Origin of the sequence: Falsirhodobacter xinxiangensis (assembly GCF_004959935.1) — a bacterium.
Lineage (GTDB): Bacteria > Pseudomonadota > Alphaproteobacteria > Rhodobacterales > Rhodobacteraceae > Falsirhodobacter > Falsirhodobacter xinxiangensis.
Window position 1 is genome coordinate 334,107 of sequence record NZ_SMYN01000001.1, and the last position, 54,065, is coordinate 388,171.

Sequence of the window (54,065 nt, forward strand, 5' to 3'; positions counted from 1 at the left end):
CGCCGACAGAACCGACATGGCCGGGGTGATCATCGCATCGCCGAAGAACAGCGATATGCCGACGACGCCCAGCGCCAGAACCCAGCCCGGACGGCGGCCCAGCGCGCGTTGGACCAAGGCCACCAGCGACAGCGTCCCGCCCTCGCCCCGGTTGTCGGCGCGCATGACCAGCAGCACGTATTTCAGCGACACGATCAGCACGATCGTCCACAGCAGGAGCGAGATGATGCCGATCACGTCCGACCGGACTAGCCCGTCCTTGCTGGCGGCATGAAGCGATTCCCGAAGCGCATAAAGCGGGCTGGTGCCGATGTCGCCATAGACGACGCCCAGCGATCCAAGGATCAGCTTCCAGCCCGGCGCGTGCGTTCCCTGCTCGCTTTGCATGTCACCCTGCGATCATGTTCCACAGCCAGCTTACGACATTCCCGCCAATCTCGCCCGATTTCGGCACTGCGAAGGCCCATGCGATCGCGCCGATTATGTTCCAGCCGATGAATCGGCGGAACGGCATTCGCGCGATCCCGGCCAGAAGGAAGACGACGGCACGCAGGGGGCCGAAGAAATGCCCGATCAAAAGCGCGGCCCCGCCCCATTTGGCAAAGGCACCGCGGCCCTTTTCGGCCAGCTCGGGCTCTTTGTTCATGGGCCATTGGCGCAGAATCCAGTCGCCGTAATGCCGCCCCAGCCACCAGCTGGTGCAGGACCCGATGATCGCGCCGGTGGAGGCACCCTGCCAGATCGGCATGAACTCCACCTCTCCGGTCGCGACCAGCGCACCGACGCCCACGAGGATCGCGGTCGAGGGGATCAGGATCGAGATGATCGGCATCGTTTCCGCCAGCGCGAAGAACAGTGCGATCCAGAAGGCCCATTCGCGGTTCGCCTCGACGAAATCGAGGATGCTGTCGATCAGGTTTTCCACGCAGGCTCCTTCATGCGGCTGAGGGTTTTGGTAGCCGCGCCGCGCCGGTCGCGCAAGCGGCTGATTTGAACGCTTTCCCTTGCTGGACCTGTGGCGTATAAACCCGGGCAATCGCGCAAGGGCGCAAACCGTGATCAACAGGCCGAATGGCCGGACCCTCGAGGATGGCATGAGCAAACAATCTTCCGACACCGACGTCGCCTTCATCCAGGCGCTGGCTGAACTTCTGAACGCCAACGACCTGACGGAACTGTCGGTGAAACGCGAATATGCCGAGGATGACAGCCTCGAAGTGCGCGTGGTCAAACAGGCCAACATCGTCACGACGCAGATCGCGGCAGCGCCGGTCGCCGTGGCCGCAGCGCCCACGGCAGCCGCAGCGGCAGCCGCCCCCGCCGCGATCGAAGACCCGGCCCAGCATCCGGGCGCGGTCACGTCGCCCATGGTCGGGACCGCCTATCTTGCGCCCGAACCCGGCGCTGCGACCTTCGTTTCGGTCGGTCAGGCCGTGACCGAAGGCCAGACCCTGATGATCATCGAAGCGATGAAGACGATGAACCACATCCCCGCGCCCCGCGCCGGGACGGTGAAGCGCATCCTGATCGCCGACGGCACCCCGGTGGAATACGGCGCACCCCTGATGATCGTGGAGTGATCCCGCGATGTTCACAAAGATCCTGATCGCGAACCGGGGCGAGATCGCCCTTCGCGTCATCCGCGCCTGCCGCGAGATGGGCATCACCTCGGTCGCGGTGCATTCCACCGCCGACAGCGATGCGATGCATGTCCGCATGGCCGACGAATCCGTCTGCATCGGCCCGGCGTCATCGTCGGAAAGCTATCTCAAGAAATCGGCAATCATTTCCGCCTGCGAGATCACGGGGGCCGAAGCGGTCCATCCGGGCTATGGCTTCCTGTCGGAAAACGCCGGTTTCGCACAGGCGCTGGCCGATCACGACATCACCTTCATCGGCCCGACTGCGGAACATATCCGCATCATGGGCGACAAGATCACCGCCAAGGAAACCGCCAAGGCGCTGGGCATCCCGGTCGTTCCGGGATCGGATGGTGGCGTTCCGGATTACGAGACGGCACTGAAGGTCGCGACCGAGATCGGCTTTCCGGTCATCATCAAGGCGACCGCCGGTGGTGGCGGGCGCGGGATGAAGACCGCGCTGACCCCGGCCGATCTGGAGGTTGCCTTCCGCACCGCGCGGTCCGAGGCGAAGGCCGCTTTCGGCAATGACGAAGTCTATATGGAGAAATACCTCCAACGGCCGCGTCACATCGAGATTCAGGTCTTCGGCGATGGCAAGGGCAACGCGGTCCATCTGGGCGAGCGGGACTGCTCGCTTCAACGCCGCCACCAGAAGGTGTTCGAAGAAGCGCCCGGCCCGGTCATCACCCCGGCCCTGCGCGCGGAAATCGGCAAGATCTGCGCCGACGCCGTGGCCAAGATCAACTACATCGGCGCCGGGACCATCGAGTTCCTGTATGAAGACGGCAAGTTCTATTTCATCGAAATGAACACCCGTCTTCAGGTCGAACATCCGGTGACCGAGGCGATCTATGGCGTGGACCTCGTCCGCGAACAAATCCGCGTCGCGGCGGGTCTGCCGATGAGCTTCACGCAGGACGAGCTGGAACTGAACGGCCACGCGATCGAGGTTCGGATCAACGCCGAACGTCTGCCGAATTTCGCCCCCTGCCCCGGCAAGGTGAAGGTGTTCCACGCCCCCGGCGGTCTGGGCGTGCGGATGGATTCGGCGCTGTATGGCGGCTATTCGATCCCGCCCTATTACGACAGCCTGATCGGCAAGCTGATCGTCCACGGGCGCGACCGGCCCGAGGCGTTGGCCCGCCTGCACCGCGCGCTGGGCGAGTTGATCGTGGATGGTGTCGACACCACCGTGCCGCTGTTCCACGCCCTTCTGGCCGAGCCGGACATCCAGAACGGTGAATACAACATTCACTGGCTGGAAAAATGGCTGGCGGCGCAGTTCGGCTGACACCGGAGCTGCTGCTGCGCGCCTATGCCGCCGGGATATTCCCGATGGGCGAAGGCCGCGACTCCCCCCGCATCGACTGGATCGATCCCGTCATGCGGGGGATCATGCCGCTGGACGGATTGCGGCTGTCTCGGTCGCTCCGGGCCAGCATTCGGCGCAAGGATTATGAAATCCGCATCAACCATGATTTCGTCGGCACCGTGCAGAATTGCGCCGCGCGGGACGAGACGTGGATCAACGACCAGATCATCTCTCTTTATGCCGCGCTGCACCGGGCCGGTCACGCCCATTCGGTCGAGGTTTGGGACGGAGAGATGATCGGCGGGCTTTACGGCGTTTCGCTGGGTGGCGCGTTCTTTGGCGAAAGCATGTTTTCGCGCCGAACGGATGCGTCGAAGATCGCGCTGGCATGGCAGGTGCATCGGCTGCGCGCGGGGGGATTCACCCTGCTGGACACGCAATTCCTGACGCCGCATCTGCAATCACTGGGCGGGGTCGAGGTCACGCGGGCGGAATATCACGCAATGCTGGCGCTGGCGCTGGAGGTTCGCGCAGATTTCCTACCCGAAGGCTATGCGCCGGACCCGCTTGCCGTCAGCCAGCAGCGCAGCTGAGCACCCAGACATCGTAACGCGGGTGGTCCAGCGCCGAGATCGCCGGGCTGGAGGCGATCATCCAGCCGGAAAAGTTCGGCGCATTCGCCCGGCTGTCCTGAATGGTGACATGGGCAAACGCGTCCGAAGCGGGATCTGCCACCGGATAGCGGCATTCGTCCAACCGGATCGTCAGAAAGCCCTGGGTCAGCGACTGGCCGTTGGAAAGCTCCAGATCGCCCGTCGCGCCGGTGACCTTATCCAGCCAGCGCAGGGTGCCGCCCGGTGCGACAGCGGCCTCCTGTGCGAAGACAGGCGCCGCCGAGAGCAGCAGGGCGATCAGCGCCGCCTTCATGGCGCGGGTGCGGATGCGGGTTCGTCACTGCCGGACTGCCCGCCGACGAAGGCCATCAGCAGTGAAATCAGGCTGACCGAACCCTGCGTATCCTCGATCTCCTGCCCCGGTTCGAGGTTTTCAAGCGCCCCGCCCGGTTGGATTTCGACGAAATTGCCGCCAAGCAACCCCTCGGACGAAATCAGCAGCGAGGAATCGGTCGGGATCAGGATGCCGTCACGAACCGAAACGGTCGCATCGGCCATATAGGTTTCCGGGTTCAGCGCGAGGCTGGTGACAGTGCCGACCTTGACGCCCGCCAGCCGCACATCGGTGCCGACGCTGATGCCATCCGCAGTGCGGAAGCTGCCGGTCAAGGGGTAGCTGCCGCCGCCCGCGCCGAAGCCCGCCGAATGACCGGCATAGAGCAGAAAGCCGACCGCTGCGGCCAGCACCGCGGCGCCGGCAAGAACTTCTGTGCTGTTTTCAGACATTATTCCGGCTGCCATGCCTCGTAATCCCGACGAGCCGGGGGCGCTGCCCGCAGCAGCGATCCTGCGGGGACATAGGCCGCGGGGGTGCCGGTCAGGTTTTCCTGATGCGGTTTCTCCCACGGCTTGTGAACCAGCGGCTTCACGGTCGGTGGCTCGTCCCAAGTGTGGTGCAACCAGCCGTGCCAGCTGGGGTCGATCCGGCTTGCCTCGGATTCGCCATTGAAGATGACCCAGCGGCGTTTCTTGTCCGCCGTCTGATAGAAGACGTTGCCTTGGTCATCCTCGCCAACCTTCTGGCCGTGGCGCCAGGTGAAGACCTGCGTGTTGATCGTCTGGCTGTTCCACCAGGTCGCCATGCGTTTGAGGAAATAGATCAAGACACGTCCTCCGAGGGGTTCCGGCACCCCGTATCGCAAATGAAACGCCCGAGGTCCAGCCCCGGGCGATCACGTATCAGCTTGCCGAAGCGGGCTCTTTCTTCTTTTCTGCATGGACCAGAAGCGGCTTGGTGCCCTTGGTCACGGCTTCTTCGTTCACCACGACCTCCTCGATCCCGTCGAGGCCGGGAAGTTCGAACATGGTGTCCAGAAGGATGTCTTCCATGATCGACCGCAGCCCGCGCGCGCCGGTCTTGCGTTTGATCGCGCGCTTGGCGATCGCAGACAGCGCATCGTCGGTGAAGGTCAGGTTCACGCCTTCGATGTCGAACAGACGCTGGTATTGCTTGACCAGAGCGTTCTTCGGCTCGGTCAGGATGGTCACCAGCGCAGATTCGTCCAGATCGGTCAGGGTCGCGATCACCGGCAGACGGCCGACGAATTCCGGGATCAGGCCGAATTTCAGCAGGTCTTCCGGCTCCAGTTCCGAGAACAGCTCGCCCACGCCGCGGCCGTCCGGGTCCTTGACGTCGGCACCGAAGCCGATTCCCGACCCTTTGCCGCGCTGCGCGATGATCTTCTCAAGACCGGCGAAGGCGCCGCCGCAGATGAACAGGATGTTCGTCGTATCCACCTGCAGGAATTCCTGCTGCGGATGCTTGCGCCCGCCCTGCGGCGGAACCGAAGCGACGGTGCCTTCCATGATCTTCAGCAGCGCCTGTTGCACCCCCTCGCCCGACACGTCGCGGGTGATCGAGGGATTGTCGGACTTGCGCGTGATCTTGTCCACCTCGTCGATATAGACGATGCCGCGCTGGGCGCGTTCGACGTTGTATTCCGACGCCTGAAGCAGTTTCAGGATGATGTTTTCCACATCCTCGCCCACGTAGCCGGCTTCGGTCAGCGTGGTCGCATCAGCCATCGTGAAGGGCACATCCAGAATCCGTGCCAGCGTCTGGGCGAGCAGCGTCTTGCCGCAGCCGGTCGGGCCGATCAGCAGGATGTTCGACTTCGAAAGCTCGATATCCGTCTTGGATGAATGGTTCAGCCGTTTGTAGTGGTTGTGAACCGCGACCGACAGAACCCGTTTCGCATGGATCTGGCCGATGACGTAATCGTCCAGCACCTTGCAGATTTCCTTCGGCGTCGGAACGCCATCGGTGGATTTCAGCCCGGTCGTCTTGGTTTCTTCACGGATGATGTCCATGCAGAGTTCGACGCATTCGTCGCAGATGAACACCGTGGGGCCAGCGATCAGCTTGCGCACCTCGTGCTGGCTCTTGCCACAGAACGAGCAGTAGAGCGTGTTCTTGCTGTCGGAGCCTGAATTGTTCGCCATCGTCGTCCTCTGGGAAGCACCCGGCCCGGAGGCCGGAACATTAAGAGTCAAGTCTAGGCCAAGCACCCGGCCATCACAATCGCAAAACGCCCCGGCGGCATCGGGCCGCCGGGGGCCGCCTTTTATTTCGTCGTGTCTTCGGCCTTGCCGCGGCTTTCGACGATCTCGTCGATCAGGCCCCAGGCCTTGGCATCTTCTGCCGACATGAAATTGTCACGCTCAAGCGCGGCTTCAACCGTCTCATAGTCATTGCCGGTATGACGGACATAGATTTCGTTCAGGCGGCGCTTCAGCTTTTCCGTCTCGCGCGCGTGGATCATGATGTCCGTCGCCTGACCCTGATACCCGCCCGACGGCTGGTGGACCATGACGCGGCTGTTCGGAAGCGAGAAGCGCATCCCCTTCTCGCCCGCCGTCAGCAGCAGGGAACCCATCGAGGCTGCCTGACCGATGACCAGCGTCGAAACCTTCGGCTTGATGTATTGCATCGTGTCATAGATCGACAGGCCCGAGGTCACGACGCCGCCGGGGCTGTTGATATACATGCTGATCTCCTTGGACGGGTTTTCCGCCTCCAGGAACAGCAGCTGCGCGCAGATCAGCGACGACATTCCGTCATGCACCGGGCCGGACAGGAAGATGATCCGCTCCTTCAGCATGCGCGAGAAGATGTCATAGGCGCGTTCGCCCCGGCTGGTCTGCTCGACCACCATCGGGACCAGGGTGTTCATGTAGGTATCGATCGGGTCTTTCATCTGCGCCTGCCTGTTGCTGTGCGAACTTCGTAACGACGAGGGATTGCCAGAGTCTTAGTCATGCGTTCCGCCAGCCGCAAGGTCACCGGGCCAAGACGATTTCCGCCTTCAGCCCGCCAAGCGTCTCGCTTTCGCCCAGACGAAGCTGTCCGCCATGGCTGCGGGCGATGTCGGCGGCGATGGAAAGGCCAAGACCGACCCCCCCGCCCTTGTTCGGATTGCGTTCCGATTCCAGCCGGGTGAACGGGCGCATCGCCTCCTCGCGCCGCTCCTTGGGGATGCCGGGGCCGTCATCCTCGACGGTGAAGCGGATGTTGCGCTCGGTCAGGGCAAGGCTCACCTCGGCCCGTTTGCCATAGCGGACGGCGTTGCCGATCAGGTTGTCCAGCGCCCGCGCCACGGCCTGCGGGCGCAGCGGCACCTCGCCCGGATCGGCCAATTCGCCAAGGGTCACATCCTGCCCCATCCGCTGCGCATTCTCGACCGCGCGGCGGACGATGGCGACGGGATCGACCGGCTCCACCGCCTCCATCGCATCGCCGCGGGAAAACGACAGAAACTCGTCCACCAGCCGCTCCATGTCCTGCACGTCGCGCAGAAGATCGCGCGCGTCGTCCTCGTCCATCATCGCCAGTTCCAGCTTCATCCGGGTCAGGGGTGTCCGCAGATCGTGGCTGACGCCCGACAGCATCAGCGTGCGCTGTTCGATCTGCCGCTCGATCCGGTTCCGCATTTCGAGGAAAGCCGCCCCCGCCGCCCGCACCTCCAGCGCGCCGCGCGGGCGATAGGTGACGTGGCGGCCCTTGCCGAAGGCATCGGCGGCCTCGGCCAGCTTGGCGATCGGGCGCAACTGATTCGACAGGAACAGATAGGCGATCACTGTCATCAGAAGCGAGGTCACGATCATCAGCACCAGAAGCTGATGCGGGTTTGACGCCGACATGCGCCGCCGGTCCACATCGACCTCCATCGGCCCGTGCGCCGTCTGCAGCCCGATGATGACCGCGCGACGGTCGGCCTGAAGGTCGATGCCGCCGATCTCGGGCAGCCCCTCGCGCAACGCGGAAATCAGCGCCCGGCCAGACAGGTCCCAGAAATCGCGGTGATCCCCCTCCACCGGCACCGGGGCGGGAAAGATGATGTCCAGATCCAGCCCCTGCCCGATCTCGATGGCGCGGTCGCTGGCGTCGGTGGCGTCTTGGGCACGGGCGATCTCGTCCAGAAGATAGCTCAGCTCGATCTCCACCCCGCCGGCCATCTGGCGCGTGACGCCTTCGTAATGGCGCTGGATGAACTGAAGCGCGAAAACCAGCTGGATCGTCAGGATCGGAACGATCAGGATCAGCGCGGCGCGGCCATAGAGGCTTCGGGGAAGGACGGTGCGGGAATGTGCCATGAGGCGACCTTAGCCGCCTGCCGCCCATGTAAAAACCCCCATCGACACGGGCCCGCCCCGGCGCGATAGTCGCGGGCATGAAGACGCTCCCTCCCCCCTCCTTCGCACCGGGCGTGGCCATCGAGGTCGAACCCGGTCTTCGCCGAATCCTCGCCCCCAATCCCGGCCCGATGACCCTGTGGGGCACCAACACCTACCTCGTCGGCAACAAAGAGGTCGCGCTGGTCGATCCCGGCCCGGATATGGAGGAGCATCTGACAGCGATTCTGGCGGCGCTCGGCCCGGACGAGAGGATCGCGCAGATCATCGTCAGCCACGCGCACAAGGACCACCTTGGCCTTGCCGAACGGCTGAAGGAAGCCACCCGGGCGCCGATCCTCGGCTGGCAAGCGGTGGACGCGCCGTTCCGCCCCGACATCGCGCTGGTGGACGGCCAGATCCTGCAAGGCCCCGACTGGCAGTTGGAAGTGATTCACACCCCCGGCCACACCGACGACCAAGTGTGCCTCGGCTTCCGCGACACCTGCCTGACCGCCGATCACGTGATGGGGTGGTCGAGTTCCGTCATCATCCCTCCGCGCGGCGACGTGGCCGACTACATCACCTCGCTTGAAAAGCTGGCGGCCCGCCCCTGGCGCCGCCTGCATTCCGCCCATGGCGATCCGATGGAGGACCCGGCCGAACGGCTCGCCTATCTCATCCGCCATCGCATCGCGCGCGAAGAATCGATCGTCAAAGCCCTGCGCCGCCGCCCGATGACGCTGGAGGCCCTTGTCTCGCAACTTTACGCAACCACCCCCCGCACCCTGCACGGAGCCGCCACCCGCAACGTCGAGGCCCACCTCATCCACCTCCTCCGCACCCGTCGGGTGTCATTGGACGAGGCATCTTCCTGCTACGAAACCATCCATGACGAACTTTCTTCATCCGGATGAAAAAATCGCAACAACCCCTCTGGACACCCCCAGCGAGCATGGCTAATAAGCCCCTGTGTTCCGGCGTAGCTCAGCGGTAGAGCAGTTGACTGTTAATCAATTGGTCGTAGGTTCGATCCCTACCGCCGGAGCCAGAGATCTTCCAAATCTCTGAGAATAAACGAAAAAGCGGCCCCGCAAGGGCCGCTTTTCGCATTTGGGCACAGACACAAAACTGGGCACATTGCCGCGCGGAGTCGCACTCTTCTATCGTCCGCCGCCGACGGCATCCCTACTATTTTCAAGATCGGCTCGAATCCCGAAATCCGAGCCTTCAACTCTCGAAAGCCTCATCCACGCGCCCGAAGATCGCTGACGCCTGCGGCGCGGCATCATCAGGATGCGCGCCGCCGACAGGTCGTGTTCGGATCAGGACGTTCCGCCCTGCCCTTCCATGTCGGTGTTCAGGTTATCGCCGTCGCCTGCGTAGTCTTCGTGGTTGTCCTCGTCCAGCCCGAAGCCCGAGCTGAACTGGCCGCGTTCCTCCGCCTTCTGCCCCTGATCGCCGTTCCAGTAGTTGATGAAGTGATCCACCTCATCGGCACGATATTCGAAGACGCTGATGCCGTCCGGCGCGTCGCGCTGGCCATAGCTTTCCATATAGGCGTCGAGGAAGCGGAAGTTGTCCAGACCGTTCTCCGTCAGCAGGCCTTGGGTTTCAAGCTGCTTGAAGAAGTCCTGCATATCGTCGCGATAGGTGTTGATCTGGTTGGTTTTCTTGACGTCGTTGATGATGTCCGGGATCAGCGTTGCGATCGACAGCACGGCCGAGATCAGGAAGGACGGTGCAGCCGCCGCCTTGACGAATTGCAACCCCTTCAGCAGCCCGAGGCCCGAGGCCGCGCCGCCCACGACGCCGAAGCCCCCCGCCGCGACCTGAATCGCGCCCTTGGCCGTCGTCGTGTCGTCGCCCGAGGCGAGGCCCTTCTTGATGGTCAGCGCGCCGATCGCGATGTCGGCGGCACCGGCGAAGGTGTCTGCCCCCGCGCTGGCGATCAATAGGGCAGCGGAAGCCCCCTTGTGCCATTTGCTGGCCTGGTTGCCGTCGGCATCCACGATGCCCGGACGGGTGTTGTAGCCATCCTGGACCGAGTTGATCAGCTTTTCGGGGTCCTCGACCTCGAACTTGCTGAGCTTTTCCTTGTAGCTGTCGCTTTTGGACGACGCATCGAGCGCCTCGCTGAAGGCGTTGCGGAAGCCTTCGTAGCTGTTGTTCGGGCCGGCGGGTGTCGGCGCCTGCGGCTTGCCCAGCAGATCGTTCAGCGTCGCATCCAGCCCCAGAAGCGACGAGGACGCTTTCTTCTGCGCCTTCATCTCGTCGATTTCGGCTTGCGTCCTGATCTCACGGTTCTCGTTTTCCCGCTCGCTGGCGGGGGCGTCTTCCGAGACGTATTTCTTGTCGATCTCGGCGTGGTGGTCGATGACGCTCTTGTTGTGCTCGCCGATGATGTAGTTGCCCAGATCGGCGAAATGCTTGCCCGCGCCGACGAAGCTGACGAAGTCCTTGGCGATGGCCAGACGTTCCTCGGTCGTGTCGGCCAGCGTGCCGCCCTTGCCCGCAAGCTGATAGATGCCCGAGGCCAACGACACGACACCGCCCAGCGAGCCGATCACGCCCGCCTTTGTCATCTCCTCGAAGAAGCCGCGGATCGTGCCGCTTTGCAGGCCCTCGTATTTGCCGTTGCCGATGATCTTTTCGACATCCTTGGTGGTGACGGTGCCGGTTTGCGAATATTTCGCGCCGATCTCCTGCAGGGCCTTGCTGAATTCGGCATTGGTCTTCTTGTCGCCAAGGATGCCTTCCAGCGCCTTTTGCATTTCCGCCGCGCGACGGCCCAGATCCAGACCGCCCTTCTTGATCAGCGTCAGCAGAATCTTTCCCGCATCGGAACCGGCAAGGGTCAGGTTCTCCTCGCTGATCTTCGACGGATCGGCCATGAGCTCGTTGAGCTCCATCGTCATGGTGTCGATCTGCATGTTCTGTGCGAACTTGGCGGCGGCTTCGGGATCGGCGGCCAGAAGCGAGGTATAGGTCGCGGCGATGTCGTCCTCGGCCACCTGCTTCTTCTCGGGGTCGAGCGAGAGTTCCTGGATGTATTTGGCGTATTCAGGGCTTTCGGCCATCTTCTTCAGGTCTTCGACGATCTTGTCGCCCCCCTCGACCTTGCCAAGCGCAGTCTTGCGGGCGGCGGCGATATCCTTGCCGACGGCCTCGGAGTTCATCAGCGCGGCGATCTGCTCGTCTACCTTGGCGCCGTCGATGACGCCTTCCATGTCCTTGCCGGTGACCGCGCCGGTCGTCACGCCCTGGCTGATGCTGAGCGTGTACATCTGTGCGCCATTGTCGATGAAGGCCCCTGCCTTCATCGCGTTATACAGCTTCGCCCGGTCGTCATCGGCCTTGATGGACCCGTCATCCATCCCCTTCTTCCAGTCGGCCATCACCTGCTGCCAGGCGGCCTCGGTCACGGTCAGGTTCTTGCCGTCGGTGCCTTTTTCGGTGGTGGTCAGGTTGGCGATGTCCTGTTCCGTCATCGGCGGCAGGCCTGCTTCCTCGCGCGCGGCATTGACGGCATCGGCGCGGGCCTTTTCTGCCTTGGCGTCCATCTCGGGGGTGATGGTGTCGGCCATCTCGCCCTTCAGCGCCTTGAAGCCGTATTTGCCAAAGTCCTGAAGCCGCCCGGCTTCGGTGTTGTTCTCGGCCTCGCCGCTTTTGGTGAAACCGTTGATCTTGCCGTCGCTGGTGTTGCCGGTGGAATTGCCGGTCGCGTCATAGGTCTCGATATGTTTCAGAACCTGCGAGGCGCGGAAGGCGGCATCGGCGTCGGTCTCGAAATCGCCGACCTGTTCCTTCAGCATGTCCTTGACGTCCGACTGGTTGCCAAGGTTCTTCAGCAGCGGATCGCCGTTGATGATCTCCTCGGCGCTGCGGGTGTCGCCTTCGGGGCGGACCCAGTGGATGCCCAGCGCCTCGGCCCTGGCCTTGGCGTCCTTGTCGTCGCCCGCGCCCTCGGCGCTGCCGATCTCGCCTTTCAGATGGCTGAAGCCGTATTTCCCGAAATCCTGAAGCCGCCCGGCCTCGGTGCCGTTGTCCGCCTCGCCGCTTTTGCGGAAGCCGTTGATCTCGCCGTTGCCGATGTCGTTGCCGGCGATGCGCTTGCCGTCGCTGTCGTAATTCTCGACGTGATACAGAACCTGCGCGGCGCGGTGGGCGGCGTTGGGATCATTCTCGAAATCGCCGACGCGCTCTTTCAGCATCTCCTTGACGTTGCTTTGATTGCCAAGGTTCTTCAGCAGCGGGTTCTTGTCGATGATCTCCTGCGCCGTGCTCTTGTCGCCTTCGGGCAGTTCCCATTCGATGCCCAGCGCCTCGGCCTCCTTGCGGGCTTCCGGGTCTTCGGCGGCGGTTTCGATATGCTGCAATTCGCCGTTCAGATGGCCGAAACCGTATTTGCCGAAATCCTGAAGCCGCCCGGCCTCGGTGCCATGATCGGCCTGCCCGCTCTTGCGGAAGCCGTTCACCTCGCCGTTGCCCATGTCACCGCCGAGGATGGTCTTGCCGTCCTGCTCGAACCGTTCGATGTGCTCCAGCACCTGCACCGCGCGGAAGGTGGCATCGGCATCCTCGCCGATCTTGCCGCCGACGCGCTTTTCAAGCGAATCCCGCACGCCCGACTGGTTGCCAAGGTTCTTCAGAAGATCGCTTTCCTCCAATATCGTCTTGGCGTCGCGCGTATCACCCTCGGGGCGTTCCCACAGAATTCCCGCCTCTTTCGCATCCGCCTTGGCCTGTTCCCATGCGGCAGTGTTGTCCAGATCGACGGATTTGGGATCGACGGGGGACGAGGGCGTGACGTTGGACATGAGAACGAACCTTTCGGGATTTCAGTCGCAGGGTTAGCGAAGGGTTAACGGTCGCAGTGTGACCTGCGTATGACGCTTTGGGCTTGATAAGGCGGGGATTTCCGCCGACCTGCGATCAGAACACCCGAACGCGCGCCCCGATCCGCACGCGCGGATAAAGGTCGATCACATCGGTATTCGTCATGCGGAAACAGCCCGAAGATGCCGCATCGCCCACCGTCTCCGGCTCGTTCGAGCCGTGGATGCGGTAAAGCGTCTGCCCCAGATACAGCGCGCGCGCCCCCATCGGATTGCCCGGCCCGCCCGGCACAAAGGCGGGCAGATCGGGACGGCGGGCGCGCATGTCGGCGGGCGGGCGCCAGTCGGGCCATTCACGTTTCGCGCTGACCGTCTCGGTTCCGAACCAGCCGAAGCCCTCGGCCCCCACGCCGACCTGATAGCTTCGGGCGACGCCTTCCGGCTCGATCAGGTAAAGGCGGCGGGCCTGCGTATCGATCAGGATGGTCCCGGGCGCCTCGGTGGTATGCAGCGCGATGCGCGCCTGAGTGCTCCGGTCGCCCTGCCCCGGCGCGCGGCCCATCGGGCCCAGCAGGAAATCGACATATTCGTCGGCCCGCAACGGCAGGGGCGCAAGGATCAGACCGGCCAGAAATCCGCGACGCAACATGGGGCTTCCTCAGATCAGCTTGGCGGCGACAAGGATGTCGGCCACGGGTTGGAAATGGGCGGCGGGCACCGGCTCGCCGTTGCGGGCGGCGCGGGCGATGGCACCGGCCAGCGCCGCATTGGCGACGACGGGAATGCGCATCCCCCGCGCCTGCTGGATCAGCCCCGCCGAGGTCTCCGGCCCCGCGCGGCACACGATCACCGGCACCGACGTCTCGCCACGGATGTAGCGGATGCCGATCGCCCACCCATCCGCCGTGCCGACCAGCATCGAGGCGCGGTCGATCCCCGTCTTCGTCCCGTGCGCCTGCAATTCGCGGCGCTGCTGACGGCGCTGCTGCTGGATGGCCGGGTCGCCCTCGGCATCCTTGCGTTCGCGTTTCAACTCGCTCCGGCTCATCTTCATGTCGCGCTTGAACAGCCATTGCTGGACCAGCACGTCGACGCTGCCCACGGCAAGGAACACGACGATCGCAGTGACGACCAGCGGGTGCAGAATCCCCTCGAAACTGGCGCGGATGCAGGACGGCCCGCAGGATGACGACAGCAGCAGCGGCTGGATGCCCGCGCGGAACACGATGACGAAGGCCGCCGCCAGAACGGTGATCTTGAACAGCGCCTTCAGGAACTCGACCACGCTGCGCATCGAGAAGATGCGCTTCGCGCCGCTGACCGGGTTGATCTTCTCGAACTTCGGCGACAGCGGCTCGGTGGAAAAGATGAAGCCGCCCATCACCGCCAGATTGGTCGCGACCACCGCCGCCAGTGTCGTCAGGAACAGCGGCACCGCCAGCCCCATCAGGATCGCCGTCGCATGGGCGCGCAGCTCGGGCCACAGCACCGCGAAAGGTTCGGCATGAACCCGCCGCGCGACAAGGTGGAACAGCGCCTCGGCGCGGGTGGTCTGCGCGTCGATGGAGAACACCAGCCACACCACCGCGACCAGAAGCACCATCCCCGTGGTCAGATCCGGGCTTTTGGCGATCTGCCCTTTTTCGCGGGCATCGCGCAGCTTCTTGTCCGATGCGGGAAGGTTGCGTTCCTCGGTTGCGCCGCTCATACATGGCCCCGAATGTCAAAGGTGAGACGATGCAAGGTAAAGTTCTGGCGACGCTGGCTGCCCTGACCCTGACGGCCTGCGCAGGCGGCCCGGCAAGCGACGAGGCGCGGATGATCAAGCTGGCCGACGATCTGAACGCACGGGGCGATGCCGAAAGCGCCGCGACCCTTTATGAACGCGCCGCCGCCACGTCGAAGGACACGGTCGGCGCCTATACCCGCCTTGGCAATTCGCTGATGGCGGCGGGGCAGCCCGAACGCGCCGCCGCCGCCTTCCGCACGGCGCTGAATGCCGACGCGGACGATGGCGAGGCACTGCTGGGTCTTGGCACCGCGCAGCTTCAGGCCGACCAGACCGAAAGCGCCGCGCGCACGCTGGCCGCCGCCGCGCCCAAGGTCCAGACCAGCGCCGCCTACAACCGCCTTGGGACCGCGCTGATCCTGACCGGAAATGCCGCGCAGGCCGAGGACGCTTTCCGCGACGCGGCCGAGATCGAACCGATGAACCTCGACACCCAGTCCAACATCGCGCTGGCCGAAGCCATCGGCGGCAGGGGTGCCGCCTCCATCGAAACCGCCCGCGCCAACACCGTGTCCGTCCGGGCCGAGGCGCGCCATTTCCGCAACCTGATGCTGGTCATGGTGCTGGCCGGACAGGACGCGCAGGCCGCCGCCGTGAAGATCCCCGACTATCCCGAGGCCGACAAACGCGCCTTTCTGGCCGAGGCGCGCAAGATCCGCGCCATCGCCTCGCCCGCAGGCAAGGCGCGGGCCATCGGGCTTCTGGGCTGACATCACTCGATCGGCTGGCGGGTCGTGGTCAGCGTCTCGCCCGAAAGCGGCTCGGGTTCGGGCTGCGTCCCGTCGATCACCCGCCGCGCGGCGCGGGCGGCGGGCGCCGCCATCGCGGGGCCGGTCGTGCGCCCGCGCATCAGATCGCCCTGGTTCGCCGCCATCAGTTGCAGGTTCAGATTGTTTGCGCAGCCCGAGGGCAGATACATCGCATCCGCCTGCACATCGGGCGTGACGCAGGCATCGGGCAGCATCGCCGCGCGGGTGTCATAGCCCTTGCGGATCACCCCCGCCTGCCCGCCGGTATAGTGATAGTTCGGCGAATAGGGCAGCGGCTCCTGCGGCGGATTGCACCCAGCCAGAACGATCACTGCCAGAAAAGCGCGCTTACTGGACATAGAAGCCATACCCCGCATTGACCTTGGGCCGCGACGCGACCGGAGAGGAGATCGCCCCGCGCGGGCTGTCCAGCGGCGTCTTCAGCGACCGCTCCGACACCGGCTCCACCAGATAGGGGGTGATGAGGATGACAAGCTCCGTCTCGCTGCGCTGGAAGCGGCTGGAACGGAACAGCTGCCCAAGGATCGGGACGTCACCCAGAAGCGGCACCTTGTTCACCTGCTGGGCGGCATCGCGCTGGAACAGGCCCGCGATGGCGAAGGTCTGGCCGCTTCCGACCTCGACCGTGGTATCGGCGCGGCGCACCTGCAGGGACGGCACGGTCAGGCCCGCGATCTCGACCACGCCCGACCCGGCAAGGCTGCTGACCTCGGGGCGCACACGCATCGACACGCGGCCATTGGGCAGCATCGTCGGCGTGAACAGAAGCGACACGCCGAACTGCTTGTATTCGATCCCCACCTGATCGCCCCCGACCGGAACCGGCACCGGAACCTCGCCCCCGGCAAGGAAGCTGGCGGTTTCGCCAGTGACGGCGGTGATGTTCGGCTCGGCCAGAATGGTCAGCACGCCGTTCTGTTGCAGCGCGTCCAGCAGCACGTCCACGCGGCCGCCGTCCCAGCTATGCCCCGCATAGCCGAGGTTCCCGCCACGCGCGTTCCCCAGCCCGGTCACCAGCCCGAAATTGAACGACCCGCCCCCGTCGAACACGCCCCAGCTGATGCCGTATTGCAGAAGCTGGCTGCGCGAGACTTCGGCGAACCGAACCCGGATGTTCACCTGGTTCGGCCCCGACATGGTGGAATTGTTGAAGACCGGCCCATCCGGCGCGGCATAGCTTTCCAGCGTGTCGGCGGTGTCGACCGCCTCGGACAGCGAGCTTGCATTGCCGCTGGCCGACGGGGCATCGCCGAACATGCGCAGGCTGATCGTGCTGGTGGGCTGCACCGACCGCTGGCGTTCGGCCAGGGGGCGCGCATCCTCGGTCACGCTCAGCTCCACGCTGCCGACGGTCACGCCATCGGCGTTCAGCGCCATCATGTCGGTGATCCCGATCTCCAGCGCATGGGCATAGACCACCTGCGGCGAAATCACCCGCACATCGGCAATCGTGGCATCGGCAAGGAACACATCCGACACGGGCTGGTCGAAGCGGATGATCCGACCCTCGCCCATGTGCATCCGCAGCGTCTCGCCGTAACGGGCGTCCACGGTCTGCGCCGTGGCGGCAAGGCCCGTAATCAGCAGCAGGGCCAGGGCCATGCCTATCAATCGTCTCATTCCGTCGTCATTCCTTCATGCCGTATCCAGCCGCGCCGGAGCCCTGCGCGCGGCAAGGTTGATCGGCGAAAGCGATTGCACCGAGTAATCCGGCGCGATTTCCTGATAGGACAGCACCGCCATGTCGATCCCGTGACGCAGCAGGAACTGGCGCAGCGGCAGGCGCAGGTCCATCGCGGTCAAAAGGACCGAAGGCATCGTGCCCTCCTCGCGGCGCACCTGTTCCAGAAGCGCGCGGCCCGGACCTTCGGCCAGCTGCAGGCTGGGGCCGATGCCGGTCTGCTTGACGGCGCTGCGCAATCCTTCCTCGGTCACGCGGGTGGTGACATGGGCGGCGATCACCCGGTTCATCTGCGCGTGCCGGTGGCAGATCTGCCGCGCCAGCGCCGCGCGCACCCGTTCGGTCAGCGATGCCGTATCCGCATCGCGCGGCGCCCATTCCACCAACGCCTCCAGAATGGCGCGCATGTTGGAAATCGGCACGTCTTCTTCCACCAACCTGCGCAGGATGTCGGACAGACGGTTCAGCGGCACGACACGCCCGACCTCGCGCACCAACTCGCCGTATTCGCCCTCCATCCGGGTCAGCATCTCGCGGGTTTCCTGGATGCCGATGAAATGCGCGGCATAGCGGCGAAGCGACTGGCCAAGGCACAGGTTAAGCACCGTCGCGGCGTCATATGTCCCGACCCCGGCCTGATCCAACGCCTCCTGATGGTGATCTTCGATCCATGTGCTGCGCGCATCGCCGATCATCGCGGGACCGTGGCGATAGGAAATCTCCATCAGGTCCAGATGCATCGCATCGTCGTTCAGCATCAGCATTTCAGGCGGGATCTCTCCCTCGCCGATCGGCACGTCATCAAGGTCGATCTGGAAGCGGTCGGCGGGCATCTCGGGCTTCATGCGCAATTCCACGGCGGGGAAGTCGAGCCCCAGATCGGCATGAAGCTGCGCGCGCAGCCCGTTGGTGTCGCGACGGAAGCGGTCGGACCAGACCGCCTGCCCCAGCGTGGGGCCGACATTGACCACGACCTTGTGCCGGGCCGAGCCGTCGGACAGGATCGTGCCGTCGCTCTCCACCTCGGCGGGCAGGTCTTCGGGCTCGGGCTCGATCACCGGCTCCGGCTGGGGGGGCGCGACGCGGCGGCGCACGGCCATGCCCATGCCCGCGAACAAGGCCGCCAGCGCAAGGAAGATCAGCGTCGGGAACCCCGGCACCAGCGCCCCGCCCAGCAAGACGGCTGCAGCCAGAAACAGCGGCTTGTCCGACGAGCCGAGCTGGCTGAAGATCTCGGTCCCCAGATCGCGGTTCGCATCGCTGGCGACCCGCGTCACCACCGTCCCCGCCGCAAGCGAGATCAGCAGCGCCGGGATCTGCGCGATCAACCCGTCGCCCACGGTCAGCAGGGAATAGGTGCGCCCGGCCTCGGCGAATGTCATGCCGTGGTTGATCATCCCCACGACCAGCCCGCCGATCAGGTTGACGAAGACGATGATCAACCCGGTGATCGCATCGCCCTTCACGAACTTCATCGCGCCGTCCATAGCGCCGTAAAGCTGGCTTTCGCGTTCCAGCGCCGAACGGCGGCCCCGCGCCTCCATCGCGTCGATGTCGCCATTGCGCATGTCGGCGTCGATGGACATCTGCTTGCCCGGCATCGCGTCCAGCGTGAAACGGGCGGCAACCTCGGCCACACGCTCGGCGCCCTTGGTGATGACGATGAACTGCGCGGCGGTGATAATCAGGAACACGATCAGCCCGACGATCACCTCGCCCCCGATCACGAAATTGCCGAAGGTTTCGACGATATGGCCCGCATCGGCCTGCAGAAGGATCAGCCGCGTCGTGGTGATCGACAGTGCCAGCCGGAACAGGGTCGCCAGCAGGATGATCGACGGCAGCGCCGAAAAATCCGACGGCCGCCCGATATAGAACGCCACCACCAGCACCAGAAGCGACAGCGAGATATTCACCGCGATCAGCGTATCGACAAGCATCGTCGGCAGCGGGATGACCATCATCACGACCGCAAGGATCATGAAGGTCATCACGATGATGTCCGACCGTTGCGAGGCCATCCGCGCCAGCCGGTTCAATCCGCCCAGCACCCGGTTCATGCCGCGTTCCTTTGCGCGACATAGGCGGCGAAGCAGCGTTTCGCCTCGGCCTCGTCGCCCATCATCCACAGGGCACGCGCGCGCAGCAGGGTCGCCGCCTCTCCGCGGTCGGGTTCCAGTTCCGCCAGCCGGTTCAGCGCCGCAAGCGCGCGCTGCGACGATCCGTTCTCGATCAGGGCCGCCGTCAGGGTGCGCAGGATGCCCGTGTTCTCCGGCTCTACCTGATTTGCCAGAAGCAGCATCACAAGCGCCCGCCGCGCCCGCCCGCCTTTGAGATAGAGATAGCCGAGCGAATGCAGCAGATCGGCGCTGTCGCCACGATCGCGGGTCGAGGGTTTCATGCAGGGGACCCTTCGCCGATGCGGTCCTGAATCTCGCGCTGGCTTTCGACCTCCTCGCGCAGCATCGCCTCTGTGATGTCCAGAACGTCCTGCGGCATGTCCAGATGCGGCAGGATCTGTTCGATCACATGGGACAGAAGATCGCTCATCCGGCCGGCGGCGAATATGCCGGGATCGGCGATCTCGGGCATGGTCAGGCGTTCGATCTCGTCGCGCAGCGAATTGCGGCCCGCAGCCTTGCCGCGCCGGCTTTGGCGCAGGATGGATTCGAACGCCGCGATCTGGGCGCGGGTGGCGGCATCGGCGCTTTGCCCCGCCGTGACCAGCGCGGAATCAAGGCGCTGGCGGTCGGGGCCGGACATGTGGCGGGAAATTCGGCTCATTCGGGGAAGGTCATAGGGTCAGCCGAAAGTCCTTGCCGTCGCGCGATACGGTGATTGCGCCTGCCTCGATGGATTTCAGCATCCAGCCCTGCTGAAGTGCAGCACCGGGATAGCGGCGCTCGCCCCGTGCATCGACGATATAGGGGTCCGCACCGAACCAGACGGCCTGGAACGCGAATTTCGGCGGGGTGGCGGGGGCGGCGACGGTCACGTTGCCGGACAGCACGTTGCGCCCGCCATAGGTGCCGTCGAACCAGCGTTGCACTTCCGTCCATTTGGGCGAGTCTGCCTCGGTCACGCTGCCCGAAACCGCAAGGTGATGGCCGTTCGCGATGACGGTCAGGTCCAGCCCCGCCGCCGCGATCCGCTCGCGCAGCCGATCTGCGGCGTCGGTGTCGGTGACGATGGCGGGGGCTGCGGGTGCAGGCAGCTCGCGCGGGGCGGTCGCCACGCCGAAACCGCTGGATTGCGTGGCGATCAGAACCGCCAGCACCGCCAGCAATGCCGAGGCGAGGCCGACGATCATCCGCCGCCCGTCCGGCACGGCATTGCGCTTGATCTCGAACCGCGCATCGCCCAGCGCCAGCGTCACGGGAAGCGTCGTGCGGCAGCCATGGCCACGCTGGACCGGCTGTCGCCCTTCGATCATCACAGTGCCGCCAAGCGCATCGACGGCCACCTGCCGCCCATAGAAGCGCAGACGCAGATGGTCCGGCGCAATCTGGCGGTCGGCCAGCACCACGTCGCAGCCGGGACCAGAGCCGATCATGCAGCTGTCGCCCGCGATGGGGGTCACGACGCCGCGATGCAGCCCGTCCAGCACGTTCAGCATAAGCCCGCCGCGGGGGGCGGTCGCAACATGTGTCATGGCGGTCATGGGCAAATGAAATCCGTAAAATAAATGCAGGCGGCGCAGCGCCGCCTGCATTTTGAAAAATTAGTTCTGCGGGCGCTGTTTGGTTGCGTCCAGCTCGGTCTTCTTCTCGGTCGTGATCTCGGTGATCTTGGCCGATTTCTCGATGGCAGCGTCGAAAGCGGCTTCCATCTTGGCGATTGCTGCGTCGGCGCCGCCGGACGAAACGGGAGGGGTTGCCATTGGTGTCACTCCATTCAGGTTTTCACACGACGGGCTGCCGACACGTTCTGCATCAGCCCCGAGCATTTCGGGCCGTCGCGGGCAAAAAATCGGATTTGTGTGAAAGTTTTACGTATAGTTTCGACAAGTTAGCGATAATCCGCCCATCGCAGTTTGTCATAAAACTGCATAAAATTTGTGGTCCCACCGGGGCATGACCTTCGTTCCGCGATCCCTGCAGGCCGCCGTCGCCTTGCTTTCGACGTTGCTTGCCAGCCCTGTGCTGGCCGTGCCCGCATGGTCGGACGCGCCCTATGACTATGTCGTCCTGGATCAGGATATCCGCGCCACATTCACCGATTTCGGACGCAATCTTGGCATCGCCGTATCGCTGTCGGACACCGTCAAGGGGCGGGTGCGCGGGCGCGTCGATGCGACCACGGCGGGCGAGTTCCTTGACAGCCTGAGCGATTCGAACGGGCTGAACTGGTATTTCGACGGCGCGGTGCTGCATGTCAGCGCGGCGTCCGAATATGCCACGCGCACCGTGCCCATCGGGAGTTTGCGCAGCGAGGATGTAATTGCGGGACTGGACCGGCTGGAGATCGCCGACGACCGTTTCGACATCCGCGGCGGCACCGGCGTCGTCTCGGTTTCCGGGCCGCCCGCCTTTGTCGCGGCGGTGCGCGATTACGTGCAGAACATGCAGCCCGCCCCGGCGGCGCCCGATCAGGACCACCCAAACGTCCGCGTCTTTCGCGGCCGTATCGGCGGCGAAACCGTCGCAACTGCCATCCCCAACCCGTGAAAGGACACAGACATGGCGACGACCCCGATCTCCGGCGCTGATGGCGTCACCTCCGCCTCCGGCGACGAAGCCGCCTTCGACAAGGCCATCGAGAATGCGCAGGGCGGCGAGATGACGCCCGAACTGGAGGAGATGATGATCGAAGGCGCCGTCACCATCGGCGGCCAGATGATCATCATGCCGCGCGCCAATGACATCCTGAACGAGGCGATGTCGGACGAATGAGACCGGATCGGGGGCCATGCCCCCGTCCACCGCGCAGGAGACAAACATGACCATCGAAGCCATCGCCGCCCCCACGGACGCGGTTCAGACGCAGAACCTGTTCGAACATGCCGCCGCGAATGCCCAAGGGCTGTCGCAGGGCGCCGGCCCGCAGCAGCTTGGCGGCGAGGTCATGCAGAACCTGCAGGGCTATATCGAACGCAGCGGCAGCCTTGCCGACCGCACGCGCGAGCTGTCGCAGCAGCCAACCGGCAGCGCGCTGGTCAGCCTGCCATCCGGACATATGCCGACCCTTCCCGCGCAGCCCGACGCGGCACCCGTGAACGACAGCCAGATGGACCGCGCGATCCAGTCGCTTGGCCTGATGTTCGATCACGCGATCGAAACGCAGCTTGTCGTGCGCGGCGCGACGCAGGTTTCCGGCGCGGCCAACACGCTTCTGCGCGGCCAGTGATGCGCGCCAGACTTGCCTTGGCCGCACTGGCCCTCCTGACCCTCTCGGCCTGCCGCGAAGATCTTTATACCAATCTGGACGAGCGTGAAGCGAACCGCATCGTCGCCGTGCTGGAACGCAGCGGCATCCCCGCCAACCGCCTGATGCAGGACGACGGCGCCATGACCGTCCGCGTGGACGAGGCCCGCTTTGCCGAAGCCGTCGCGCTTCTGGAACAGGCCGGGCTGCCGCAGCAGAAATTCGCCTCCATGGGCGAAGTGTTCCAGCAGGACGGGCTTGTCGCCTCGCCCATGCAGGAGCGCGCGCGGATGCTGTTCGCGCTGTCCGAGGAACTGTCGCGCACCGTGTCCGAAATCGACGGCATCCAGGCGGCCCGGGTCCATATCGTGCTGCCCGAGAACGATCCGCTGCGGCAGGGCGCGCAGCCGTCCTCGGCCTCCGTTTTCGTGCGGCACGATGCGGGTCTGGACGTCGCCACGCTGATCCCGCAGATCAAGACGCTGATCGCCAACGGCATTGCGGGGCTGACCTATGACAAGGTGTCGGTCGTGCCGGTGGTGGCCGCGGCGCGCCTGGACCCGACCGTGCAACCCTTGGCGAATGTGCTGGGCATCTGGGTGCTGGAGACCAGCCGCGCGCGCCTCGTCGCGCTTTTGACCGCGTTGGCGGGGCTGTCGGCGGTCTTGGGCGCGGCGCTTGGCTGGATGGTCTGGCGCAAGCGTGGGCAGGCCGAGACCTACTTGCTTGAGGTTCGCAAGTGACGCCGCATCCCGCCCGCCTTGCCGCCGCCTTCGATCCCCCCATCCCCGTCGATGTCGCGGCAAAGCTGCTGGTGCAGCCGCGTTTCGCAAGCCGGATCGCCGTCATGCTGGACAGCGGCGACGCCCCCGCCCGCACGGTGCTGGAGGGGATCGCCAAGCGCGCCGGTGCGGTGCTTTATGCCCGCAGCTTCGTGCGCGAGATCCGGGGGCCCGTGATCGCCGACCTGTCCGCACGGCTTGGCCCGGCGCTGGACGATGCCCGCGCGCATGTGGATCTGGGCTGGGACAGGATCGCACCAACCGACCCAGATGCGCTGGCGACGGCTATCGACAACGCGGGCACTGCCTGCCTTGCCGCATGGCTGGCGGACCTGCCCGATGCGGAACGCCGCCGCATCGCGCTGCAATGGCCCTGCGATGGCGGCCTGCCCCACACGGATGACGACGAGATCCTGACGCTCGGCCCCCGCATTTTTTGCCGCCTGATGGACACGGAATGACCCTGCCCGACCGCCCCACCGCCCGCGTGATCCGCGCCGCCGAGGCCGAGGCGTGGCAGGACGGTTTCGCCTTCCTGTCCCGCGCCAAAGACGAGGCCGCCGCCCTGCGCGCCACGGTCGATGCCGAAATCGCCGCCGCCCGCGACGAAGGTCGCGCCCATGGCCGCCAGCAGGGCGAGACCGACGCCGCCACGCTTCTGCTTGCCACCCAAGCGCAGGTGGACCGCTATCTTGCTGGCATCGAGCCGCAACTGGTCGATCTGACCTTCCGCATCATCGACCAGATCCTCGACGGCGCGACGGATGCCGAACTGATCGCCCGCGCAACCCGCCGCGCGCTGCAAACCTTTCGCGGGACCGAGGCGATCACCCTCTCGGTCCCCGAACCCGCACTGGCCGAGGTGGAGGCGCAGCTTCGGGGGCTGGACCTGCGCGTCACCGCGGACCGCCACCTGACGGGCCGTCAATGCATCCTGTCCAGCCCGGCCAGCAGCATCGACATCAGCATCGACGCCCAGCTTCAGGCGATCCGCACGGCCATGGGCGCGGCATGAGCCAGCTTGACACGATCCTTCCGCGCCTTGCCCGCGCCGCCGCAGCGACCGATCCCCGACCCATGCGCGGGCGCGTGCGCGAGATTCGCGGCATCCTGATCCACGCCAGCCTGCCCGCCGCCCGCATCGGCGAATTGTGCCACCTGCGCGATCCCGTGACGGGCCGGATGGTCCCGGCCGAGGTGATCGGATTTCAGGACGATCTGGCCATCCTTGCCGCCGTGGGCGATCTGGAAGGGCTTTCGAGTCGCTGCGAGGTGATCCCGACCGGCCGCCCGCTGCATATCCCCGTGGGCAGCGCGCTTCTGGGCCGGATCATCGACCCGATGGGCCAGCCGCTGGACGGCGCACCCATCGACGGCGCACCGCAGCCCGTCCATCGCGACCCGCCCGACGCCCTGTCGCGCCAGATCATCCACCAACCCCTGCCGCTTGGCATCCGCGCCATCGACGGATTGGTGACGGTCGCGCGGGGTCAGCGCGTCGGCATATTCGGCGCGCCCGGCACAGGCAAATCCTCGCTTCTGTCGGCCATCGTGCGGGGAACGGCGGCGGATGTCATCGTCATCGGCCTGATCGGAGAGCGCGGGCGCGAGGTGCGCGAATTGTTGGAGCGCCACCTCCCCCCCGAGGCGCGCGCCCGCACCGTCACCGTCGTCGCCACGTCGGACCGCCCCGCGATTGAACGGGTCAAGGCCGCCTATACCGCGACGACGGTGGCCGAACATTTCCGCGACCTTGGCCATGACGTGCTGTTGCTGATGGATTCGGTCACCCGCTTTGCCCGCGCCCAGCGCGAAGTCGGGTTGGCCGCGGGCGAGCCGCCGACGCGGCGCGGCTTTCCGCCCTCGTTCTTCTCGGCCCTGCCCCGGCTTCTGGAACGAGCGGGACCCGGAGAGCGCGGGTCGATCACCGGGCTCTATACCGTGCTGACCGAGGGCGACGCATCGCTGGACCCGGTGGCCGAGGAGACGAAGTCGATCCTCGATGGTCATATCGTGCTGTCGCCCGATCTGGCCCAACGCGGGCATTTCCCCGCCATCGACATCCTGCAAAGCCGCTCGCGCTTGATGAACGCCGTCGCCCCGGCACGGCAGCAGGAACTCGCGACCGACATCCGCGACGCGCTGGCCACGCATGACGAAATGAAGCTTCTGCTGCGGATCGGCGAATATAGCGCTGGCAGCGATGCCAGGGTGGACCGCGCCATCGCGCTCGTCCCTGCCATCGAAGCCTTCCTGCGCCAATCCGGCCCGGCGGGCGATACGCTGGCGCAGATGGAGGCGATCTTCGCATGACCGACCTGCGCCCCCTTCTGCGCCTGCGCGCCTTGCGCGAGACCCGCGCCGCCCACGCCGCAGCGATGGCCGAGGCGCGCCTTGCCGCCGCCCGTGCATCCGAAGCCGAGGCGCTGGCGTCCATCGCGCGTCACGACCGGAACGCCGCCGCACAGGACGCCATGCTGCATGACGCGATGATCGCTCGCGGCTTCACCATGGCCGACCTGACCGATGCCGATATCCGCGCCCGGCACGCATCGCACCACCGCGAAGCCTTGGCAGAGACGCATCGCGCCAGCGCCAGCAGCGTCGAAGATGCCCGCATCGATGCCGACGCACGGCAGCGCGACCTGCGCCGCGCTGTTCTTGGCCATGAGAAGCTGCGCCTTGCGACGCCCCGCCCCGCCGACGAGGACACCGATGACTGATTTCAAACCCGGCGTGGCGCAGCTTGCCAAGGCGCTGGCCGATTCCACGCCAGTGCAATCGGTCCGCAGCCTTCCCCTGCCGTCGCGGGGCGCCGTTCTGAATTTCGGTCCTTGGCGCGAACTGCCCGAAACGGCGCGTCACGGCTTTTCGGTCGGCGGCCAGACGGCGGTTCTGGAAATCCCGCCAGAGACGATGGACTGGATTCTGGAGCCACTGAACACTCCGCGCCCCGTCGATGCCGCGCAGCAGGGCATGCTTCTGGAACTCGCCTGTCTTGACCTGCTGACCATGATCGAGGCTGAACTGGGCGCCATCCAACCGGGCGATCGCGATCTGCCCCCGGTCGCCTTCGACGTTGCCATCGGCGCGCTGCATCTTTCGCTGCACCTGTCGGCGCCGCTGGCACAGGCGCTGGAAGATCTGATGGAGGCGCCGGAGCTGCCCGATCCCTCGGGCGTGGCGGTGCCCGTCACGCTTCGGCTGGGCCAGCAATTCCTGACGGCGGCGGAAATCGCCGACCTTTCCCCCGGCGATGTGATCCTGCTGGAGCCCGGCCCCGCGCGGCTTCTGGCGGGGGATGGGTTCGCCGCCGCGGTCGCATTGACCGACAATGGCCCGGTGGCGCAAACGGACCTGCTGCCCCTGCCCGCCGCCTATCCCGAGCCGCCTGTCTGCTTCGACCTGGCCGCCGCGCAGATGACGCTGGCCGACCTGAACGCGCTGGAACCCGGCGCGGTGCTGCCCCTTGCCTGCTTTGCCGATACCGCCTGCGATCTGGTGATCGGCGGGCGCGTCCTGGGGCGCGGCACGCAGGTTTCCATCGGCGCGGGCGCGGGTATCCGCATCCTGCATCTTTTCGACGCGAAGGCCCGATGACCGAATTCCAACCCAACCTGCTGGCCATTATCATCGTCATCTCGACCATCGGGCTTTTGCCGCTGGCGATCGTGACGATGACGGGGTTCCTGAAGATCTCGGTCGTGCTGTTCCTGATCCGCAACGCGCTGGGCGTGCAGCAATCGCCGCCCAACCTCGTGCTGTATGGCATCGCGCTGATCCTGACCGTCTATGTCACGACGCCGCTGGTCGGGAACATGTATCTGGCGATGGAGGCCAACCCGATCCGGATCGACACGCTGGACGGCATACTCAGCGCGGCCGACGCGCTGGCCGCCCCCTTGCGCGATTATCTGGAGCGGTTCGCGGATGAACGCGAGCGGGCCTTCTTCATGGAGGCATCAAGCAGCGTCTGGTCGCCCGAGGCGCGCGCCGCGCTGAACGACGACGATCTGATCGTGCTGATCCCGGCCTTCGTCGCATCCGAACTGACCCGCGCGTTCGAGATCGGGTTCCTGCTCTATATCCCCTTCCTTGTCGTCGATCTGATCGTGGCGAACGTGCTGATGGCGATGGGGATGATGATGGTGTCGCCCACGCTGATCTCGATTCCGCTGAAGATCTTCCTGTTCGTCGCGGTCGAAGGGTGGTCGCGCCTGATGCACGGCCTGATCCTCAGCTACGGAGGCTGATGATGGGACAGGAAATCTTCCTTGCCGAGATGAACCGCGCGCTGATGACGGTGCTGATGGTGTCGGCACCGGCGCTTCTGGTCGCCATCGTGATCGGCGTCGCGGTCGGCCTGTTCCAGGCGCTGACGCAGATCCAGGACCAGACGCTGCCGCAGGCGGTGAAGCTGATCGCGGTGATGTTGGTCGTGATCTTCGCGGGCAGCCTGATGGCGGTGCAGGTCGGCGCGCTGGCCAGCCGGATGCTGGACATCTTTCCGCAGATCACCCGCTGAATGGAACTGGGCGCGATCACCGCGATCCTGACCGAGGTGGCCTATCCGCTGCTGGTTGCCATCTCGGTCGGGATGGCGCGGGCGATTGGGATGATCATGCTGACGCCCGCCTTCATGCGGCTGGGCCTGACGGGGATGATCCGCTCCGCCGCCGCCTTCGCCATCGCATTGCCGGTGGTGCCCGCCGTCTTCGCATCCACGGTCGAATTGCCGACGGCGTTCGAGCTTGCCGGGCTCGTCGCCAAGGAAACAGCCATCGGCGCGGTGATCGGCATTGCCTTCGGCATCCCGTTCTGGGCCGCCGAGGCCGCGGGAGAGTTGATCGACCTTCAGCGCGGATCGACCATGTCGCAGCTTGTCGATCCGCTGTCGTCCGGCGAAACCTCGGTCACGGCAACGCTGCTGAGCGTGACCATCGTGGCGCTGTTCTTCATGTCCGGCGGGTTCCTGTTCCTGCTCGGCGCGTTCTATGGCAGCTATGAATTGTGGCCCGCGACCAGCTTCGCCCCGGTGATCGGCGATGCCGCCCCCGCCGCGATCCTGTCCGTGCTGGACCGCATCCTGCAGATCGCGCTGGTCCTGACCGGCCCGATCGTCATCGCCATCCTGATCGCCGACGTGATGATGGCGTTCCTGTCCCGCATGGCGCCGCAGCTGCATGTGTTCGACCTTTCGCTGGCGATCAAGAACCTGCTCTATTCGCTGTTGATCGTGCTGTATCTGACCTTTCTGACCCCGCTGATGTTCGACCAGATCGCGGGGTTGCAAGGCGGGCTGGAGACGCTGCGCCAGCTCGCCCTGCCATGAGGATCAGTTCTGCGGGCGCTGTTTGGTCGCGTCCAGTTCGGTCTTGGCGACCGTGGTCTTTTCGGTGATTTCCGACGATTTCGCGATGGCGCGGTCGAAGGCGTCTTCCATCTTGGCGATGGCATCGATCGCCGTGCCGTCCAGACCGCCCTTAGCCGCCCATTCGAAGTTCCACACGCCCGAGAAGTCATCCTTGGTCGCGACGTCATGCGTCTCGATCGCGGTGAAGACGTCTTCGTGCTTCAGCATGTAGGACGCGGCGGCGGCGACATCGGCAGGTGCGTTCTGCGCCATCTGCTCCAGATCCTGTTTCGAAATCGCGCCCTTGCCGTTCGCCGCCATGTAATCGGCGATGACCTGGCTGGACTTGGCAATGCTCAGGTTCGATTCGAACGAGTTGCCCGCATTGTTTTGGAACGACGTGGTGACGCCGCCGGTGGTGATCGACATGGGAATCCCCCTAACGCTTTATTAACCCAGCTTTAATGGGGATGTTTTGCGACATGCGGATGAAGACCGCGGCACGGCGGGCGCATTAATCCGCCACGGAACCCGCCTCATCCCTGCGGCGACATCGCCTTGCGCTGGCGGGTCCGCTCCAACCCCAACCGATGCTCGCGCCAGATGATCAGGCAGCCGGCAAAGACCACGACCGCAGCGCCCAGCAGCATCGTCCCGCTCGGCACCTCGGAAAAGACGAAATACCCGATCAGCAGCGCGAACAGCATCGAGGCATAGTCGAACGGCGCCACGACCGAGGCATCGGCCTCGCGATAGCTGGAGGTCAGCAGGATCTGCCCCACCCCGCCCAGAAGCCCGATGATCACCAGCACCGCCGTCTGCCACGGCGTCGGCCAGACCCAACCAAAGGGAATCGTGATCAGCGATGCGACTGTCGAGGTCAGCGAGAAGTAGAACACGATGGCCGACGTCCGCTCCACCAACGCCATCTTTCGCACGAACACCTGCGCCAGCCCGGTAAAGACCGCGCCCGTCAGCGCCAGCATCGCGCCCAACAGCGCCGCCTCCTCGATCGCGCCTTCGGTCAGCGACAGGCGTGGCCACAGCACGATCAGAACACCGACGAAGCCCAGCGCAACGGCGCTGAGGCGGAAGGCACGCACCTCCTCGCCCAGAAACATCGCGGCGAACACCACGGTCAACAGCGGCCCGGCATAGTTCAGCGCCGTCACCTCGGGCAGCGGCAGATAGGCCAACGCGGCGAACCCCAGGCCCATCGCCATCGTGCCCGCCACACCGCGCCAGACATGGCCGATGGGGCTTTCGGCCTTCAGCCCGATCCGCAACTCGCGCCGCCACGCCAGCCAGACCAAAATCACCGGGATCGCGAAGAACGATCGGAAGAACACCGTCTGTCCCGGCGGCACCGTGTCCGACACCGCCTTGACCAGCGCGGACATGACGATGAACACGAGCACCGATCCGAGTTTCAGGGCGATTCCGACCATCGGGCGCGAGGCGGCGGGGGGCAGCGGAGGCATTGGCTTTCCTTGGCTTCTTGGGCAAACAGGACCACTCTCGCGCGGAAGGCGCAACAGGAAAGGATGAAGACATGACCCTCGGCAGCAGGATCGACCAAGGACGCGGCATCATCCGCGCGGATATCGTGCTGAAGGGCGGGCGGGTCTTCGATCTGGTCACGGGGGATCTGGTGCAAACCGACGTCGCCATCTGCGGCGATACCATCGTCGGCGTCTTCGACAGCTATGACGGGGTGCAGGAGATCGACTGCACCGGCAAGATCCTCGTCCCCGGCTTCATCGACACGCATCTGCACATCGAAAGCTCGCTGGTCACGCCATACGAATTCGACCGCTGCGTCGCGCCGCGCGGTGTGACCACCGCCATCTGCGACCCGCACGAGATTGCGAACGTCTGCGGCCTGACCGGGATCCGCTATTTCCTCGATGCCTCGCAGCACACGGTCATGGATATCCGCGTGAACCTGTCTTCCTGCGTGCCGTCCACGCATATGGAAACGGCGGGGGCGGAATTGCTGGCCGCCGACCTGATCCCGCTGATGGACCATCCCCGCGTGATCGGACTGGCCGAGTTCATGAATTTCCCCGGCGTGCTGAACAAGGTGCCCGACTGCATGGCCAAGCTTGAGGCGTTTCAGGGCCGCCACATCGACGGCCACGCCCCCCTGCTGCGCGGGCGCGATCTGAATGGCTATATCGCCGCCGGCATCCGCACCGAACACGAAGCGACGACGGCAGAGGAGGCGCTGGAGAAGCTGCGCAAGGGGATGCGCGTGCTGATCCGCGAAGGGTCGGTGTCCAAGGACATGCACGCGCTGGCCCCGCTGCTGACCGAACGGCACTCGCCCTATCTGTGCCTGTGCACCGATGACCGGAACCCGCTGGACATCGACGAGCACGGGCATCTGGATTACATGATCCGCACGCTGATCGCCCTTGGCCGCGACCCGCTGGCCGTCTATCGCGCCGCCAGCCTTTCCGCGGCCGAGGCGTTCGGCCTGAAGGATCGCGGGCTGATCGCACCGGGCAAGCGCGCCGACATCGCGGTGATCGACACGCTGGAAGGGTGCAACGCCTCGCTGGTGCTGTCGGGCGGCGTTATCGCGGGGCCGGAGGCCTTCGCTGCCCGCACGGTCGTCCCGCCCGTCGCGCGCAACTCGGTCAAGGCGCCGAAGGTCGAACCGCACCATTTCCGCGCCGGCGGCAACCGCGTGGACACACCCGTCATCGGCATCCTGCCCGGCAAGATCATCACCCAGCACCTGACCTTCGACATCGCCCCCACCGATGGCGACAAGCGCCCCGACCTTGGCCGCGACCTGATCCGCATCGCCGTGATCGAACGCCACGGCAAGAACGGCAACCGCGCCACCGGCTTCGTCCATGGCTTCGGGCTGAAACGCGGGGCCATCGCCTCGACCGTGTGCCACGACCATCACAACATCGCGGTCGTCGGCGCGGATTACGACGACATGGCGCTGGCGGCGAACCGGCTGTCGGAAATCGAGGGCGGTTTCGTCGTGGTCGAAGGCGGGCGCGTCCTTGCCGAACTCCCCCTTCCCGTCGCGGGGCTGATGAGCCTCGATCCCTTCGAGACCGTCCGCGATACGCTGATCGAGTTGCGCGCCGCCGCGAAATCACTGGGCGTCACGCTGGAGGAGCCGTTCCTGCAGCTCGCCTTCCTTGCCCTGCCGGTGATCCCGCATCTGAAGATCACCGATCACGGCATGGTCGACGTGGACCGGTTCGAGGTGCTGCCCTAGGCCCGCCCGGCCGTCGCGGACAGCGACATCGGGTCGATCCCCATATGCCGCAGATGGCGCGTCCATTTCGCGCCATCTTCCTCGGCAAAGATCAGATCCGCCGATGCGCGGTCCAGCGTCAGCCAGTCGTTCCGCGCGATCTCCTCCTCCAGCTGTCCCGGCCCCCAGCCGGAATAGCCCAAGGCCAGAATCGCGCGCGACGGCCCCTTCCCCTCGGCCAGCGCCTTCAGGATGTCGGTGGTCGCGGTCATGCCGAAGCCGCCCTCGATCTCCATCGTCGCGCCTTCGGATTCGTAATCGGGCGAATGCAGCACGAAACCGCGCCCCCGTTCCACCGGACCGCCCAGCAGCACGCGGATGTCGCGGCCCTCGGGCGTCTCGGGGATTTCCAGCTGTTCCAGAAGCCCGTGGAAATCCAGATCGCGCGCGGGCTTGTTCACGACCAGACCCATCGCCCCCTCGGGGGAATGCGCGCAGATCAGGATGACGGAATGCGCAAACCGCTCGTCCCCCATGCCGGGCATGGCGATCAGGACGGCTCCGCTCAGGTTCAACTGGTGCTCCATGACAAAGATATGTAGCGCCCCGCGCCCGCGCTCAAGGGCGTGCGTGCAACAGGTCACGCCCCGTCGCCGGAAAGTGACTTTTCATTCCGGTCCACCTGCTTATCCTCTGCCGTCATGTTCAGGCTCGCCCTCCTCGCATCGTTGATATGCGCCCCCTTCGCCGCACGTGCGGAAATGCCCGCCGACATCGTCACGGCGGCGGTGCTGCCGGGTTGGCAAATGCCCGGCGGAACGCGGATGGCGGCGGTCCACCTGCGCCTCGCGCCCGACTGGAAGACCTATTGGCGCAGCCCGGGCGAGGCTGGGATTCCCCCCGAATTCGACTGGTCGGGGTCCGAGAATCTGAAATCCGTCCGCTTCCACTGGCCGCGCCCGACGGTGTTCCACACCAACGGAATGCAGACCATCGGCTACAAGCGCGATCTGGTGCTGCCTGTCGAACTCACGCCCATCGACCCGTCGCGCCCGGTCATTCTGCGCGCCTCGGTCGATCTGGGTGTCTGCCGCGACATCTGCGTCCCCGCCGCCGTGTCGCTGGGTGCCGATCTTACCGGCAAGGGCACGGATGACGCGCTGATCGACGCCGCGCTGCGCGCCCGCCCCGCCACGGCATCCGAGGCGGGCGTCGGTGCCGTCACCTGCCGCATCGATCCCATCGCCGACGGGCTGCGCGTGACCGCCACACTGGACCTGCCCCCCCAAGGCGGCGACGAGGTCGTGGTGCTGGAGCCCGCCGACCCCGCGATCTGGACGTCCGAAGGCGAAACCCGGCGCGAAGGCCGCCACCTCGTCTCCACCGTCGAAATGGTCGCGCCCAGCGGCCAGCCCTTCTCGATCAACCGATCCGCCATGACGGTCACGGTGCTGGGCGATGGCCGCGCGGTGGAAATCAACGGCTGTCCCGGCAATTAGGGCGCGATGGCCGCCCCTGCGGCCCGCCCGAGCGGGGGCTCGATGCCCCCCGAGGGCGCCCCCTCACTTGCGCCGCCGATGCTCCTCGAGCCGCGGCATGATCTCGACGAAGTTGCAGGGCTTGTGCCGGTAATCCAGCTGGAACTTCAGGATCTCGTCCCAAGCATCCTTGCACGCCCCCGGGCTGCCCGGCAGCGCGAACAGATACGTTCCCTGCGCCACGCCCCCCGTCGCCCGGCTTTGCACCGCAGACGTGCCGATCTTGCCCATCGACACCACGGCGAAGATCGTGGCAAATGCCTCGATCTCCTTCTCATACACATCCCGATGCGCCTCGACCGTCACGTCGCGCCCCGTCAGCCCCGTCCCCCCGGTCGAGATCACGACATCCACCGCATCATCCGCACACCACTCACGCAGCCGTGCCGCAATCGCCTCCCGGTCGTCCGGCACGATCGCCCGCCCCGCCAGCAGATGCCCCGCCCCCGTCAGCCGATCGACCAGCACATCGCCGGAACGGTCATCCGCAGGCGTCCGCGTATCCGATACGGTCAGCACCGCGATGCGGATCGGAATGAACTCTCTGTCGCTCACAGCCTCGCCCTCACTTCCAGCAGATCCGCCCATGCCTCGCGCTTGGCGGCCGGGTTGCGCAGCAGATAGGCCGGATGGCACATCGGCATCACCGGCAGCCCGAGCCCCTCGCCCCATTTCCCGCGCAGCCGCGTGATCCCGCGCTGGCCCAGCACCGCATCCGCCGAACAATTGCCGACGACCACCAGCACTTCCGGCTGCGCCAGTTCCACATGCCGCGCAAGAAACGGCTTCATCATCGCAATCTCGCGCGCATCGGGGTCGCGATTCTGCGGCGGACGCCACGGCATGACATTGGTGACGTAGATCGCCTGCTCCAGACCCGGCGCCTCCCGCGACAGGCCGATGGCCGCGAACATCCGGTCCAGAAGCTGCCCCGCGCGCCCGACGAAGGGCCGTCCCGCCGCATCCTCGTCCCGCCCCGGCGCCTCGCCGATGATCATGACCCGCGCACCGGCCCGCCCGTCGCTGAACACGGTGTTCTTCGCGCCCTGCTTCAACTCGCAAAGCGAAAATCCGGCCATCGCTTCGCGCAGCCCGTCCAGATCCTGCGCCGCTGCGGCCAGCGCCCGCGCCTCGGCCACCGGATCGACCTCGGCCGCCACCGCGGGGGCCGCGACGACAGGGGCCGCCTTGGGCACGACCACCTCAAGCTCGTATCGGTTCACCGGGCCGTCGCAGATCGCCTCGGTCGCGCCAAGGTCGAACTGCCACGCAAAGGCGGCGGCGGCAGTTTCCCAATCCATTTCTTCGGCGCGAGTCATGGCCCTGAAACTATGCCCCCGCCCGCGCAGGGACAAGCCGACTTGTCCCATGCCTCCGACCTTTCTATAAGCCGCCAAAGCCCCGAGGAAAGGAGCCGCCATGAGTTTCCGCGCACGCCACCTTCTTGGGATCGAGCATCTGGCCCCGGACGAGATCCGCGCCGTGCTCGACCTTGCCGACCGCTATGTCGAGCTGAACCGCCGCACCGAAAAACGGTCGGACGTGCTGGCAGGCATGACCCAGATCAACATGTTCTTCGAAAACTCCACCCGCACGCAGGCCAGTTTCGAACTGGCGGGCAAACGGCTTGGTGCGGATGTGATGAACATGTCCGTCGCCCAGTCCAGCGTGAAGAAGGGCGAGACGCTGATCGACACCGCCCTGACGCTGAACGCGATGCACCCTGACCTTCTGGTCGTGCGGCACGGCGCATCGGGCGCGGTGAACCTGCTGGCGGAAAAGGTGAACTGCGCGGTGCTGAACGCGGGCGACGGGCGGCACGAACATCCGACGCAGGCGCTTCTGGACGCGCTGACCATCCGCCGCGCCAAGGGCCGCATCCACCGCCTGACCGTCGCGATCTGCGGTGACGTGCAGCACAGCCGCGTCGCGCGGTCGAACCTGATCCTGCTGGGCAAGATGGAGAACCGCGTCCGCCTGATCGCCCCCCCCACGCTTATGCCGTCAGGAGTGCAGGAGTTCGGCTGCGAGGTCTATGACGACATGAAAAAGGGCCTCGAAGGGGCCGATGTCGTGATGATGCTGCGGCTTCAGAAGGAACGCATGGACGGCGGCTTCATCCCGTCCGAACGCGAATATTTCCACCGTTACGGTCTGGATGCCGAAAAGCTGGCCTTCGCAAAGCCCGACGCCATCGTGATGCACCCCGGCCCAATGAACCGCGGGGTGGAAATCGACGGCACCATCGCCGACGACATCAACCGCAGCGTCATCCAGGAACAGGTGGAGATGGGCGTCGCCGTCCGCATGGCCTGCATGGACCTTCTGGCCCGCAACCTTCGCGCCCGGCGCGGAGCCGCCGCAGCCGAGGTGATGGCGTGACCGAGGCCGAAATCCTCGCCTTGTTCGAGGCGAACCGCACCGGCATCTTCGCCATCGGCGCGGCGCTTCTGGGCCTGCTTCTGGGTTGGCTGCTGCGCCGCCCGGACCGCACACAAGAAACCGCGCTGGCGCAGGATCTTGCGCGCAGCGAAGCGGAAATCGCCACCCTGTCCCGCAAGGCCGAAGATCTGACGCTGACCCTGTCCGAGGAACGCCGCCACGTCGGCAACCTGCGGGACGAGCTTCGCGCCGAATCCAACGCCTGTGCCGCGCTTGAATCCGGCCTGCGCGCCGAAACCCGCCGGGCCACCGATCTGGCCGAACGCCACCGCGCGACGCTGGAAACCTTTGAGGACACTCGCGCCCAGCTTTCCGAAGCGCGCGTGGACCTGTCGCACATGACCGCCGTTCTGGACAAGGAACGCGCCGCCGCGTCCGAGAAGATCGAGCTTCTGTCCGCCGTCCGCGCCGATATGGAAAACCGCTTCAAACAGCTTGCCGCCGAATCGCTGCGCCTGAACGGCGAGGAGAGCAAACAGCGCCTCGACGCCGCGCTGGCCCCGCTGAAGCAGCATGTGGACCATTTCCAGCAGGAACTCCGCAACGTCCATGACGGCGCGCTGAAGGACCGTCAGGCGTTGAAGACCGAGATCGAAACCCTGACCCGCCGGTCTGAGGAAGTCAGCCGCGAGGCCGTCGCCCTGACCCGCGCGCTGAAAGGCGACAAGCAGCGGCAGGGCGCGTGGGGCGAGATGATCCTCGAAAACCTGCTGGAGCGGTCCGGCCTACGCAAGGGCGAGGAATATCTGGTGCAGGAGCATCGCGTGTCCGACGAAGGCGGGCGTTACCGTCCCGACGTGGTCGTGCGGATGCCGGACGGCAAGCGGCTGGTGATCGACAGCAAGGTATCGCTGGTCGATTACGAAACCTGCGTGAACGCGGAAACCGAACTGGAGGCCACCGCCGCCCGCGCCCGCCACATCGCCGCCCTGCGCCGCCACGTCCAGACCCTGTCCGACAAGGCCTACCATTCGCTGGAGGATGGCTCGGTCGATTACGTCGTCATGTTCATCCCGATCGAGGGCGCCTTGTCCGAGGCGCTGCGCGACATGGGCGATCTGACCACGATGGCATTCGAAAAATCGGTGACGATCGCCACGCCGACCACGCTGATGATGGCGCTGCGGACGATTTCCAACGTCTGGACGATCGAGCGGCGCAACCAGAACGCCGAAGACATCGCCCACCGCGCCGGCCGTCTTTACGAAAAAGTCGCAGGTTTCGTGGATGACATGGAACGGGTGGGTAAGGCGCTTGGCACCGCGGGCAGCGCCTATGACGACGCGATGGGCAAGCTTTCGACCGGGCGCGGCAACGTGCTGTCGCAGGTGGAAACGCTGAAGACGCTGGGTGCCAAGACGACCAAGGCCATCCGCACCGATTTCGACCATGACGACCCCAAAGGTATAGAGGCGGCAGAATGAGCACTTACATCACCAATGCCCGCCTGATCGACCCCGAGGCGTTGACCGAAACCACCACGAGCCTGCTGATCGACGGCGGCCTGATCGCGGAGATCGGCGGCCCCGCCCCCGAGGGCGCAGCAGTCATAGACGCGAACGGCAAATGCCTTGCCCCCGGCATCGTCGACATGGGCGTGCGCATCGGCGAGCCGGGCGACCGCCACAAGGAAAGCTTCCGCAGCGCCGGGCTGGCGGCGGCGGCTGGCGGCGTGACCACGATCATCGCCCGCCCCGACACCTCCCCCGCCATCGACACGCCCGAGGTGCTGGAATTCGTCACCCGCCGCGCGCGCGAGGCATCCCCGGTCCGCATCCTGCACATGGCCGCCCTGACCAAAGGCCGCGAAGGGCGCGAGATGACCGAGATCGGGTTCCTTCTGGACGCCGGTGCCGTCGCCTTCACCGATGCCGAGGCGGTCTGCACCAACACCAAGGTCCTGAACCGCGCCTTCACCTATGCACGGTCGCTTGGCGCGCTGGTCATCGGCCACCCGCAAGAGCCGGGCCTGTCCGCAGGCAGCGCGGTGACGAAGGGCAAGTTCGCCTCGCTCCGGGGCCTTCCCGACGTGCATCCGATGGCCGAACGCATGGGTCTGGATCGCGACATCGCCTTGGTGGAAATGACCGGCGTGCGCTATCACGCCGATCAGGTGACCTCGGCCCGGACATTGCCCGCCTTGGAACGTGCTAAGGCCAACGGCTTTGATGTGACGGCGGGAATCTCGATCCACCACCTGACGCTGAACGAATACGACGTCGGCGATTACCGCACATTCTTCAAGGTGACCCCGCCCCTGCGATCCGAAGAAGACCGGCTGGCGATGGTCGATGCCGTCGCATCCGGCCTGATCGACATCATCTGTTCCATGCATACCCCGCAGGACGAGGAATCCAAGCGCCTGCCCTTCGAGGACGCCGCCTCGGGTGCCGTGGGGCTGGAGACGCTGCTGCCCGCCGCGATGCGCCTTTACCACCAGGGTGGTCTGACCCTGCCGGAGTTGTTTCGCGCCATGGCGCTGAACCCCGCGAAACGGCTGGGCCTGCCGCAAGGCCGCGTCGCCGTCGGTGCGCCTGCCGATCTGGTGCTGTTCGATCCGGACGCGCCCTTCGTCATGGATCGCTTCGCGCTGCGGTCGAAGTCGAAAAACACGCCCTTCGACGGGCAACGGATGGAGGGACGCGTCATCGCGACCTTCGTGAACGGTCAGAAGGTGTTCGATGCCGCTCCTTGAAACTCCCATCCCCATGCTGGCGCTGGTTGCGGTGCTGGCCTACCTGCTCGGCTCCATCCCCTTCGGCGTGCTGATCACGCGGGCCATGGGGCTGGGCGATCTGCGCGCCATCGGGTCCGGCAACATCGGCGCGACCAACGTGCTGCGCACCGGCAACAAGGCGGCGGCGGCGGCGACACTCATCCTCGACGGGGCCAAGGGCGCAGTGGCGGTGCTGATCGCCCGCGCAATCTTTGCCGAGGATGCAGCGCAGCTTGCAGGTCTTGCGGCGTTCCTCGGGCATCTGTTCCCGGTCTGGCTGGGATTCAGGGGCGGCAAGGGCGTTGCGACCTTCCTTGGCACGATCCTTGCGCTGGCTTGGCCCGTGGGTCTTCTGGCCTGCGCAACCTGGCTGCTGGTGGCGAAACTGTTCCGCTACTCCTCGCTTTCGGCGCTGGTGGCGGCGGTGGTCTCGCCCATCTTCGCCATCCTGACGGGGTATCAGACGGTGGCGTTGCTTTGCGCGCTGCTGGCGCTTCTGGTGCTGATCCGGCATGACGCCAATATCCGCCGCCTGATCGCAGGAACGGAACCGAAGATCGGCCAGAAATCCTGATGGCCCGCATCCGTTCCGTCACCGCGACCGACCTGCCCGACCTTCTGCCGCTGATCGCCGCCCTTGCAAGCCATCACGGCGACAAGGCGACGGCCACCCTTGCGATGCTTGAACGCGACTTCACGAGCGCGACCCCGTGGCTGCACGGGTTGATGGCCGAACGTGACCTGCGCCCCGTCGCCTATGCCGCGCTGTGCCCGACCGCGCAGCTGCAATTCGGCGCGCGCGGGCTGGACATCCACCATCTTTATGTCGAACCCGAACATCGCGGCAAAGGCCTTGGCCGCCGCATGGTCGAAGCGTGCGAGCAGAAGGCCGCCATCCTCGGCTGCACCTATCTGACCGCAGGCATTGCGCCGGGGAACGAGGATGCGCGCGCCGCCTATCTGGCGATCGGGTTCCACCAGATCGGGGACACCCGCTTCCGCTTGGACCTTCAGAGCGCCATGGCGTCATAGACGCGGGACAGATCGCCGCCCCATTCGCCGTCATAGGCGGCGATCAGGTCATCCGCAGGCACACGGCCCGAGGCGATGCTGTCCTCCAGCACGTCAAGGAACCCTTCCTCGCCCTGCCCGCGCGCGGCCAGCCCGGCCCGCGACAGGCGCAGGGCCTCGCGCGCCAGATCCAGAATCCCGGCCCCCTGCAACGCATCGACCGAAGCCGCCACACGCAGCGCCTCGCGCCCTTCGGCATCGAAACCCTTCACCAGATCCCAGGCCGCATCCAGCGCGCCCTGATCATACATCAGCCCGACCCAGAACGCGGGCAGCGCGTTCAGGCGAGAGACGGGGCCGGCATCGGCGCCCCGCATCTCGATGTATTTCTTCACCCGCGCCTCGGGGAAGACGGTCGTCATGTGGTCGGCCCAGTCCGAAAGCGTCGGCAGTTCCCCCGGCAGCGCCGGAAGCTGGCCCTTCAGGAAGTCGCGGAACGACTGGCCCAGCGCGTCGATGTATTTCCCGTCGCGATAGACGAAATACATCGGCACGTCCAAAACCCAGTCGACATAACGCTGAAAGCCCATCCCATCCTCGAACACGAAGGGCAGCATCCCGGTGCGGCTGTCGTCCAGACCGCGCCAGATGCGCGAGCGCCAGCTTTTATGCCCGTTCAGCTTGCCGTCGAAGAAAGGCGAGGAGGCGAACAGCGCCGTCGCGACAGGCTGAAGCGCCAGCGCCACGCGCAGCTTGCGCGTCATGTCGGCTTCGGATGCGAAGTCGAGGTTCACCTGCACCGTCGATGTGCGATACATCATCTGCGTGCCATGCGTGCCGACGCGGCCCATGTAATCGGTCATCAGGCGATACCGCCCCTTGGGCATGACCGGCATCTGCGCGCCCGACCATTCCGGCGCCGCGCCCATCGACATGAACCGCAGGCCCATCGGCCCCGCGATCTCGGCCACTTCCTCCAGATGGTTCTGAAGCTCGGCCGCGGTCTGGTGGATCGTCTCCACCGGCGCGCCGGACAATTCGAACTGCCCGCCCGGTTCAAGCGAGATATTCGCCCAATCGCGCGACAGGCCGATCAGCTTGCCCTGTTCCTCCACCCGCTTCCAGTTGAAGCGGTGGGCAAGCCCTTCCATCAGGGCCTGGATCGCATCGTATCCGGCGGGCGAGTGATCAGGCATGAAGCCGAACTTCTCGTGCTCGGTCCCGATGCGGAACGCCTCATGGGGCTTGCAGCCGCTTTCCATGTAAGCGGCAAGCTGGTCGAAACTTTCGATCGGGCCGCCGCCCTGCTGGGGAATGGACATCTGCGCCTCGGCCTGACCTTTAGGAATGCATGACCTGTCCTGCCGGACGGCTCAAGTCAAGACCCGCAAATGGCGGGCCCAGACGACCGTGTCGGGTTTGGCTGCAAGAAGTCGCGAAACGTCCATTCCCGGCAGGGCCGCGAAGGCATCGAACAGCTTGTCCGCCCCCGCCGCATCGACCGGGATCAGAATCGCCTGCCCGTCCGACTGGCGCAGCCGCCACATGCGCCGCCCCTGCACCGACAAAAGCCGCAATTCCACCAGTTCCGCGATGGAGACGAATCCGCCGATCTCGGGCGCGAGATAGCTGATCTGCCCTTCGTCCACCGACACGACCCCGAGGCCATCGCCGCTGCCGGCAAAACGCATCCGCCGCCGGGCGTTCAGCGCCAGCGCCGCGCCCAAGGCAAGCAGCAGCGCCCCGATCGGCCCCAGAAGCCAGCCCTTGCCCAACAGCCACAGCCCAAAGACCGCGATCGCGCCCGCCGCGATCACCTCGCGCCAGCGGTGCAGACCTTCGCGGATCTCGGGGCGGATCATCCCCAGTCCCCCAGCAGCGATTGCCACAGCGCCATCGCCGCCACCGCCGCCGTATCCGCCCGCAGGATGCGGGGGCCAAGGCTGACCGGAACCACCTGCGGCATCGACCGCAGCCGCGCCTGTTCCGGCTCGGCAAAGCCGCCCTCCGGCCCGATCAGGATCGCCCACGGGCCGGTCGCCCCCTCCAGCGCCGAACGGGCCGTCACCAACGTCTCGTCGCACCACATGATCCGCCGGTCCGACGGCCAATCCGCCAGCAGGCGATCCAGCTGGATCAGGTCCGTCACCTCGGGGACATACGTGCCGCCGCATTGCTCTGCCGCTTCCACCGCATGGGCTTGCAGGCGGTCCTGCCGGATGCGTTCGGAATTGGTGAATCGCGTCTGCACCGGAACGATGCGCGACGCCCCCATCTCGGCTGCCTTTTCGACGATGAAATCCGTGCGCGCCTTCTTGATCGGCGCGAACAGCAGCCACAGATCGGGCGGAAGCTGGAGCGGCCGTTTCCGTTCGGCGCAGATCAGCGTGCCGCCGCGCTTGCCCGCGTGGCCGACGACCGAGCGGAACTCGCCGTCGCGGCCGTTGAACAGCGCAACCTCGGCCCCTGCAGCAAGGCGCATGACCCCGAACAGGTAATGCGCCTGACCTTCGTTCAGAGCCACCTCGGCGCCATCAGACAAGGGCGCATCCACGAACAATCTGATCTTCATTTCCCTTGAATAGCCGCAGCGGTTGCCCGCCACAACGCCGCAGCCTACAAAGCCGCAAAACGGAGGCCCAAGATGACGCAATTCGGACAGGTGGCGGACGCGGTTCCCGGCAACTGGGTGGACAGGCTGGCCCCGGAATGGACGCGCCCCTATCTGCGGCTGTCGCGCGCCGACCGCCCCGTGGGGACGTGGCTGCTGCTGATCCCCTGCTGGTGGGGTCTGGCGCTGGCAATGGGGGCCGGGGTTCCGATGTGGTTCGACCTGTGGATCGCCGTCGCCTGCGCCATCGGGGCCGTGCTGATGCGCGGCGCGGGATGCACATGGAACGACATCACCGACCGCGACTTCGACGGTGCGGTGGCGCGGACCCGGTCGCGTCCCATCCCCTCGGGTCAGGTCACGACGCGGCAGGCCGCCGTATGGATGGTGATCCAAATCGCGCTGGCGGCGGTGATCCTGTTCAGCTTAGGCCTTCCGGCCATCGTGCTGGGGATCATGGCGCTGGTGCCGGTGGCCATCTATCCGTTCGCCAAACGGTTCACATGGTGGCCGCAGGTCTTCCTTGGCATCGCGTTCAACTGGGGCGTTCTGCTGGCCTGGGCCGCGCATGGGCGCACCTTGGGCGTGTCGGTGCTGTGCCTCTATCTTGCCGGGATTGCGTGGACGCTGTTCTACGACACGATCTATGCCCATCAGGACAAGGAGGACGACGCGCTGATCGGCGTCAAATCCACCGCGCGCCTGTTCGGGAACGACACGCGCGAATGGCTGATCGGGTTTCTGGTCGCGGCCTCGCTTCTGGCGGCGATGGCCGTGACGATCAGCCTGCGCGGCGCGCCGCTGCTGATCGCGCTGGCGGGGGTGCTCGCCTTTGCGCTGCACATGGTCTGGCAGCTTCGCAGGCTGGAAATCGACGATCCCGACCTGTGCCTGAAACTGTTCCGGTCGAACCGCGACGCGGGGTTGATACTTGCGCTGTTTCTCGCCGGTGCCGCAATCGTGTAATTGCCCCTGCGCGGCAGGATGCATAAACCCGCGGCACAGCCTGAAAAACGGGAAATCCCTATGCCCCTGCCGCGGAAAATCGTGACCCCTGCCATCTTCCTTGGTGCCGCCGGCCTTGCCGCGCTGGGCGCCACGGTCGCGGCGGGCATGATCGAGGACCGGTCGGAAGCCGCTATCGCCGAACGTCTGGCGACCGAAGGGGTGGATTTCGCCTCCGTCCGCTCGGACGGACTGGCTGTCCACATCACCGGCACCGCCCCGACCGAGGCTGCGCGCTTTCGCGCCGTGAACATCGCGGGCGGCGTGGTCGAACCCTCGCGCATCCGGGACGAGCTGGACGTGGCTCCCGCCCGCGCGATCGACCTGCCGGACTTCTCGGTCGAGATGCTGCGGAACGAAGGTGACGTGTCGCTGATCGGCCTTGGCCCGGACGAGACCGCCGCCGAACAGGCCCGCGCCCTGCTGCCGGATGCCAATGTCTCGGACATGCTCGAAACCGCCGCCCACCCGGCCCCCGAGGGGTGGGACGACGCGCTGGCCTTCGGGATGGAGGCGCTGAAGCTCCTGCCCCGGTCCAAGATCTCCGTCTCGCCGGGCCGGGTCGAGGTCACGGCGATTTCCGACAGCGAGGACGAGAAACAGGCGTTCGAGACGCAGCTTGCCGCGCTGGCCAAGGGGCTGGACACCGAGATTTCCATATCCGCCCCCCGTCCCGTTCTGACGCCCTTCACCCTGCGTTATGTCCGCGACGAGGATGGCGCACGCTTCGATGCCTGCGCTGCCGATACCGAGGCCGCGCGGGATGCGATCCTCGCCGCAGCCGAGATCGAGGCCGAGTGCATCATCGGCCTCGGAACCCCTTCACCCCGCTGGGGCGAGGCTGCCGCCGCCGCCATCGACGCGGTGGACGCGCTGGGCGCGGGCAGCGTGACCTTCGCCGATGCCGATGTCACGCTGACCGGGGTGGCGGGGTCCGACCGCGCCGCCTTCGACCGGATCGTGGGAGGGCTGCAATCCTCGCTGCCCGAGGTGTTCTCGCTGACCGCGACCCTGCCGGAGCCGCCGGAGGAGACGCCCGAAGGCCCCGCCGAATTCACCGCCGTTCTGAGCCCCGAGGGCGAGGCCACCGTCGCGGGCCGGGTCAAGGACGAGCTGTCGCAGAATGCCGTCCTCGGCTTTGCCCGTGCGCAGTTCGGCGCGGGCCGCACCGCCGGATCGCCGCTGGTCGATGCGGAAATGCCGCGCGGCTGGTCCGTGCGCGTCATGGCCGGGCTGGAGGCGCTGGGCATCCTGGAGCATGGCACACTGCGCGTGACACCCGATCTGGTCGAAGTGTCGGGCGTGACCGGATCGAAGCTGACCCAGCAGCAGATCACGCAGGTTCTGTCGGGCAAGCTGGGTCAGGGGCAGGAGTTCAAGGTCACCGCCACCTATGACGAGGATCTGGACCCCAATGCCGCCCTGCCCACCCCCGAGGTCTGCGTAAGCCGCCTGAACGGTGCGATGGCCGCGAACAAGATCGCCTTCGCGCCGGGATCGGCCGAGATCGAATCCTCGGCGCGCGAGACGCTGAACGCGCTGGCGGCGGTGCTGCTGGACTGCCCGCATCTGTCGTTCGAGATTCAGGGCCATACCGACAGCCAAGGCAGCGAGGGCGGCAACCGTTCGCTGTCGCAGGCCCGCGCCGATGCGGTTCTGCTGGCGCTGCAAGGTCGCCGCCTGCCGATCGACCGCCTGACCGCCGTGGGCTATGGCGAGGCGAACCCCATCGCCGACAACAGCAGCGAAGAAGGCCGCGAGACCAACCGCCGGATCGAGTTCCATCTGACCGACGTTGCCCCCGATCCCAATGCCCCGCCCGAAGATCAGGCTGCCGCCGTGATCCAGCAGGTCGAGGAACGTCTGTTCCCCGAAGGCGAGGAGGAGCTTCAGCGCATTCCCTTCGACGAGGTCAGCGGTTCCGGCGACGGCGAGGGCGAGGAAGCCCCCGAGGAAGCGGTTGACCCCAACCGTTCTTTCGCGCCACAGAACATCATGCCGCCCCGCCGCCGACCCGAACAGGAATAACGCCTTGGACCGCACCGCGCTGATCGCCGCCACTTCCGTCATCCTTTTCATCGCCTTTGCGATGGGCTGGTTCGCGCGCTGGATCGCCACGCGCCTGTCGCCCATCAACGGGCGCATGGACGAGGTGGACCGCCTTGCCCAATCCCTGCACGAAGCCGAGGAGATGCGCGATCAGGCCATCGTCATGATGGAAGAGCGCGAGCGCGAGCTCGAGGCGCAACTGGCCGAGGCGCAGGCCGACCTGCGCGCCACGATGGAGGGCCTGCGCGAAGCCCGGCAAGAGGTCGAGATGATGCAGGCCGAGATCGAACGTCTTCAGCCCTGAAGCAGCACATCGAGCAGCGGCGAGGGCCGCTCCAGATCCTCGATGACGTCGAAGTGATGCCGCCCCGGGGCCACGGTCCAGGGGCAATCCCAAACCTCGGACAACACCCTCGCCTGCCATAGGAAGGCGGGGCGTTCCTGCCCGCCGACATGAACATGGACGGGGCACAGGGGGCGATGGCTGACCGGGCTTTGCGCCGCAGCCTCCGCCGCGTTCAGCCGCAGCGTCTGGTTCATCGGATGGTCCAGAAACGGGCGCAGGTCCGCCAAGGGCGAGATCGGCACCACCCGCTCCACCGCGATCCGCGTCGCCACCATCGCCGCCAGATGACCGCCCGCCGAATGCCCCGTCACCACGATGCGCGGCGCGGCCAGGGCCCGCACCGCCGCGCAGACCTGATCGACCATCGCGCCGATCCGGGCGGCAGGGGCCAGCGTGTATCCCGGCATCGCCACCGACCATCCCTGCGCCAGCGCCCCCGCCGCCAGATGCGACCAGTCGCGCGGCCCCGTCTCCATCCAGAAACCGCCATGCACGAAAACCATCACCCCCTTGGGCGCGGGAAACTGGAACAGGTCCATCCCGGCCACCGTTTCGGGCGGATGCGCGCTGCGAAACGATTCAGCCTTTGCGCGCCATGTCGCGAAATATTCATCACCGCCCGGAATATGTGCGGAATTGGCATAGTTGTCAGACATCTTCGCGCCTCGGTGCTTGCGTGAACGACCCGTTTGGCCCTATCCAGAAACTTCCCAGACAACAAAGGCAAGAAAGTGCTGTTCGAACTCCTGATCGTCGCTGCCCTTATCCTGATCAATGGCGCATTGGCCATGTCGGAACTGGCGGTGGTTTCCTCTCGTCCTGCGCGGCTCAAAGGGCTGGCTGAGGGGGGCAGCACAGGGGCCGCGACAGCCTTGAGGCTGGCCGAGGACCCCGGCCGCTTCCTGTCCACGGTCCAGATCGGCATTACGCTGGTGGGCGTTCTGTCCGGCGCGTTTTCCGGCGCGACGCTTGGCGCGCGTTTCGCGAACTTCCTTGCGGCCGAAGGCGTGCCGGGCGCGCAGACCATCGGCGTCGGCGCGGTGGTCGTTCTGCTGACCTATCTTTCGCTGATCGTGGGCGAGCTGGTGCCCAAGCAGATCGCGCTGAAAAACCCCGAAGGGGTCGCGGCCAAGGTTGCCCCGGCGATGCTGATCCTGTCCAAGGTCGCGGCGCCGATCGTCTGGGTTCTGGATTTCTCGGGCCGGATGGTGCTGAAACTTCTGGGCGTCGAGGAGGACAGCAAATCCCGCGTCACCGAGGAGGAGGTCCGCACCATCCTTGCCGAAGCGCATGTGGAAGGCGTGATCGAATCCGGCGAACAGGACATGCTGACGGGCGTGATGCGTCTGGCCGACCGTTCGGCGTCGCAGTTGATGACGCAGCGGCGCGATGTGGTGTCGATCGACCTTGAAGCCACGCCCGAGGAAGTGATGCAGGTCATCCGCGACAGCCGCCGCCCTCGCCTGCCCGTCCGCAGCCGCGTGACGGACGAGGTTCTGGGCGTGCTCTATGTCACCGATGCCTTTGCGGCCCTGTCGCAGGGCGAGCCGCTGGACGTCGGCAAGCTGATGCGCGAAGTCCCCGTCATTTCCGACGCCACCGACGCGCTGAACGTGATCGAGATCCTGCGCGCCTCGCCGAACCACATGGCGCTGATCTATGATGAATATGGCAGCTTCGAGGGGATCATCACCACGGGCGACATCCTTGAAGCGATCACGGGCGCGTTCCGCGAAACGCTGGCAGACGAGCCGTCGCTGGTCGAGCGCGAGGATGGCAGCTATCTCGTGGCCGGCTGGATGCCGGTGGACGAGTTCTGCGAACAGCTTCGCATCCCGCGCGAACTGGCCGGCGATTACGAAACCGTGGCGGGGCTCGTGCTGAACCAGCTTCGCAAGATGCCGGCATTGGGCGATTGCTTCGTGCGCGAGAACTGGCGGTTCGAGGTGATCGATCTGGATGACCGCCGCATCGACAAGGTGCTGGTCACACGCATCCCGGTGGGCTGATCTTCGGATCGCGATGACACGCCCCTTCAACATCCTTGCCATCGGGCAGTCGGGCCGCCTCCAATACGAGGCGATCCTGCTTGCATCCTCGCTTCGCCTTCGCGATCCGGGCTTTGCGGGGCAGTTGTTCATCGCCGAACCGCAGCCGGGGCCGCTCTGGCCCGACGATCCGCGCATGGACGCGCATGCCCGCGCGGCGCTGGAAGAACTGGGTGCGACGATCCTGCCGTTCCAGAACCGCATCTGGGGCGCCGCCTATCCCAACGGCAACAAGATCGAGGCGCTGGCCGCCCTGCCGGATGCGCCGTTCCTGTTCCTTGATACGGACACCGTGGTGACCGGGCCGCTGTCGGGCGTTGCCTTCGACTTCGCCCGCCCCTCCGCCTCGATGCGGCGCGAGAATACATGGCCGACCGAGGAGCTTTACGGCCCCACGCAGGCGAAGACATGGGCGGCGCTTTACGATCTGTTCGGGCTGGATTTCGCCTCCAGCCTCGATCCCGCGATGCCCGAAGGATACTGGCGGCGGCATCTTTACTTCAACGCGGGCTGGTTCTTTCACGAAAGCCCGCAAGCCTTCGGCGCAAGGTTCGCGGATTGGGCCACCCGTCTGTGGACCGCGCCGCCCGACATCCTTGCCCTGCAACCGCTGACCCCGTGGCTGGACCAGATCGTGCTGCCATTGGTGATCCATTCCTTCGGCGGCGGACGACCGGGGCCGGAACTGGCAGGGCTGGACGGCGATCTGACCTGCCACTGGCGGCTTCTGCCGCTGCTCTATGCCCGCGAATCCGACCATGCCGTGCGGGCGCTTGAGGAAGCCGCAGCGCCGAACCCGGTTAAGAAGGTGCTGCGCGAATATGGGCCGATGAAGAAGATGATCTATCAGGGTCAGGGAGCGCAGGTCCGCGCCATGTTCGACCGCGCCGCCCTTCCCCGGCGCGAGCAGGCGATCCGCAACGCGATCAAGCGCGAGGGCCTCTGGACTCGGTAATTCCGGTGCCTATATTGGCCCCCGAGAGGACGACCTCCCCCATCAGGGAACCAATCGGGACGGCCCGGCAAACGATGGGGAAGAACCATGCGCACCACCGGCGACCGTATCCGTCACGCCCTCAGCTTCGAAATCATCGGTCTGGCCCTGTTCACGCCGCTTGCCGCTGTGGGCTTCGGAATGCCGGTCCATGATGTCGGCGTCGTGGCCGTCGTGGGCGCGACGCTCGCGACCTGCTGGAACTATGCCTACAACCTCTGCTTCGACAAGGCGATGAAGCGGCTGCGCGGCACGGTCCACAAGACGGTCGCGCTGCGCGTCCTGCACGCGATCCTGTTCGAAGGCGGGCTTCTGGTGATGATGCTGCCCTTCATCGCATGGTATCTGGGCGTCACGCTCTGGCATGCGCTGGTGATGGATGCGGCCTTCGCGCTGTTTTATTTGGTCTATGCCTTCGTGTTCAACTGGGCCTATGACCGCGTCTTCCCCCTGCCCGCCAACGCCTAAAGCGTCAGCACCGGCCAGAGCGAGGCGACCAGAAGCGCCGCCATCGTCCAGTTGAACGCCCGCAGCCGCGCGGGGCTGGACAGGAAGCGGCGCAGTTCGGTCCCCATCCACGACCAAAGCAGCACGGACGGGATCGAGATGACCGCCGACGTGATGCCCACGATGGCGACCGAGGCAAGGCTGCGATCGGCGGCATAGACCGTCACCGCCGTCAGCGCCCCGGCCCAGGCTTTGGGATTGATCCACTGGAACATCGCCGCCTGAAGGAAGGTCATCGGCCGCCCCCCTTCGACCGCCGGGCCGGGAGGGGCGGAATTGGCGATCTTCCACGCCAGATAAAGCATATAGCAGGCGCTGGCGATCTTCAGCGCATCCACCGACCAAGGCGCGGCCTGAAACAGACCCGCCAGCCCGATCCCCATCACGAAGACCATCACGCCGAAGCCGATCAGGATGCCGCCCATATGCGGCACCGTCCGGCGCAGGCCGTAATTCGCCCCCGACGCCATCAGCATCAGGTTGTTCGGCCCCGGCGTGGTCGAGGCGACGAAGGTGAAGGCGACAAGCGCAAGAAAGATGTCGAGGGTCATGGCTTCGTCCTGTTCAGAACGAAGCCATGCCTCAGGCGGCGCGGGGCCGCAAGATCACTCGGGCTGGTCGATCGCGAACTCGACCGTGACGGATGCGCTGCGGCTGACCTCGCCGCCCGCGACGGGAACGCCGACTGCGGCACTGTCCATGCGGAACATCGGACGCGGCGGCTCGGCTGCACCGCCTTCGGAGATGGACAGAATATCGCCCAGCCCCACGCCCGCCGCTTCGGCCAGCAGACGCGCACGCGCCAGCGCATCGGCCACGGCCAGCTTGCGCGCCTCGTCCAGCACAGGGGCCGGATCGGCCAGATCGAAGGTCACGCCGTTCAGCGTGTTCGCCCCGTCCGACACCGCCGCATCAAGCACGCCGCCAAGGCTGTCGATCGCCCGCACCCGCACCGTCAGCACGTTCGACGCGATATAGCCGCTGATCGTCGGTGCGGCGTTGTCGGCCTGCGTCCAGTTCGGGTTCAGCGACAGGCCCGAGGTCTGAAGGTCGCGATCCTCGACCCCCGCGCCCTTCAGCCGGTCCAGCACGGTCTGAAGCGCGGCCGAATTACCGGACATCGCTTCGGCCGCCGTCGCGCCTTCGGTGGTCACGCCAAGCGTGATCGTCGCGATGTCGGGACGGGCATCGACGCGCCCTTCGCCGGTGACGGTGATGCGCGGCGCCTCGGCCATTGCGGCCATCGGCAGTGCCAATGCGGTGCCCAGCGCCAGCGCCTTGATGATCTTCATGTCAGTCCTCCTTGACTTTAAGCGACATTTTCCTGCCCGAAGTTCGACTGCAACGCGAATTTCAGGTCTTTTTCTTTCCTTCGGCGAAAAGGTGCTGTAAAAATGAAACAGCCGCGTTGCGGACATCGCCCTTCCCGGAAACTGTGTTAGACCCCGCGACATGAAACCCGGCTTTGCCCTTCTATTCTCTGACGAAACTGTTGCCCTTCTCCACCGCGCGCAAGACGGCTGGCATCAAATCGGCGTGGCCCGCGTGGCGGACCCCGATCTTGGCGATGCAATGGCCACCCTGCGCGGCAGGGCCGAGGCGCTGGCCCCGGACGGTTTCGCAACCAAGCTGCTGATCCCCAATTCGCAGATCCTCTATACCTCGGTCACCGCGTCGGACGATGCCGCGATCCGGCGTGCCGTGGACGGGCTGACCCCCTATTCGGTGGACGATCTGGTCTATGACTGGCAGGCCGATGGCGACAGCACCCGCGTCGCGCTTCTCGCGCGCGAGACGCTGGACGAGGCCGAGGGCTTCGCAAACGATCACGGCATGCGTCCGGTCGGTTTCGCCGCCATCCCGCCCGAGGGGAAATTCCCGCGCGAGCCGTGGTTCGGCCCGACCCTGACCGCCCCCGCCTCGTTGGCCGAGGGCGAAGTGGCCGAGGGCGACGCGCAGCCCGTCATCATCGTGGAGGCGCCCGAGCCCGAAGTGCCGCCCGCCCCGCCGGAGGCCGAGCCGGAACCCGTGATCGCTGCCGAACCCGAGCCCGAGCCGGTTCCCGAACCGGCGGTGGTCTGGCAGGCCCCTGCTGAACCCGAACCGGAACCGGAGGCCCCAGAAGAGCCCGCCCCGCGGCCCGAACCCGCGCCGCAGCCCATCTTCGATCACCCATCCTTCCAAAGTCAGCGCCCGAAACCGGTCGAGTTCGCCGCGACCCGAGAGCAGCGGCCCGCGAAATCCACGCGGCGCGAGCCGGGCATGCGGACGGAACCCAAGCTGGCCGAGCGCGATGCCCCCTTCGTCGATCTGTCCCGCCCGTCCGAGCCGCCGGTGGCCAATCGCACGCCCGACCTGACACCGCCGCCGCTTCGGGCAAAAGCGACGCCGCCGCGCCCGACCCCGGTCGTCGCGCCGCTGCGCGAGGCCGCGAAGCCGCAGGAGCCGGTCCGCACCCGCACCGATCCGTTCGGGGCCGGCATTCCGCCGAAAGGGTCGCCGAAATTCCTCGGGCTGATCCTGACGGTCCTGCTGCTTCTGGTGCTGGCGGCGATCGCGGCCTGGTCGTCCTATTACATCGCCGATCTTTGGGGCACCGAGGAGGAGGAGGTCGTCGTGGCGCAGGTGGAGCCTGCGGCGGCGGCAGAACTTCCCCCCGCGGCACCCGAAGCCGCCGAGACGGTGGCCGACCAGCCGCCCGAAGCCACCTCGCAGGACGAGATCGCGCTGACGACCACCGATGCGCCGATGCCGGACGCCGCTGCACAGGTCGCGGCGCTGGTTCCGGCCACCCCGGACATCCGGCCCGATACCGCAGCCGCCCCGCCGCCCTTCGGCACCGACTATGCCTTCGACGACGAGGGCCGGATCGAGCCGACCGAACAGGGCGTCGTGACCCCCGATGGCGTCACGCTGGTCGAAGGCGCGCCGCCCAAGGTGCCGCCGCCCCGCCCCGCGCCCGCCCCCGGTGCCGAAGCCGCTGCCGAAGCCCCTGCGCCTTCGGTCGATCCGGCGCTTGCCGATGCCCGGCCCCGGATGCGCCCCGAAAGCGCGCCCGCCGAAGCCGCACCTGCGCAAGAGGCCGAGCTTGGGATCACCTCCAGCCCCCGTCCGCGCGAGCGGACCGAGAGCGTGGTCGAAGCCGCACGGCCGACGGATGCCGCCTCGCTCGTCGCGAGCGATACTGGCACCGCGCTGGCAGTGGCGATCTCGCGCCGTCCTGAAATGCGGCCCTCGGGCATCTCGAATTCCTCGGTCCAGGCGGCGCTGACCGCCGCGATGGCGGAACCCGCAGCCCCGCGCGCCGCACCGCAGGCGACCGTGCAGCGGGCCGCGATCCGCGCGCCTGAACCGGCCCCCGTCCCCGCCGCCCGCACCGAACAGGAAGCCGACGACGAGCCGGAGGCCGCCGTCGTGCCGCGCATCCCCACCCGCGCCTCGGTGGCGCAGCAGGCCACGATGGTCAGCGCGCTGGACCTTGGCCGCATGAACGTGATCGGGATTTCCGGCACGTCGTCCAATCGTGCGGCGCTGATCCGGCAATCCAACGGCCGCGTGTCGCGGGTCAGGGTCGGGGACAGGGTGGATGGCGGCACCGTCGCCGCGATCACTGAGAACGCCGTGCATTACCAGAAGGGCGGCAGGATGCTGGCGCTGGAAATGCCCCGAGGATAAAAAAAGCCGCGATCCGAAGATCGCGGCCTTTTTCTTGGGCGCTGGGCGTTTTTCAGGCGGCGCGGGACAGCAGGACCTCGTCCACCTGCTTTTGCGCACCGGCTTCATCCACACCCGACACGGCGGCGACTTCGCGGGTCAGACGCTCCAGCGCAGCTTCATAGAGCTGACGTTCGGAATAGGACTGTTCGCGCTGGTCGTCCGACCGGTGCAGGTCGCGCACGACCTCGGCAATCGACATCAGATCGCCGGAATTGATCTTCTGTTCATATTCCTGCGCGCGGCGCGACCACATTGCGCGTTTCACGCGGGCCTTGCCCTTCAGCGTGTCCAGTGCCTTGGCGACCACGTCGGGCGCCGACAGCGACCGCATGCCGATTTCGGTCGCCTTGTGGGTGGGAACGCGCAGCGTCATCTTGTCTTTTTCAAACGAGATCACGAAAAGCTCCAGCCGAAGGCCGGCGATTTCCTGTTCTTCGATGGACATGATCTTGCCGACGCCATGGGCGGGGTAAACGACGAAATCGTCCGGGCGAAACTCAGGCTTCTTGGTCTTGGTCATCCGTTTCCTCTTTTCACCCTGCCTGACACAAAATTCACCCGCCGAAGGCATCTTCGGCGGCAATGACGTGAATCTGGCATCAGAAAAACGGCCCCAAGGCGAAAAGCCAGCGGGACAGTCAGGCTTCATGCTAGTTTTGTGACATCTGTATAGCACAAAAAACGACCGATTCCAACTGCCGCCTTAAAGCGGTCAGCCTTGGATCACGCCGCCGTGCAATAAGCTTCAGTTGCCCTCGCCCGGTTCGGGGCTGAAGTATTTTTCCAGCTTCCCAGTCTCGCCGTCGCGCTCTTCGTATCCCGGAAGCGGGTCGCGTTTCTGGGTAATGACGGGCCAGAGTTCCGCGTATTTGCGGTTGAACTCGACCCAATCCTCCATATCCGGTTCGGTATCCGGGCGGATCGCATCGGCGGGGCATTCGGGTTCGCACACGCCGCAGTCGATGCATTCGTCCGGGTGAATGACCAGTGTGTTCTCGCCCTCGTAGAAGCAATCCACCGGGCAGACCTCGACGCAATCGG

62 protein-coding genes and 1 tRNA gene (2 of these 63 cut by a window edge) are annotated in these 54,065 nt (G+C 66.0%); 32 read left to right on the forward strand and 31 right to left on the reverse strand.

Annotated elements, in window-relative coordinates:
- Both E2K76_RS01700 and E2K76_RS01705 read right to left on the reverse strand, forming a co-directional pair.
- Window positions 1-387, reverse strand: the beginning of a protein-coding gene (locus E2K76_RS01700; protein WP_136682532.1) for a potassium transporter Kup. Its footprint begins 1,473 nt before the window's first position; only the first 387 of its 1,860 coding nucleotides appear in the window; its start codon is at window positions 385-387; the stop codon falls past the left edge of the window.
- A 1-nt stretch (window position 388) separates the two neighbouring features.
- Window positions 389-925: a DedA family protein gene (locus tag E2K76_RS01705; RefSeq protein WP_136682533.1), complete on the reverse strand. Its 537-nt coding sequence runs from the start codon at window positions 923-925 to the stop codon at window positions 389-391.
- A gap of 169 nt (window positions 926-1,094) precedes the next feature.
- Here E2K76_RS01705 and accB point away from each other — a divergent pair, with 169 nt between their 5' ends.
- From accB to aat, 3 genes are read left to right on the forward strand one after another with little or no spacing between them, the layout of a single operon-like run.
- Complete coding sequence (accB, locus tag E2K76_RS01710; protein ID WP_136682534.1) at window positions 1,095-1,580, forward strand: acetyl-CoA carboxylase biotin carboxyl carrier protein; 486 nt, start codon at window positions 1,095-1,097, stop codon at window positions 1,578-1,580.
- Window positions 1,581-1,587: 7 nt separating this feature from the next.
- The gene (gene accC / locus E2K76_RS01715) at window positions 1,588-2,934 is read left to right on the forward strand and encodes an acetyl-CoA carboxylase biotin carboxylase subunit (RefSeq protein WP_136682535.1); all 1,347 of its coding nucleotides are present in this window, start codon (window positions 1,588-1,590) and stop codon (window positions 2,932-2,934) included.
- Window positions 2,910-3,548, forward strand: a complete 639-nt coding sequence (gene aat, locus E2K76_RS01720) for a leucyl/phenylalanyl-tRNA--protein transferase (protein ID WP_136682536.1) — start codon at window positions 2,910-2,912, stop codon at window positions 3,546-3,548. The genes accC and aat overlap by 25 nt, the downstream gene beginning before the upstream one ends.
- On the opposite strand, the gene E2K76_RS01725 is transcribed toward aat, so the two are convergent.
- The 6 genes from E2K76_RS01725 to E2K76_RS01750 all read right to left on the reverse strand — a co-directional run bounded on the left by E2K76_RS01725 (window position 3,529) and on the right by E2K76_RS01750 (window position 8,222).
- Entirely contained in the window at window positions 3,529-3,882 is a 354-nt protein-coding gene (locus tag E2K76_RS01725) for a DUF2155 domain-containing protein (protein WP_136682537.1), read from the reverse strand. The two genes, aat and E2K76_RS01725, sit on opposite strands and share 20 nt — an antisense overlap.
- Window positions 3,879-4,355, reverse strand: a complete 477-nt coding sequence (gene mlaD, locus E2K76_RS01730; RefSeq protein ID WP_136682538.1) for an outer membrane lipid asymmetry maintenance protein MlaD — start codon at window positions 4,353-4,355, stop codon at window positions 3,879-3,881. The genes E2K76_RS01725 and mlaD overlap by 4 nt, the downstream gene beginning before the upstream one ends.
- Window positions 4,355-4,729, reverse strand: a complete 375-nt coding sequence (locus E2K76_RS01735; protein WP_246032862.1) for an NADH:ubiquinone oxidoreductase subunit NDUFA12 — start codon at window positions 4,727-4,729, stop codon at window positions 4,355-4,357. Before E2K76_RS01735 ends, mlaD begins: the two co-directional genes overlap by 1 nt.
- A 79-nt stretch (window positions 4,730-4,808) precedes the next feature.
- The gene (clpX, locus tag E2K76_RS01740) at window positions 4,809-6,071 is read right to left on the reverse strand and encodes an ATP-dependent Clp protease ATP-binding subunit ClpX (RefSeq protein ID WP_136682539.1); all 1,263 of its coding nucleotides are present in this window, start codon (window positions 6,069-6,071) and stop codon (window positions 4,809-4,811) included.
- A 122-nt stretch (window positions 6,072-6,193) separates the two neighbouring features.
- On the reverse strand, window positions 6,194-6,826 hold the full coding sequence (locus tag E2K76_RS01745) for an ATP-dependent Clp protease proteolytic subunit (protein WP_136682540.1): 633 nt from the start codon (window positions 6,824-6,826) through the stop codon (window positions 6,194-6,196).
- Between the two features lie 82 nt (window positions 6,827-6,908).
- Window positions 6,909-8,222 (reverse strand): ATP-binding protein, encoded by a 1,314-nt coding sequence (locus E2K76_RS01750; RefSeq protein ID WP_136682541.1) that lies wholly within the window; start codon window positions 8,220-8,222, stop codon window positions 6,909-6,911.
- Between the two features lie 77 nt (window positions 8,223-8,299).
- On the opposite strand from E2K76_RS01750, the gene E2K76_RS01755 reads away from it, so the two are divergent.
- On the forward strand, window positions 8,300-9,157 hold the full coding sequence (locus E2K76_RS01755; protein WP_136682542.1) for an MBL fold metallo-hydrolase: 858 nt from the start codon (window positions 8,300-8,302) through the stop codon (window positions 9,155-9,157).
- 59 nt (window positions 9,158-9,216) lie between these two features.
- A tRNA-Asn gene (locus E2K76_RS01760) sits at window positions 9,217-9,291 on the forward strand.
- Between the two features lie 274 nt (window positions 9,292-9,565).
- Here the strand turns inward: E2K76_RS01760 and E2K76_RS01765 are convergent.
- From E2K76_RS01765 to E2K76_RS01775, 3 genes are all read right to left on the reverse strand, one after another.
- Complete coding sequence (locus E2K76_RS01765) at window positions 9,566-13,060, reverse strand: hypothetical protein (protein ID WP_136682543.1); 3,495 nt, start codon at window positions 13,058-13,060, stop codon at window positions 9,566-9,568.
- 115 nt (window positions 13,061-13,175) lie between these two features.
- The gene (locus E2K76_RS01770; protein WP_136682544.1) at window positions 13,176-13,727 is read right to left on the reverse strand and encodes a L,D-transpeptidase; all 552 of its coding nucleotides are present in this window, start codon (window positions 13,725-13,727) and stop codon (window positions 13,176-13,178) included.
- A 9-nt stretch (window positions 13,728-13,736) separates the two neighbouring features.
- The gene (locus E2K76_RS01775) at window positions 13,737-14,786 is read right to left on the reverse strand and encodes an EscU/YscU/HrcU family type III secretion system export apparatus switch protein (RefSeq protein ID WP_136682545.1); all 1,050 of its coding nucleotides are present in this window, start codon (window positions 14,784-14,786) and stop codon (window positions 13,737-13,739) included.
- A 29-nt stretch (window positions 14,787-14,815) separates the two neighbouring features.
- Between E2K76_RS01775 and E2K76_RS01780 the strand changes: the two genes are divergently transcribed.
- Window positions 14,816-15,577 carry a tetratricopeptide repeat protein gene (locus E2K76_RS01780; protein WP_169053172.1) on the forward strand — a complete coding sequence of 254 codons (762 nt, stop codon included), beginning with the start codon at window positions 14,816-14,818 and terminating at the stop codon, window positions 15,575-15,577.
- Window positions 15,578-15,579: 2 nt separating this feature from the next.
- Here the strand turns inward: E2K76_RS01780 and E2K76_RS01785 are convergent, their stop codons facing one another.
- The 7 genes from E2K76_RS01785 to E2K76_RS20235 are packed head-to-tail and all read right to left on the reverse strand — an operon-like array spanning window position 15,580 to window position 21,198.
- The gene (locus tag E2K76_RS01785) at window positions 15,580-15,975 is read right to left on the reverse strand and encodes a hypothetical protein (protein WP_181952879.1); all 396 of its coding nucleotides are present in this window, start codon (window positions 15,973-15,975) and stop codon (window positions 15,580-15,582) included.
- Window positions 15,965-17,257, reverse strand: coding sequence for a type II and III secretion system protein family protein (locus tag E2K76_RS01790; RefSeq protein WP_136682547.1), 1,293 nt, complete (start codon window positions 17,255-17,257; stop codon window positions 15,965-15,967). Before E2K76_RS01790 ends, E2K76_RS01785 begins: the two co-directional genes overlap by 11 nt.
- Window positions 17,258-17,272: 15 nt before the next feature.
- Entirely contained in the window at window positions 17,273-19,378 is a 2,106-nt protein-coding gene (gene sctV / locus E2K76_RS01795; RefSeq protein WP_136682548.1) for a type III secretion system export apparatus subunit SctV, read from the reverse strand.
- Window positions 19,375-19,719 carry a type III secretion apparatus assembly chaperone SctY gene (gene sctY / locus E2K76_RS01800; RefSeq protein WP_136682549.1) on the reverse strand — a complete coding sequence of 115 codons (345 nt, stop codon included), beginning with the start codon at window positions 19,717-19,719 and terminating at the stop codon, window positions 19,375-19,377. Before sctY ends, sctV begins: the two co-directional genes overlap by 4 nt.
- The gene (locus tag E2K76_RS01805; RefSeq protein ID WP_136682550.1) at window positions 19,716-20,102 is read right to left on the reverse strand and encodes a hypothetical protein; all 387 of its coding nucleotides are present in this window, start codon (window positions 20,100-20,102) and stop codon (window positions 19,716-19,718) included. The genes sctY and E2K76_RS01805 overlap by 4 nt, the downstream gene beginning before the upstream one ends.
- A 10-nt stretch (window positions 20,103-20,112) precedes the next feature.
- On the reverse strand, window positions 20,113-20,979 hold the full coding sequence (locus E2K76_RS01810; RefSeq protein ID WP_169053173.1) for a SctD/MshK family protein: 867 nt from the start codon (window positions 20,977-20,979) through the stop codon (window positions 20,113-20,115).
- Between the two features lie 60 nt (window positions 20,980-21,039).
- Window positions 21,040-21,198, reverse strand: coding sequence for a hypothetical protein (locus E2K76_RS20235; RefSeq protein WP_169053174.1), 159 nt, complete (start codon window positions 21,196-21,198; stop codon window positions 21,040-21,042).
- 193 nt (window positions 21,199-21,391) lie between these two features.
- Between E2K76_RS20235 and E2K76_RS01815 the strand changes: the two genes are divergently transcribed.
- The 12 genes from E2K76_RS01815 to sctT are packed head-to-tail and all read left to right on the forward strand — an operon-like array spanning window position 21,392 to window position 28,796.
- Window positions 21,392-21,985, forward strand: coding sequence for a type III secretion protein (locus E2K76_RS01815; RefSeq protein WP_136682552.1), 594 nt, complete (start codon window positions 21,392-21,394; stop codon window positions 21,983-21,985).
- Window positions 21,986-21,997: 12 nt separating this feature from the next.
- Window positions 21,998-22,210, forward strand: coding sequence for a hypothetical protein (locus E2K76_RS01820; protein ID WP_136682553.1), 213 nt, complete (start codon window positions 21,998-22,000; stop codon window positions 22,208-22,210).
- 46 nt (window positions 22,211-22,256) lie between these two features.
- On the forward strand, window positions 22,257-22,664 hold the full coding sequence (locus E2K76_RS01825; protein WP_220432158.1) for a hypothetical protein: 408 nt from the start codon (window positions 22,257-22,259) through the stop codon (window positions 22,662-22,664).
- On the forward strand, window positions 22,664-23,425 hold the full coding sequence (sctJ, locus tag E2K76_RS01830) for a type III secretion system inner membrane ring lipoprotein SctJ (protein WP_136682554.1): 762 nt from the start codon (window positions 22,664-22,666) through the stop codon (window positions 23,423-23,425). Before E2K76_RS01825 ends, sctJ begins: the two co-directional genes overlap by 1 nt.
- Entirely contained in the window at window positions 23,422-23,925 is a 504-nt protein-coding gene (locus E2K76_RS01835; RefSeq protein ID WP_136682555.1) for a hypothetical protein, read from the forward strand. The genes sctJ and E2K76_RS01835 overlap by 4 nt, the downstream gene beginning before the upstream one ends.
- Window positions 23,922-24,479: a FliH/SctL family protein gene (locus E2K76_RS01840; RefSeq protein ID WP_136682556.1), complete on the forward strand. Its 558-nt coding sequence runs from the start codon at window positions 23,922-23,924 to the stop codon at window positions 24,477-24,479. Before E2K76_RS01835 ends, E2K76_RS01840 begins: the two co-directional genes overlap by 4 nt.
- Window positions 24,476-25,777 carry a FliI/YscN family ATPase gene (locus tag E2K76_RS01845; RefSeq protein WP_136682557.1) on the forward strand — a complete coding sequence of 434 codons (1,302 nt, stop codon included), beginning with the start codon at window positions 24,476-24,478 and terminating at the stop codon, window positions 25,775-25,777. The genes E2K76_RS01840 and E2K76_RS01845 overlap by 4 nt, the downstream gene beginning before the upstream one ends.
- Window positions 25,774-26,187: a hypothetical protein gene (locus tag E2K76_RS20240; protein WP_169053175.1), complete on the forward strand. Its 414-nt coding sequence runs from the start codon at window positions 25,774-25,776 to the stop codon at window positions 26,185-26,187. Before E2K76_RS01845 ends, E2K76_RS20240 begins: the two co-directional genes overlap by 4 nt.
- Window positions 26,180-27,064: a FliM/FliN family flagellar motor switch protein gene (locus E2K76_RS01850; protein WP_169053176.1), complete on the forward strand. Its 885-nt coding sequence runs from the start codon at window positions 26,180-26,182 to the stop codon at window positions 27,062-27,064. Before E2K76_RS20240 ends, E2K76_RS01850 begins: the two co-directional genes overlap by 8 nt.
- Entirely contained in the window at window positions 27,061-27,717 is a 657-nt protein-coding gene (gene sctR, locus E2K76_RS01855; RefSeq protein ID WP_136682559.1) for a type III secretion system export apparatus subunit SctR, read from the forward strand. The genes E2K76_RS01850 and sctR overlap by 4 nt, the downstream gene beginning before the upstream one ends.
- A 2-nt stretch (window positions 27,718-27,719) precedes the next feature.
- Window positions 27,720-27,989 (forward strand): EscS/YscS/HrcS family type III secretion system export apparatus protein, encoded by a 270-nt coding sequence (locus E2K76_RS01860; RefSeq protein WP_136682628.1) that lies wholly within the window; start codon window positions 27,720-27,722, stop codon window positions 27,987-27,989.
- Window positions 27,990-28,796 (forward strand): type III secretion system export apparatus subunit SctT, encoded by an 807-nt coding sequence (gene sctT / locus E2K76_RS01865; protein WP_136682560.1) that lies wholly within the window; start codon window positions 27,990-27,992, stop codon window positions 28,794-28,796.
- Window positions 28,797-28,799: 3 nt separating this feature from the next.
- Here sctT and E2K76_RS01870 read toward each other — a convergent pair whose 3' ends face one another.
- Both E2K76_RS01870 and E2K76_RS01875 read right to left on the reverse strand, forming a co-directional pair.
- Entirely contained in the window at window positions 28,800-29,246 is a 447-nt protein-coding gene (locus E2K76_RS01870) for a hypothetical protein (RefSeq protein WP_136682561.1), read from the reverse strand.
- Window positions 29,247-29,353: 107 nt separating this feature from the next.
- Window positions 29,354-30,298 (reverse strand): DMT family transporter, encoded by a 945-nt coding sequence (locus tag E2K76_RS01875; protein WP_136682562.1) that lies wholly within the window; start codon window positions 30,296-30,298, stop codon window positions 29,354-29,356.
- Window positions 30,299-30,369: 71 nt separating this feature from the next.
- On the opposite strand from E2K76_RS01875, the gene ade reads away from it, so the two are divergent.
- Window positions 30,370-32,061: an adenine deaminase gene (gene ade / locus E2K76_RS01880; RefSeq protein ID WP_136682563.1), complete on the forward strand. Its 1,692-nt coding sequence runs from the start codon at window positions 30,370-30,372 to the stop codon at window positions 32,059-32,061.
- On the opposite strand, the gene E2K76_RS01885 is transcribed toward ade, so the two are convergent.
- Entirely contained in the window at window positions 32,058-32,615 is a 558-nt protein-coding gene (locus tag E2K76_RS01885) for a YqgE/AlgH family protein (RefSeq protein WP_136682564.1), read from the reverse strand. The genes ade and E2K76_RS01885 overlap by 4 nt on opposite strands.
- Window positions 32,616-32,801: 186 nt before the next feature.
- Here E2K76_RS01885 and E2K76_RS01890 point away from each other — a divergent pair, with 186 nt between their 5' ends.
- Window positions 32,802-33,539, forward strand: a complete 738-nt coding sequence (locus E2K76_RS01890; protein ID WP_246032853.1) for a protein-disulfide reductase DsbD domain-containing protein — start codon at window positions 32,802-32,804, stop codon at window positions 33,537-33,539.
- Between the two features lie 63 nt (window positions 33,540-33,602).
- On the opposite strand, the gene moaB is transcribed toward E2K76_RS01890, so the two are convergent.
- Together moaB and E2K76_RS01900 are read right to left on the reverse strand one after the other, a co-directional pair.
- A complete protein-coding gene (moaB, locus tag E2K76_RS01895) occupies window positions 33,603-34,166 on the reverse strand; it encodes a molybdenum cofactor biosynthesis protein B (RefSeq protein ID WP_169053177.1) in 564 nt (187 codons plus the stop codon).
- The gene (locus E2K76_RS01900) at window positions 34,130-34,897 is read right to left on the reverse strand and encodes a uracil-DNA glycosylase (protein WP_136682567.1); all 768 of its coding nucleotides are present in this window, start codon (window positions 34,895-34,897) and stop codon (window positions 34,130-34,132) included. Before E2K76_RS01900 ends, moaB begins: the two co-directional genes overlap by 37 nt.
- A 100-nt stretch (window positions 34,898-34,997) precedes the next feature.
- Here E2K76_RS01900 and E2K76_RS01905 point away from each other — a divergent pair, with 100 nt between their 5' ends.
- Genes E2K76_RS01905 through E2K76_RS01925 form a run of 5 tightly spaced genes read left to right on the forward strand, consistent with a single transcriptional unit; the run spans window position 34,998 to window position 39,768 of the window.
- Window positions 34,998-35,960 carry an aspartate carbamoyltransferase catalytic subunit gene (locus tag E2K76_RS01905; RefSeq protein WP_136682568.1) on the forward strand — a complete coding sequence of 321 codons (963 nt, stop codon included), beginning with the start codon at window positions 34,998-35,000 and terminating at the stop codon, window positions 35,958-35,960.
- Window positions 35,957-37,444: a DNA recombination protein RmuC gene (rmuC, locus tag E2K76_RS01910; RefSeq protein WP_246032854.1), complete on the forward strand. Its 1,488-nt coding sequence runs from the start codon at window positions 35,957-35,959 to the stop codon at window positions 37,442-37,444. The genes E2K76_RS01905 and rmuC overlap by 4 nt, the downstream gene beginning before the upstream one ends.
- Window positions 37,441-38,715, forward strand: a complete 1,275-nt coding sequence (gene pyrC, locus E2K76_RS01915; RefSeq protein WP_136682569.1) for a dihydroorotase — start codon at window positions 37,441-37,443, stop codon at window positions 38,713-38,715. The genes rmuC and pyrC overlap by 4 nt, the downstream gene beginning before the upstream one ends.
- Complete coding sequence (gene plsY / locus E2K76_RS01920; RefSeq protein WP_136682570.1) at window positions 38,702-39,310, forward strand: glycerol-3-phosphate 1-O-acyltransferase PlsY; 609 nt, start codon at window positions 38,702-38,704, stop codon at window positions 39,308-39,310. Before pyrC ends, plsY begins: the two co-directional genes overlap by 14 nt.
- Window positions 39,310-39,768, forward strand: coding sequence for a GNAT family N-acetyltransferase (locus tag E2K76_RS01925; RefSeq protein WP_136682571.1), 459 nt, complete (start codon window positions 39,310-39,312; stop codon window positions 39,766-39,768). The genes plsY and E2K76_RS01925 overlap by 1 nt, the downstream gene beginning before the upstream one ends.
- On the opposite strand, the gene E2K76_RS01930 is transcribed toward E2K76_RS01925, so the two are convergent.
- Genes E2K76_RS01930 through E2K76_RS01940 form a run of 3 tightly spaced genes read right to left on the reverse strand, consistent with a single transcriptional unit; the run spans window position 39,747 to window position 42,319 of the window.
- On the reverse strand, window positions 39,747-41,069 hold the full coding sequence (locus E2K76_RS01930) for a glutamate--cysteine ligase (RefSeq protein ID WP_136682572.1): 1,323 nt from the start codon (window positions 41,067-41,069) through the stop codon (window positions 39,747-39,749). The two genes, E2K76_RS01925 and E2K76_RS01930, sit on opposite strands and share 22 nt — an antisense overlap.
- Before the next feature lie 51 nt (window positions 41,070-41,120).
- Window positions 41,121-41,609 (reverse strand): hypothetical protein, encoded by a 489-nt coding sequence (locus tag E2K76_RS01935; RefSeq protein WP_136682573.1) that lies wholly within the window; start codon window positions 41,607-41,609, stop codon window positions 41,121-41,123.
- Window positions 41,606-42,319: a 16S rRNA (uracil(1498)-N(3))-methyltransferase gene (locus E2K76_RS01940; RefSeq protein ID WP_136682574.1), complete on the reverse strand. Its 714-nt coding sequence runs from the start codon at window positions 42,317-42,319 to the stop codon at window positions 41,606-41,608. The genes E2K76_RS01935 and E2K76_RS01940 overlap by 4 nt, the downstream gene beginning before the upstream one ends.
- A gap of 72 nt (window positions 42,320-42,391) precedes the next feature.
- On the opposite strand from E2K76_RS01940, the gene ubiA reads away from it, so the two are divergent.
- The 3 genes from ubiA to E2K76_RS01955 all read left to right on the forward strand — a co-directional run bounded on the left by ubiA (window position 42,392) and on the right by E2K76_RS01955 (window position 45,716).
- Window positions 42,392-43,324, forward strand: a complete 933-nt coding sequence (gene ubiA / locus E2K76_RS01945) for a 4-hydroxybenzoate octaprenyltransferase (protein WP_136682575.1) — start codon at window positions 42,392-42,394, stop codon at window positions 43,322-43,324.
- 81 nt (window positions 43,325-43,405) lie between these two features.
- Complete coding sequence (locus E2K76_RS01950) at window positions 43,406-45,391, forward strand: OmpA family protein (protein WP_246032855.1); 1,986 nt, start codon at window positions 43,406-43,408, stop codon at window positions 45,389-45,391.
- Between the two features lie 4 nt (window positions 45,392-45,395).
- Window positions 45,396-45,716, forward strand: a complete 321-nt coding sequence (locus E2K76_RS01955; RefSeq protein ID WP_136682577.1) for a hypothetical protein — start codon at window positions 45,396-45,398, stop codon at window positions 45,714-45,716.
- Here the strand turns inward: E2K76_RS01955 and E2K76_RS01960 are convergent.
- Complete coding sequence (locus tag E2K76_RS01960; RefSeq protein ID WP_136682578.1) at window positions 45,707-46,414, reverse strand: alpha/beta hydrolase; 708 nt, start codon at window positions 46,412-46,414, stop codon at window positions 45,707-45,709. The two genes, E2K76_RS01955 and E2K76_RS01960, sit on opposite strands and share 10 nt — an antisense overlap.
- Before the next feature lie 75 nt (window positions 46,415-46,489).
- Here E2K76_RS01960 and E2K76_RS01965 point away from each other — a divergent pair, with 75 nt between their 5' ends.
- From E2K76_RS01965 to E2K76_RS01975, 3 genes are all read left to right on the forward strand, one after another.
- Window positions 46,490-47,767, forward strand: a complete 1,278-nt coding sequence (locus E2K76_RS01965; RefSeq protein WP_136682579.1) for a hemolysin family protein — start codon at window positions 46,490-46,492, stop codon at window positions 47,765-47,767.
- Window positions 47,768-47,780: 13 nt separating this feature from the next.
- A complete protein-coding gene (locus tag E2K76_RS01970) occupies window positions 47,781-48,761 on the forward strand; it encodes a hypothetical protein (RefSeq protein ID WP_136682580.1) in 981 nt (326 codons plus the stop codon).
- A gap of 87 nt (window positions 48,762-48,848) precedes the next feature.
- Window positions 48,849-49,268 (forward strand): PACE efflux transporter, encoded by a 420-nt coding sequence (locus E2K76_RS01975; RefSeq protein ID WP_136682581.1) that lies wholly within the window; start codon window positions 48,849-48,851, stop codon window positions 49,266-49,268.
- On the opposite strand, the gene E2K76_RS01980 is transcribed toward E2K76_RS01975, so the two are convergent.
- Both E2K76_RS01980 and E2K76_RS01985 read right to left on the reverse strand, forming a co-directional pair.
- Window positions 49,265-49,858 (reverse strand): LysE family translocator, encoded by a 594-nt coding sequence (locus E2K76_RS01980; RefSeq protein ID WP_136682582.1) that lies wholly within the window; start codon window positions 49,856-49,858, stop codon window positions 49,265-49,267. The genes E2K76_RS01975 and E2K76_RS01980 overlap by 4 nt on opposite strands.
- Window positions 49,859-49,912: 54 nt before the next feature.
- The gene (locus tag E2K76_RS01985; protein WP_136682583.1) at window positions 49,913-50,599 is read right to left on the reverse strand and encodes an SIMPL domain-containing protein; all 687 of its coding nucleotides are present in this window, start codon (window positions 50,597-50,599) and stop codon (window positions 49,913-49,915) included.
- A 253-nt stretch (window positions 50,600-50,852) separates the two neighbouring features.
- On the opposite strand from E2K76_RS01985, the gene E2K76_RS01990 reads away from it, so the two are divergent.
- Entirely contained in the window at window positions 50,853-52,982 is a 2,130-nt protein-coding gene (locus E2K76_RS01990; protein ID WP_136682584.1) for a hypothetical protein, read from the forward strand.
- Window positions 52,983-53,034: 52 nt separating this feature from the next.
- Here E2K76_RS01990 and E2K76_RS01995 read toward each other — a convergent pair whose 3' ends face one another.
- Window positions 53,035-53,544, reverse strand: a complete 510-nt coding sequence (locus tag E2K76_RS01995; protein WP_136682585.1) for a CarD family transcriptional regulator — start codon at window positions 53,542-53,544, stop codon at window positions 53,035-53,037.
- Between the two features lie 225 nt (window positions 53,545-53,769).
- On the reverse strand, window positions 53,770-54,065 hold the 3' portion of the coding sequence (gene fdxA / locus E2K76_RS02000; RefSeq protein ID WP_136682586.1) for a ferredoxin FdxA. 43 nt of this gene lie beyond the right edge of the window; the window shows 296 of its 339 coding nt (coding positions 44-339); its start codon lies beyond the right edge, outside the window; its stop codon occupies window positions 53,770-53,772.

Coding starts and splice junctions, on each gene's coding strand:
- E2K76_RS01905 (WP_136682568.1), top strand. CDS start 34,998: ATGAGTTTCCGCGCACGCCACCTTCTTGGGATCGAGCATCTGGCCCCG.
- E2K76_RS20235 (WP_169053174.1), bottom strand. CDS start 21,198: ATGGCAACCCCTCCCGTTTCGTCCGGCGGCGCCGACGCAGCAATCGCC.
- accC (WP_136682535.1), top strand. CDS start 1,588: ATGTTCACAAAGATCCTGATCGCGAACCGGGGCGAGATCGCCCTTCGC.
- E2K76_RS01750 (WP_136682541.1), bottom strand. CDS start 8,222: ATGGCACATTCCCGCACCGTCCTTCCCCGAAGCCTCTATGGCCGCGCC.
- E2K76_RS01840 (WP_136682556.1), top strand. CDS start 23,922: ATGACCCTGCCCGACCGCCCCACCGCCCGCGTGATCCGCGCCGCCGAG.
- E2K76_RS01960 (WP_136682578.1), bottom strand. CDS start 46,414: ATGTCTGACAACTATGCCAATTCCGCACATATTCCGGGCGGTGATGAA.
- E2K76_RS01930 (WP_136682572.1), bottom strand. CDS start 41,069: ATGTCCATTCCCCAGCAGGGCGGCGGCCCGATCGAAAGTTTCGACCAG.
- E2K76_RS01925 (WP_136682571.1), top strand. CDS start 39,310: ATGGCCCGCATCCGTTCCGTCACCGCGACCGACCTGCCCGACCTTCTG.
- E2K76_RS01775 (WP_136682545.1), bottom strand. CDS start 14,786: ATGAGCGGCGCAACCGAGGAACGCAACCTTCCCGCATCGGACAAGAAG.
- pyrC (WP_136682569.1), top strand. CDS start 37,441: ATGAGCACTTACATCACCAATGCCCGCCTGATCGACCCCGAGGCGTTG.
- E2K76_RS01995 (WP_136682585.1), bottom strand. CDS start 53,544: ATGACCAAGACCAAGAAGCCTGAGTTTCGCCCGGACGATTTCGTCGTT.
- mlaD (WP_136682538.1), bottom strand. CDS start 4,355: ATGTCTGAAAACAGCACAGAAGTTCTTGCCGGCGCCGCGGTGCTGGCC.
- E2K76_RS20240 (WP_169053175.1), top strand. CDS start 25,774: ATGACCGACCTGCGCCCCCTTCTGCGCCTGCGCGCCTTGCGCGAGACC.
- E2K76_RS01765 (WP_136682543.1), bottom strand. CDS start 13,060: ATGTCCAACGTCACGCCCTCGTCCCCCGTCGATCCCAAATCCGTCGAT.
- E2K76_RS01820 (WP_136682553.1), top strand. CDS start 21,998: ATGGCGACGACCCCGATCTCCGGCGCTGATGGCGTCACCTCCGCCTCC.
- clpX (WP_136682539.1), bottom strand. CDS start 6,071: ATGGCGAACAATTCAGGCTCCGACAGCAAGAACACGCTCTACTGCTCG.
- E2K76_RS01970 (WP_136682580.1), top strand. CDS start 47,781: ATGACACGCCCCTTCAACATCCTTGCCATCGGGCAGTCGGGCCGCCTC.
- sctJ (WP_136682554.1), top strand. CDS start 22,664: ATGCGCGCCAGACTTGCCTTGGCCGCACTGGCCCTCCTGACCCTCTCG.
- E2K76_RS01770 (WP_136682544.1), bottom strand. CDS start 13,727: ATGTTGCGTCGCGGATTTCTGGCCGGTCTGATCCTTGCGCCCCTGCCG.
- E2K76_RS01825 (WP_220432158.1), top strand. CDS start 22,257: ATGACCATCGAAGCCATCGCCGCCCCCACGGACGCGGTTCAGACGCAG.
- sctT (WP_136682560.1), top strand. CDS start 27,990: ATGGAACTGGGCGCGATCACCGCGATCCTGACCGAGGTGGCCTATCCG.
- ade (WP_136682563.1), top strand. CDS start 30,370: ATGACCCTCGGCAGCAGGATCGACCAAGGACGCGGCATCATCCGCGCG.
- aat (WP_136682536.1), top strand. CDS start 2,910: ATGGCTGGCGGCGCAGTTCGGCTGACACCGGAGCTGCTGCTGCGCGCC.
- E2K76_RS01805 (WP_136682550.1), bottom strand. CDS start 20,102: ATGAGCCGAATTTCCCGCCACATGTCCGGCCCCGACCGCCAGCGCCTT.
- E2K76_RS01935 (WP_136682573.1), bottom strand. CDS start 41,609: ATGATCCGCCCCGAGATCCGCGAAGGTCTGCACCGCTGGCGCGAGGTG.
- sctV (WP_136682548.1), bottom strand. CDS start 19,378: ATGAACCGGGTGCTGGGCGGATTGAACCGGCTGGCGCGGATGGCCTCG.
- sctY (WP_136682549.1), bottom strand. CDS start 19,719: ATGAAACCCTCGACCCGCGATCGTGGCGACAGCGCCGATCTGCTGCAT.
- ubiA (WP_136682575.1), top strand. CDS start 42,392: ATGACGCAATTCGGACAGGTGGCGGACGCGGTTCCCGGCAACTGGGTG.
- E2K76_RS01860 (WP_136682628.1), top strand. CDS start 27,720: ATGGGACAGGAAATCTTCCTTGCCGAGATGAACCGCGCGCTGATGACG.
- E2K76_RS01725 (WP_136682537.1), bottom strand. CDS start 3,882: ATGAAGGCGGCGCTGATCGCCCTGCTGCTCTCGGCGGCGCCTGTCTTC.
- E2K76_RS01875 (WP_136682562.1), bottom strand. CDS start 30,298: ATGCCTCCGCTGCCCCCCGCCGCCTCGCGCCCGATGGTCGGAATCGCC.
- E2K76_RS01870 (WP_136682561.1), bottom strand. CDS start 29,246: ATGTCGATCACCACCGGCGGCGTCACCACGTCGTTCCAAAACAATGCG.
- E2K76_RS01785 (WP_181952879.1), bottom strand. CDS start 15,975: ATGTCCAGTAAGCGCGCTTTTCTGGCAGTGATCGTTCTGGCTGGGTGC.
- moaB (WP_169053177.1), bottom strand. CDS start 34,166: ATGGGCGGATCTGCTGGAAGTGAGGGCGAGGCTGTGAGCGACAGAGAG.
- accB (WP_136682534.1), top strand. CDS start 1,095: ATGAGCAAACAATCTTCCGACACCGACGTCGCCTTCATCCAGGCGCTG.
- E2K76_RS01745 (WP_136682540.1), bottom strand. CDS start 6,826: ATGAAAGACCCGATCGATACCTACATGAACACCCTGGTCCCGATGGTG.
- E2K76_RS01900 (WP_136682567.1), bottom strand. CDS start 34,897: ATGACTCGCGCCGAAGAAATGGATTGGGAAACTGCCGCCGCCGCCTTT.
- E2K76_RS01815 (WP_136682552.1), top strand. CDS start 21,392: ATGACCTTCGTTCCGCGATCCCTGCAGGCCGCCGTCGCCTTGCTTTCG.
- E2K76_RS01780 (WP_169053172.1), top strand. CDS start 14,816: ATGCAAGGTAAAGTTCTGGCGACGCTGGCTGCCCTGACCCTGACGGCC.
- E2K76_RS01810 (WP_169053173.1), bottom strand. CDS start 20,979: ATGACCGCCATGACACATGTTGCGACCGCCCCCCGCGGCGGGCTTATG.
- E2K76_RS01940 (WP_136682574.1), bottom strand. CDS start 42,319: ATGAAGATCAGATTGTTCGTGGATGCGCCCTTGTCTGATGGCGCCGAG.
- E2K76_RS01755 (WP_136682542.1), top strand. CDS start 8,300: ATGAAGACGCTCCCTCCCCCCTCCTTCGCACCGGGCGTGGCCATCGAG.
- sctR (WP_136682559.1), top strand. CDS start 27,061: ATGACCGAATTCCAACCCAACCTGCTGGCCATTATCATCGTCATCTCG.
- E2K76_RS01975 (WP_136682581.1), top strand. CDS start 48,849: ATGCGCACCACCGGCGACCGTATCCGTCACGCCCTCAGCTTCGAAATC.
- plsY (WP_136682570.1), top strand. CDS start 38,702: ATGCCGCTCCTTGAAACTCCCATCCCCATGCTGGCGCTGGTTGCGGTG.
- E2K76_RS01790 (WP_136682547.1), bottom strand. CDS start 17,257: ATGAGACGATTGATAGGCATGGCCCTGGCCCTGCTGCTGATTACGGGC.
- E2K76_RS01850 (WP_169053176.1), top strand. CDS start 26,180: ATGACTGATTTCAAACCCGGCGTGGCGCAGCTTGCCAAGGCGCTGGCC.
- E2K76_RS01985 (WP_136682583.1), bottom strand. CDS start 50,599: ATGAAGATCATCAAGGCGCTGGCGCTGGGCACCGCATTGGCACTGCCG.
- E2K76_RS01890 (WP_246032853.1), top strand. CDS start 32,802: ATGCCCGCCGACATCGTCACGGCGGCGGTGCTGCCGGGTTGGCAAATG.
- E2K76_RS01980 (WP_136682582.1), bottom strand. CDS start 49,858: ATGACCCTCGACATCTTTCTTGCGCTTGTCGCCTTCACCTTCGTCGCC.
- E2K76_RS01845 (WP_136682557.1), top strand. CDS start 24,476: ATGAGCCAGCTTGACACGATCCTTCCGCGCCTTGCCCGCGCCGCCGCA.